Origin of the sequence: Pseudomonas sp. NFXW11, assembly GCF_049887815.1 — a bacterium.
Taxonomy (GTDB): domain Bacteria; phylum Pseudomonadota; class Gammaproteobacteria; order Pseudomonadales; family Pseudomonadaceae; genus Aquipseudomonas.
Genome location: NZ_JAGEKI010000012.1, coordinates 1 through 57671 on the forward strand (window position 1 = coordinate 1; position 57671 = coordinate 57671).

The window sequence follows — 57671 nt, forward strand, 5'->3', positions numbered from 1 at the left end:
GTGCAAATCTACAACACGGAGCGGCCTCACATGGCCCTGAAAAACAAAACGCCCGATGCGGTGCATCGGGCGTTTTGAGGCCTACTGGCCTACCTGTATAGGTGTAAACCTATTTCAGGACTAGACACTTGGGCACGCCTTTACGGCTAGCGTGATGTGCGGGGGCTCAAGCTCCCGCCCCAACCTTCTGCTGCAGCAGGCTGTTCAGGGCGGCCTGCAAGCCCGCGGCCTTGTCGCCAATCAGCACATGCCAGACATCCCCCTCCATCTGCCGCGTGCCCTGGCAACCCAGGCCCTTGAGCGCCGATTCCGACAGGCTGCGGCTGTCGCTCAACTGCACCCGCAACCGGGTCAGGGCCACGCAATCGAGCTGCAACAGGTTCTCCCGGCCGCCCAGGGCACTCAGCCATTGCTGGGCCTCCTGCGCGGAGATATCCACAGGCGGCGCTGGCTCGGCTGCGCTGGCTGGCGGAGTGATCCGGGCCGCGGCCGGCAGTGCCAGGCGGATCTCGTCGGCAATGCTGTCGGCCAGGGGGCCCACCACCACTTGCAGGCTGCCACCCTTGCCGGGTCGCACCACGGCCATGGCGCCCAGGGCCTTGAGCTGGCTGTCCGAGGCCTGATTGCGATCCGCCAGTTCCAGGCGCAGGCGGGTGGTGCAGGCGCCAACGGTGATCAGGTTGGCCGCGCCGCCCAGGGCCTTGATATAGGCGTTCGCCCGCTGATCGCTGCTGAGGGTGGCCTTGTCGCTGCTGGGGCTGTCCTCGCGCCCCGGGGTCTTGAGGTTGAAGCGGCGGATGCAGAAATCGAATACCAGGTAGTACAGCAGCCCATACAGCAGCCCCACCGGCAGCACCTTCCAGCCATTGGTCGAGCGGCCCCAGCCCAGGGCCATGTCGATGGCGCCACCGGAAAAGGTAAAGCCCAGGTGAATGTCCAGCAGGTTGGTCAGGGCCATGGACGCCCCGGTGAGCAGCGCATGCACCAGGTACAGCAGCGGCGCGAGGAACATAAAGGCGAATTCGATCGGCTCGGTGACCCCGGTGAGGAAGGAGGTCAGGGCCATCGACAGGAAGATCCCGCCCATCACCTTGCGCCGCTCCGGCAGGGCATTGCGGTACATCGCCAGGCAAGCGGCGGGCAGGCCGAACAGCATCATCGGGAACATCCCGGTCATGAACTGGCCGCCCTTGGGGTCGCCGGCAAAGTAGCGGGTCAGGTCGCCGGTGACCACCGCCCCGGTGCTCGGGTCGGTGAAGCTGCCGAACACGAACCAGGCCAGGTTGTTGAGGATATGGTGCAGCCCGGTAATGATCAGCAGGCGGTTGAGCACGCCGAAGACAAAGGCGCCCAAGCTGCCGCTTTCCAGTAGCAACTGGCCGAAGCTGTTGATGCCGTGCTGGATCGGCGGCCAGATCAGGCCGAACACCACCCCCAGGCCCACGGCACTGAAGCCGGTGACTATGGGCACGAAACGCCGACCGCCGAAGAATGCCAGGTATTCCGGCAACGCGATGTCCTTGAAGCGGTTGTACAGCGCGCCGGCCAGCAGCCCGCTGATGATCCCGGCGAGCATGCCCATGTTGATGCTGGCATCCAGCACCTTGAGGGTCGAGACCATCACCAGGTAGCCGATGGCCCCGGCCAGCCCGGCGGTGCCGTTGTTGTCCCGGGCAAAGCCCACGGCAATGCCGATGGCGAAGATCAGCGCCAGGTTGCCGAAGATCGACTGCCCGGCGTCATGGATGATGGCGATGTTCAACAGGTCGGTATCGCCCAGGCGCAACAGCAGGCCGGCAATCGGCAGGATGGCGATGGGCAGCATCAGCGCCCGGCCGAGGCGTTGCAGGCCCTCGATGAAATACTGGTACATGGCGTTTCTCCGCGCGTTGTTGTTATGGATGCAGCGGCCAGTGTCGGGCGCAGGCTTCACGCACTGCGCCGGCGCCGGGCAGGTCCAGCAGCGATGGGGCCAGGTTGCGGCACTCGGCGGCGTCCAGCTGGCGTACCCGGTCCTTGATCTCGCCCACTTGCGGTGGGCTTACCGACAGTTCGTCGACCCCGAGGCCGATCAATACCGGGGTGGCCAGCGGGTCGGAAGCCAGGGCGCCGCAGACGCCTACCCAGCGCCCGTGGCGCTTGGCCCCAGCGCAGGTCTGGGCGATCAGGCGCAGTAGCGCCGGGTGCAGGGCATCGACCCGTGCTGCCAGCCCGGCGTGATCGCGGTCCATGGCCAGGGTGTACTGGGACAGGTCATTGGTACCGATGGACAGGAAATCGGCGTGCTGCGCCAGTTGCTCGGCCATCAATGCGGCCGCTGGCACTTCGATCATCACCCCCAGTTCCGGGCACTGTGCCAGCCCCAGTTCGGCGGCGAGCTGCTCCAGGCGCTGGCGGATCTGCAGCAGCTCGGCCACTTCGCTGACCATGGGCAGCATCACCCGGCAGCGCTGGGCGGGGGTCACTTGCAGCAGGGCGCGCAATTGCTGGTCCAGCAGGTGCGGGCGGGCCTGGGCCAGGCGAATGCCGCGCAGGCCCAGTACCGGGTTGGCCTCTGCCGGCAGGGGCAGGTAGTCCAGCTGCTTGTCGCCGCCGACATCGATGGTGCGGATGATCACGGGCTTGTCGCCCATGGCATCCAGCACCGCCTGATAGGCCTGGCGCTGTTCTTCTTCGTCGGGCGCCTGGCGACGGTCGACGAACAGAAATTCGGTGCGCAGCAGGCCGACACCATCGGCACCGCCCTGGTGGGCATCCCGGGCCTCGTCGCTGGAGGCGACATTGGCTGCCACCTCGATTGGCTGGCCATCGCGGGTCAGTGCCGGTTGCTGGGCATGCTGCTGTTGCCGTTCACGGCGCTGGCGCTGCGTGGCCACGGCCTGCTGCACCTGGGCGATGCGCTGCGGGGCCGGAGCCAGCTCCAGGCGTGCACCGTCGGCATCCAGCACCACCTGGCGGCCGTCGCCGATGCCCAGCAGTTCCTGGCCCAGGGCCACCAGGCAGGGCAGGCCCTTACCCCGGGCGAGGATCGCCACATGGGAGGTGGCGCCGCCGGCGGCCATGCACAGCCCGGCCACGCCCTGGGCGCTGAGTTGCAGCAGGTCGGAGGGGGTCAGTTCCTCGGCGGCGACAATCGCCCCCGGCGGCAGGTCGTAGTGCCAGGCTTCCCCCAGCAGGGCGCGCAGTACCCGTTGTTGCAGGTCGCGCAGGTCGTTGGCGCGCTCGGCCAGCAGCGAGTTATCCAGTTGTTGCAGTACTTGGCACTGCTCGGCGATGGCCGCGCTCCAGGCGTGGGTGGCGGCGCGACCCTGGGCGATAAGCGCCTCGGCGGCGTCGAGCAGGGTCGGGTCTTCCAGCAGTGCCAGGTGGGCGTTGAAAATCTCCTGTTCTTGCTGGTCGCGGCGTTGTCGGGCCTGTTCCAGGGTGTGCAGGACTTCATCGCGGACCTGGGCCAGGGCCGCCTGCAGTGCGACGCGCTGTTCCTGGGGTTGATGCTGGCCGCGATCTTCCGGCAGTTGCATGGCGTTGAGCCGCAACAGCGGGCCGCTCACCAGTCCCGGAGCCGCGCACACGCCGTGCAGCACGCCGTCTTCGCTGGCGCGCCGAGACACTGGCATGGGGGGCGGTGGCGCGGCATGGGCGTCCGCTGGCAGCGCCGTGCCGAGGGTTTTCAGCAGGGCTTGCAAGGCCTCTTGGCCATCGGCGCCCCGGCAGCTGACCAGCACCTCGTCCTGCTCGCCAAGGTCCAGGCCCATCAGGGCGATCAGGCTGGAGCAGGGCGCGCTTTTGCCGTTGAAGGTCAGGCGCGACTGGCTTTGAAAGCCTGCGGCGGTCTGCCGTACCAGGGCTGCGGGGCGTGCATGCAGGCCGCCGCGATGTGCCACCTGGACCCGTGCGCTGGCCTCTGCGCTGGCGGTTGCCTCGCTTGCCGGTTGCGGGCTCTGGCTGCCACGGCGGCTGATCTGCAACAGTGGCTCGCCGAGGCGCACCGAAGACAGGCCCAGGCCGCGCAGCTCGAAGTCCTCGCCGTTGGTCAGGATCAGCGGGCTGATCAGGCTCCGGCAATGCCGCGCCACCAGGTCCAGGTCGAAGCGCAGCAGGGGCTGGCCAGCGCTGACTTCCTGGCCTTCCTTGACCAGCATGGCAAAACCCTGGCCTTGCAGCTCGACGCTGTCCAGGCCCAGGTGCAGGAGGATTTCCGCGCCGTTGGCGGCGCGCAGGGTCAGGGCGTGGCCGGTGCGCGCCACCTGCACCACCAGGCCGGCGCACGGTGCGTGCAGGGTGTCGTCCAGCGGGTCGATGGCCAGCCCGTCGCCCATGGCGCCGCTGGCGAACACCGGGTCGGGAACGCGGCACAGCGCCAGCACGGGCCCGCTGAGGGGGGCACTGAGCGTCAGTTGGTTATTGTTGTTATGCATGGCTCGGTACTCGTTGGCGAAGGGGCTTAGTGAGTGCGGGTCACTTTGCTCAGGTGGCGTGGCTGGTCGGGGTCCATGTGCCGGGCTGCGGCCAGGCCGGCGGCCATCACATAGAAGCTCTGGATCGCCAGGATCGGGTCCAGCACCGGGTGTTCGGCGCGGTTCAGGGTCAGGTCCCGTTGCTCGATATCGTCGGGAGCGGCCAGCAGCACCTTGGCGCCGCGCTGGCGCATGTCGGCGGCCAGGCTCAGCAGGCCGCCCTGTTCCGCGCCGCGGGGAGCGAACACCAGCAGCGGGTAGTCGTGGTCGATCAGCGCCATGGGGCCGTGACGCACTTCGGCGCTGCTGAAGGCTTCGGCCTGGATGGCCGAGGTTTCCTTGAGCTTGAGCGCGGCTTCCTGGGCAATCGCGAAACCGGCGCCACGGCCGATCACCATCAACCGCTGGCAATCGCGCAGGGCTTCGACGGCGGGGCTCCAGTCCTGGGTCGCGGCCTGTTGCAGGCCTTCGGCCAGAGCCTGGCCGGCCTCGAGCAGGTGGCCGTCCTCGTTCCAGTGGCCGATCAGCCGTGCGCTGGCGCTGAGGGTGGCGATAAAGCTCTTGGTGGCGGCCACGCTCTGTTCGGCGCCGGCATGCAGCGGCAGGCAGAATTCGCTGGCGGCTTCCAGTGGGCTGTTTTCCGCATTGACCATGGCCACGCTGAGGGCGCCGCGCTTGCGCAGCAGGCGCACGCTGTTGACCAGGTCCGGGCTCTGGCCCGACTGCGAAAAGGCGAACACCGCCTGGCCGCTAACCCGCAGGGGCGCCTGCTGCATGGTCACCACCGACATCGGCAGCGAGGCCACCGGAATGCCTACTTGCTGCATGGTCAGGTAGGCGAAATAGCTCGCGGCATGGTCGGAGCTGCCCCGGGCCACGGTCATCGCCACTTGCGGCGGCTGCCGGCGCAGACGTCCGGCGACCTCGTGCAGGGCCGGGTCCAGGTGCTGCAACTGGCGGCTTACTGCGGCGTGCGAGGACAGCGCCTCTTCAAGCATTTTTGAAGTCAATGTCTTCTCCTTCGACCATCACGGCGGTCAGTGTGAGTGTGCGATCCAGGCGCACGCAGTCGGCCCAGCTGCCCGGTTGCAGGCGGCCGCGTTCAGGCAGGCCGAGGTAGTCGGCGGGAAATTGCGACAGGCGCTGCGCGGCTTCGGCCAGGGGCAGGCCGATTTTCACCAGGTTGCGCAGGGCCTGGTCCATGGTCAGGGTGCTGCCGGCCAGGGTGCCGTCGGCCAGGCGCACGCCGCCCAGGCACTTGGTCACGGTGTGGCTGCCCAGCTGGTATTCGCCGTCGGGCATACCGGCGGCGGCGGTGGAGTCGGTGACGCAATACAGGCAGGGAATCGCGCGCAGGGCCACGCGCATGGCGCCCGGGTGCACGTGCAGCAGGTCGGGAATCAGCTCGGCGTACTGGGCGTGGGCCAGGGCCGCGCCGACGATGCCCGGCTCGCGGTGATGCAGCGGGCTCATGGCGTTATACAGGTGGGTGAAGCTGGTGGCGCCGGCGGCCAGGGCGGCCACGCCTTCTTCGTAGCTGCCCAGGGTGTGGCCGATCTGCATGCGCACCCCGCGGCGGCTGAGGGTGCGAATCAGCTCGTCGTGGCCGGCGATTTCCGGGGCAATGGTGATCACTCGGATCGGCGCCAGCGCCAGGTACTGCTCCACCTCCGCCAGCAGCGCGGTATGGGCGAAGTTGGGCTGGGCGCCGAGCTTGCCAGGGTTGATGTAGGGGCCTTCCAGATGCACCCCTAGCACCCGGGCGCAGCCGCGGCGGCGCTGCTGGACGAAATCACCGAGCTGGGCCAGGACCTGGCTGATTTCTTCCTTGGGCGCGGTCATGGTGGTGGCCAGCAGCGCGGTGGTGCCAAAGCGCAGGTGGGTGCGGGCAATGGCTTCGAAGGCTGCACTGCCCTGCATGATGTCGTGGCCGCCACCGCCGTGCACGTGCAGGTCGATAAAGCCCGGCAGCAGGTAGGGCAGGTCGTTGTCCGCCGGGTCGCAGGGGCTGCCTTCAATAGCGCTGACCTTGCCGTCCTGGTGGAGCAGGCGGCCGCGGACCCAGCCATTGGGCGTGAGGATATTGTCTTCGGACATGGGGTTTCTCGGCTTCCGAGGGCGGGTTCAGCGTCGCAGTTCGGCGACGAAGTCGTAGTAGTCGTTGCGGCAATAGGTGTCGGTGACTTCGATCGGCGTGTTGTCTTCCAGGTAGCCGACCCGGGTCATCAGCAGCATGGCGGTGCCGGGGGCGATGCCCACCAGCGCGGCGAATTCGTCCGAGGCGTTGATTGCCTGGATATGCTGCAGCGCCCGCACCACTGGCCGGCCGATGCTGTCGAGGTACTCGTAGAGCGAATCGCCCACCGCTTCGGGGCGGGCAATGATGCTGGCGGGCAGGGTGCTCATCTCGATCGCCATTACCGTGTCATCGGCTTTGCGCAGGCGCTTGAGCCGCGCCACCTTGTCGTTGGGCGACAGGCCGAGGCGGATCAGTTCCTCGTGGGTGGGCTGGGTCAGGCCGCGTTCCAGCCACTGCGAGCCGGGCACGAAGCCTTTCAGGCGGAGCATTTCGCTGAAGCCGGAAAGGCGTGACAGGGGTTGTTCCAGGCGTGGGGTGATAAAGGTGCCCGAGCCCTGGTGGCGGCGGATCAGGCCTTGCTCGAAGAGTATTTCCAGGGCCTTGCGCGCGGTCACCCGGGAGATGCCCAACTGTTCGCTGAGGTTGCGTTCCGACGGCAGCGCCTGCTCGGCTTTCCACTGGCCGGCGTGAATCGCCGCTTCCAGGTTGCGCGCCAGTTGCAGGTACAGCGGGGTGGGCTGGGTGTCGTCGGGACGCAGACTCAGGAGCACATTCATCAGTAGGTTTCCGATGCGGTTTTTAGGTTGTTGTTGCCCGCTAGTGACGAAAAACTAATACCACTTAAATACCATGTCAACGCCACTGGTCAGCGCCAGGCAGCGTAAAACGGGGCTTGCGGGGTATCACCTAGGGGTAAGGATTGAAGTGGTATTAGGCAGGTCTGGCCGCTGGGGCCAAGGCAGTGGCTGGCGACCCGTGCAGGTCGCCAAGTGGTATGCGCGCCCGGGGCGGGCGCGGGGGAGGAAAATATTTTTCGCGGGCGGGGAAATTAAGGGCGGATTTCGATCATGGTGCCGTCCTTGACCAGGCCCCAGACCTCGCGCATATCGACGTTGCGCATGGCGATGCAGCCATCGGTCCAGTCCAGGGTGTGGAAGTACTGCTCGGGGAATTCCTCGGTGTCCGGGGTGCCGTGGATCATGATCATGCCGCCGGGCTCCACCCCTTCACGCCGCGAGCGGGCGGCGTCGCTGATGTTCGGGTAGGAGATGTGCATGGCCAGGTAGTAGCGGTCGCTGGTCTTGCGCCAGTCGAGCCAGTACAGGCCCTCGGGCGTGCGCTTGTCGCCTTCCATCAGCTTGGGACCCTTGGGTTTCTTGCCCAGGGAAATGCGGTAGGTCTTCAGTGGTTTGCCGCCATTGATCAACTGCAGTTGATGGGCGGATTTGAGCACCAGGATTTTCTCGATGACCTTGCCGTCCAGGGTTTCCACCGTGGAGGCTTGAGACAGGGCAACGAAGGAGCAGCACAGCAGGGCAAGCAACCAGCGCATTGACACGATATCCCCAGGCGCGCACAGATCCCGTGCACGTTTTATTGTTTAAGTGATGGCAGGCTGAGCGAGCGGCGGGATGGATTCGGAGCGTACGGCAAACGCCTGTGTCCGCCGGTCAGCGAAGAAGCATTCTAAGGTACGGCCGACGGTGCGGAAAGCCAGCTCGGACCAGGGGATATCGGCTTCGTCGAACAACTGCACTTCCAGGCTCTCGGGGCCGGCGGCGAAGTCCAGGTCGGCCAGTTCCGCACGGAAGAACACATGCACCTGGCTGATATGCGGCACGTCGATCAGGGTATAGATGTGCAGGTTGCGTACACGGGCGCAGGCTTCCTCGAAGGTTTCGCGGATGGCCGCCTGTTCCACGGTCTCGCCGTTCTCCATAAAGCCTGCCGGCAGGGTCCAGTAGCCCAGGCGCGGTTCGATGGCACGGCGGCACAGCAGCACCTTGCCCTGCCAGGTGGCCAAGCAGCCGGCGACTATATTGGGGTTCTGGTAGTGGATGGTCTGGCAGTGATCGCAGACGTAGCGCAGGCGTGAGTCGCCTTCGGGAATACGCTGGGTTACCGGGTTGCCGCACTGGCTGCAAAATTTCATCTGGGCTGTCCGAAAAGGCTGGGGCTATCTTGGCGTGCCGCATGGTCGCCGGCAAGTTGTCGTTTCGCGACAGACCCCCGGAGCGGGGGTTGGGCCGCCGATTGGATTGGTGCATGATGCACGGTAGCCAACAGATCGAGATGCCTCATGCTGGACGAGCTACTTCATCGGGTCAGTCAATACACCCCAAGAACCCTGGAGATCGACCAACGCTTTCCCGAAGCCGCGGTGCTGGTGCCCATCACCCGCAGCGACGATCCGGAGCTGGTATTGACCTTGCGCGCCAGCGGGTTGTCGACCCATGGAGGTGAAGTGGCCTTTCCCGGTGGCCGGCGCGACCCGGAAGACCCAGACCTGATTTTCACCGCCTTGCGCGAGGCCGAAGAGGAAATCGGCCTGCCACCGGGGCTGGTGGAAATCATCGGCCCCCTGAGTGCGCTGGTGTCCAAGCATGGGATCAAGGTCACGCCCTACGTCGGGGTGATTCCCGATTATGTCGAATACCTGGCCAACGACGCCGAGATTGCCGCGGTATTCACCGTGCCCCTGGAGTTCTTCCGCCAGGACCCGCGCGAGCACACCCATCGCATCGACTATCAAGGCCGCAGCTGGTATGTCCCCAGTTACCGTTTCGGCGAGTACAAGATCTGGGGCCTGACCGCGATCATGATCGTCGAGCTGGTCAACCTGCTGTTCGATGCCAAGATCAGCCTGCAGCACCCACCGCAAAACTATATCCATAGCTGAAGCCAGCACTGCGCATGGCATCAACCCGCGGCTGCCTGAGCCATGAGGACAATAAGATGAAATACCGCCTGGGCGACGCCCGAGTCGAGACCCATCCCGAAAGCTGGGTAGCCCCGAATGCCACCCTGGTGGGCAAGGTCAAGCTGGAGGAGGGGGCCAATGTTTGGTTCAACGCGGTGCTGCGTGGCGACAACGAGCTGATCCTGATCGGCAAGCACAGCAATGTGCAGGACGGCACGGTGATGCACACCGACATGGGCTACCCGCTGACCATCGGCACCGGCGTGACCATCGGCCATAACGCCATGCTGCATGGCTGCACGGTGGGCGACTACAGCCTGATCGGCATCAATGCGGTGATTCTCAACGGCGCCAGGATCGGCAAGAACTGCATCATCGGCGCCAACTCGCTGATCGGCGAGGGCAAGGAAATTCCCGACGGCTCGCTGGTCATGGGGTCGCCGGGCAAGGTGGTGCGCGAGCTCACCGAGCCACAGAAGAAAATGCTCGAAGCCAGCGCCGCCCACTACGTTCATAATGCCCGCCGTTATGCCAAAGAGCTGGTTGAGCAAGAATCATGAATGCCCCCGAAAGACCCGTCGCCTCGCCCTGCGTGAGCATCTGCGCCCTGGATGAGCAGGACATCTGCACCGGCTGCCAGCGCACGGTGGACGAAATCACCCGCTGGAGCCGCATGGACAACAGCGAGCGCCGCGCGGTCCTGGCCCTGTGCCATGAGCGGGCCAAGTCCAGCGGCTTGCTGTGGATGATCGGCTCCAGCTCGGCCAGCTGACCCGCTCGTTTCGCCAGCTTGCTGGCGAAAGGGCTTCTTGGCCCAGCCCCGGGCCTGCAGTAACCTGTGCGCCTTCCTTATCGGTACCCTTGGCCCCCATGCTCTTCCTGATCGCCTATATCAGCAGCGTCGTGCTGATCAACTACGCCTTTTCCACCGCGCCGCAACTGGACATCATCTGGTCGGCCTGGGGCGGGCTGGTGTTCGTGCTGCGGGACATGGTGCAGACCCGCTTCGGCCATGGCGCATTGTTCGCAATGCTGGTGGCCCTGGTGCTGTCCTATGTGACGTCCGACCCCACCATCGCCCTGGCCAGCGCCACCGCGTTCGCCGTGTCGGAATGCATCGACTGGCTGGTGTTCAGCATCACCAAGCGGCCGCTGCACGATCGCCTGTGGATCAGCTCGGCCCTGAGCATTCCCCTGGATACCTTTATCTTCTACGGCATGATCGATGCCCTGACCCCGGCGGTGACCCTTACCGCCCTGGGTTCGAAGTTCGCCGGGGTCACGGTGGTCTGGCTGGCCATGGCCTGGCGTTTGCGCAAAGCGGCGTGCGCCGGCTGAGCCAAAGGCTGCGGTTCATGTAAAATGCCGCGCACTTTCCCCCTTGGGTCGGCCTTTCGGCGTTCGGCCCTCGATGATTCGCTCCTTTGAGGACCTTCAGATGACTCGTATCGGAACCCCGTTGTCGCCTACCGCGACCCGCGTCTTGCTTTGTGGCTGTGGTGAGTTGGGCAAGGAAGTGGTGATCGAGCTGCAACGCCTGGGTGTCGAGGTGATTGCCGTGGACCGCTACGCCAACGCCCCGGCGATGCAGGTGGCTCATCGCAGCCACGTGATCAACATGCTCGACGGCGCGGCCCTGCGGGCGGTGATCGAGGCCGAGAAGCCGCATTTCATCGTTCCGGAAATCGAAGCCATCGCCACTGCGACCCTGGTGGAGCTGGAAGCCGAAGGCTTTACCGTGATCCCGACCGCTCGGGCCACTTCCCTGACCATGAACCGTGAAGGCATTCGTCGCCTGGCCGCTGAAGAGCTGGACCTGCCGACCTCGCCCTACCATTTCGCCGACACCTTCGAAGACTATTCCAAGGCCGTGGACGACCTGGGCTTCCCCTGCGTGGTCAAGCCGGTGATGAGTTCCTCGGGCAAGGGCCAGAGCCTGCTGCGCAGCGTCGATGACGTGCAGAAGGCCTGGGACTACGCCCAGGAAGGCGGACGTGCCGGCAAGGGCCGGGTGATCATCGAGGGCTTTATCGACTTCGACTACGAAATCACCCTGCTGACTGTGCGTCACGTGGGCGGCACCACCTTCTGCGCGCCGGTGGGCCATCGCCAGGAGAAGGGCGACTACCAGGAATCCTGGCAACCCCAGGCCATGAGCCCCAAGGCCCTGGCGGAATCCGAGCGGGTGGCCAAGGCGGTCACCGAGGCCCTGGGCGGTCGCGGCCTGTTTGGCGTGGAGCTGTTTATCAAGGGCGACCAGGTGTGGTTCAGCGAAGTGTCGCCGCGCCCCCATGACACCGGCCTGGTGACCCTGATTTCCCAGGACTTGTCGCAGTTCGCCCTGCATGCCCGGGCGATTCTCGGCCTGCCGATTCCGCTGATCCGCCAGTTCGGCCCTTCGGCCTCGGCCGTGATCCTGGTGGAAGGCCAGTCCACCCAGACCGCCTTCGCCAACCTGGGCCTGGCCCTGAGCGAGCCGGACACCGCGCTGCGCCTGTTCGGCAAGCCGGAAGTCAACGGCCAGCGGCGCATGGGCGTGGCCCTGGCTCGCGACGAGTCGATCGAGGCCGCCCGGGCCAAGGCCACCCGTGCTGCGCAGGCGGTGGTGGTCGAGCTCTAAAAGGCATCACGAGTCAGCTCGCGCCTACAGGATTTGCATTGAACCTGTAGGAGCGAGCTTGCTCGCGAAACACCCGTTCAGGCGACCCGATTCAAATCGTTGCCACGGGTTTCCTTCAAGCACAGCACCGCGATCAAACTCAGCAGCGCTGCCCCCGACACATAACCACCCACCCAGCTCAGGCCACCCATGGCCACCAGCTTCTGGGCGAAGAAGGGTGCCGCCGAGGCACCGACAATCCCGCCCAGGTTATAGGCCGCCGAAGCGCCGGTATAACGCACATGGGTCGGAAACAGCTCCGGCAGCAATGCGCCCATCGGGGCGAAGGTCACCCCCATCAGAAACAGCTCGATGCACAGGAACAGCGCCACGCCGGCGGTGGAGCCCTGGGTCAGCAGTGGCTCCATGGTGAATCCCGAAAGAATCGCCAGCACGCCGCCGCCCAGCAACACCGGTTTGCGTCCGAAGCGGTCGCTGGCCCAGGCCGCCAGTGGTGTGGCCGCGGCCATGAACAGCACGGCGAAGCACAGCAGGCCGAGGAAGGTTTCCCGGCTGTAGCCCAAGGTGGCGACGCCGTAGCTCAGGGAAAACACCGTGGAGATATAGAACAGGGCGTAGCACACCACCATCGAGGCGGCGCCCAGCAGCACTGGCAGCCAGTATTGGCTGAACAGCTCCACCAGCGGCATCTTCACCCGTTCCTGGCGCGCCACGGCGTTGGCGAATACCGGGGTTTCATGCAGCTTCAGGCGCACATACAGGCCCACCATCACCAGTGCGGCGCTGAGCAGGAAGGGAATGCGCCAGCCCCAGGAGCGGAACTGCTGGTCATCCAGGCCCAGGAACAGGCCGTTGGCGGCGAGAAAGCCGATGGACGGCCCCAGTTGCGGGAACATGCCGAACCAGGCGCGCTTGCCCTCCGGGGCGTTTTCCGTGGCCAGCAGCGCCGCGCCGCCCCATTCGCCGCCCAGCCCCAGGCCCTGGCCGAAGCGCAGCACACAGAGCAGGATCGGCGCCCAGGCTCCGATGCTGGCATAGCCCGGCAGCACGCCGATCAGGGTGGTGCACACCCCCATCAGCAGCAGCGAGGCCACCAGGGTCGACTTGCGCCCGATGCGGTCGCCGAAATGGCCGAACAGTGCCGAACCCAGCGGGCGCGCAAGAAAGGCGATGCCGAAGGTCAGGAACGCCGAGAGCATTTGCGCCGTGCCGGAGCTCTGGGGGAAGAACACCGGGCCTATCACCAGGGCGGCGGCGGTGGCGTAGACGTAGAAATCGTAGAACTCGATGGCCGTGCCGATAAAGCTGGCAGTGGCCACGCGACTGGCGGAGTTGGCCGGTTGCGCAGGTGTGCTGGTGCTGTAGGTGGTGCTGGTGGTCATGTGGGTATCCCTGACAGTCGTTGCTCCTGTGGAGCGAATTATTAGGGTCGAGCACCCAGGGATGTGGGTTTGGCGCGGCGTGGCTCGGGGTGGGAGCGGCGACGGACAGTGTGCGGCTATAGGTGCAGGGTCTCGCAGGGTGCGGGTAGCACGCGGGGGCTGCGCAGCTTGGGTAAGCCAGGGGATTATAGAAAGGCTGCTAACTATCCAACAAGGGCTTGTGGCCGCATTTGCAGGCCGCGCCAGGTGGGCCCTGGGGCGGCCGGTTACTCAGAGCAGGACGGGCATGCTGCTGGTGTGCCAGATCAGCACGCGGCTGACGCGGTTCTCCTCGGTTTCGAGGATCTCCAGGCGGTAGCGGCCGATCTTCAGGCACACGGCGCTGTCGGGAATGGTTTCCAGGGCCTCGGTGACCAGGCCGTTGAGGGTCTTGGGGCCGTCGCTGGGCAGGTGCCAGCCCAGGCTCTTGTTCAGTTCGCGAATCGATGCCGCGCCTTCCACCACATAGCGGCCGTCGGCCTGGGGGTGGATATGCGGGTTGTCCAGGCTGTGCTCGCTTTCGAACTCGCCGACTATTTCTTCGAGAATGTCTTCCAGGGTAACAATGCCCTGCACCTCGCCATACTCGTCCACCACCATGCCCAGGCGCCGTTGCTGTTTGTGAAAGTTCAGCAATTGCAACTGCAGCGGGGTGCTTTCGGGAACGAAATAGGGTTCATGGCAGGCCGCCAGCAGGCTGTCCTTGGTCAGGCTGGCATCGGGCAGCAGATGGCGGATCTGCCGGGTGTTGAGCACCGCCTCGACCTGGTTGATGTCGCTGTGGAACACCGGCAGGCGCGTGCGCTTGGTCAGGCGCAGTTGCTCGATGATGTCCTCGATGGGGTCGTCCAGGTTGATGCCGTCCACTTCGCTGCGGGGCACCAGGATGTCGTTGACGGTGATGTTGTCCAGGGCGTGGATGCCGGGCAGGGCGTGGGGGGCCGCTGGCGCGGGTTCGTCGTCCAGCAGGGCCGGGTCGTCGTCACTGTGCTTGACCGCTCCGCCCTTGGCGGCAAACGGACGCAATAGCAACTGGCCGATGACGTTGAGCAGCCAGGCCAGCGGGTAGACGATCTTCATCGGGATGCCGAGCAGGCTGTTGCCGAAGCTCAGGGTGCCTTCCGGGTAGCGTGTGGCCAGGGTTCGGGGCAGGTATTCGGCCAGCACCAGCAGGCCACAGGTGATGATCAGGCAGGCCAGCCAGGGGCCGTTTTCCGCCCAGTAGAACAGCGCCAGCAGGGTGCTGATGATCACCGCCAGCACCCGGCACAGGGTGTTGCACAGAATCAGGCTTTCCTTGGGGAAGGCCAGGCGCGCCGTGGGCTTGTCGCCGGAGCGCGAGGCGCTGCGCAGGGTCAGTAGGTGCAGTTGGGCGGCGTCGATGGCGGTGAACAGCCCGGACCAGACGATGAGCAGGGCGATTACCGCAAGCATGGGCCCGGTGGGCAGGGAGTCGGTCATGGCCGGTCGTCAGATATGCAGGATGTATTCGCGAACCAGCTTGCTGCCGAAGTAGGCCAGCATCAGCAGGCAGAAGCCCGCCAGGGTCCAGCGAATCGCCTTGTGCCCGCGCCAGCCCAGGCGGTTGCGGCCCCACAGCAGCACGCTGAACACCACCCAGGCCAGGCAGGCCAGCAGGGTCTTGTGCACCAGGTGCTGGGCGAACAGGTTGTCGAAGAACAGCCAGCCGGAGATCAGCGACAGCGAGAGCAGCACCCAGCCGGCCCAGAGAAAGCCGAACAGCAGGCTTTCCATGGTCTGCAGCGGCGGGAAGTTGCGGATCAGCCCCGAGGGGTGCTTGTTCTTCAGCTGACGGTCCTGCACCAGCAGCAGCAAGGATTGGAACACCGCGATGGTGAACATGCCGTAGGCCAGGATCGACAGCAGGATATGGGCCAGGATGCCCGGCTCCTCGTCGATCACTGGCACCGTGCCGGTGGGCACGAACTGCGCCAGCAGCGCCGTCAGGGCGCCAAGGGGGAACAGCAGCACCAGCAGGTTTTCCACGGGAATCCGCGCGCAGGCCAGCAAGGTCAGGGCGATCACCGCGGCGGCGATCAGGCTGGCGGCGCTGAAGAAGTCCAGGCCCAGGCCAACCGGGGTCAGCAGGTGGGTCAACAGGCTGGCGGTGTGGGCGAGCAGGGCGAGGACCCCGAGCACGACCAGCAGGCGCTTGTCGGCCTTGGTGCCGGTGGCCAGGCGGGTGCCTTGGTAGAAGGTCGCAGCGGCATAAAGGAGGGCGGCGGCGAGGGTGGGTAGCAAACTGGGTGACAAGGGGAGCATAAGTCCTGTTAGGCAAGCCCGAAAGTCGCTGAGTTTGGCATAGAACCCAGAGCCCTGAAAGACCACCCAAGCAGACGGCGAGGTGGGCGCCACGCACAGTCTTCGCTATAATCCGCGACCTGCCCACGCCGCAGGCTCATCGAGCACTCGTTTATCACGCTCTGGGCCGCCATTATCCCGGTCTTCCCTGGGCCTGAAAGGATCGCGCATGTTTGAAAACCTAACCGACCGTCTCTCGCAGACGCTGCGCCATGTCACCGGCAAGGCCAAGCTGACCGAGGACAACATCAAAGACACCCTGCGTGAAGTGCGCATGGCGTTGCTCGAAGCCGACGTTGCCCTGCCGGTGGTCAAGGACTTCGTCAATTCGGTGAAGGAACGTGCGGTTGGCACTGAAGTGTCCCGCAGCCTGACTCCGGGCCAGGCCTTTGTGAAGATCGTCCAGGCTGAGCTGGAAAGCCTGATGGGCGCGGCCAACGAAGACCTCAACCTCAGCGCGGTGCCGCCGGCCGTGGTGCTGATGGCTGGCTTGCAGGGCGCGGGCAAGACCACCACCGCCGGCAAGCTCGCGCGTTTCCTTAAAGAGCGCAAGAAGAAGAGCGTGATGGTGGTGTCCGCGGACGTCTACCGTCCGGCGGCGATCAAGCAGCTGGAAACCCTGGCCAATGACATCGGCGTGACCTTCTTCCCGTCGGACTTGAGCCAGAAGCCGGTGGCGATCGCCGAAGCGGCTATAAAGGAAGCGAAAGTCAAGTTCATCGACGTGGTGATCGTCGATACCGCCGGTCGCCTGCACGTCGACAGCGAAATGATGGAGGAGATCCAGGCGTTGCACGCGGCGGTCAAGCCCGTGGAAACCCTGTTCGTGGTCGACGCCATGACCGGCCAGGACGCCGCCAACACTGCCAAGGCCTTTGGTGACGCGCTGCCGCTGACCGGCGTGGTGCTGACCAAGGTCGACGGCGACGCCCGGGGCGGTGCCGCACTGTCGGTGCGGGCCATCACCGGCAAGCCGATCAAGTTCATCGGTATGGGCGAGAAGAGCGAAGCCCTGGAGCCGTTCCACCCTGAGCGTATCGCTTCGCGCATCCTCGGCATGGGCGACGTGCTCAGCCTGATCGAGCAGGCCGAACAGACCCTCGACAAGGACAAGGCCGACAAGCTTGCGAAAAAGCTGAAGAAGGGCAAGGGCTTCGACCTCGAAGACTTCCGCGACCAGCTGCAACAGATGAAGAACATGGGCGGCCTTGGCGGCCTGATGGACAAGTTGCCGAATATCGGCGGGGTCAACCTGGCGCAGATGGGCAATGCCCAGGGCGCGGCCGAGAAGCAGTTCAAGCAGATGGAAGCCATCATCAACTCCATGACCCCGGCCGAGCGCCGTGACCCCGAGCTGATCAGCGGTTCGCGCAAGCGCCGTATCGCGCTGGGTTCGGGCACCCAGGTGCAGGACATCGGGCGCTTGATCAAGCAGCACAAGCAGATGCAGAAGATGATGAAGAAATTCTCCGCCAAGGGCGGTATGGCCAAGATGATGCGCGGCCTGGGCGGCATGATGCCTGGCGGCGGCATGCCGAAAATGTAAAGAATCCGCGCCGGCAGTGATGCCGGCGCATTTTCCACGGGGACGTGGAGCCTCGGGCAAGCCCCCGATCGGGGTGCGCTCAGTCGCCATCGCTTGCGATGGCACCCTGGCAAATCTGCATGGCAGCCGATGGGCGCCGGAAAAAGGCATTTGCAAAAGTCCGGATATTCCTTAGAATATGCGGCCTTTCGGGCACCCTGCCCGCTGTGCATATAGATTTGCAGCACCGACTACAGGAACGATTTACACATGCTAACAATCCGTTTGGCCCTTGGCGGCTCCAAAAAGCGCCCGTTCTACCACCTGACCGTGACCGACAGCCGTAACCCACGTGACGGTTCGCACAAAGAACAAATCGGCTTCTTCAACCCGATCGCTCGTGGTCAAGAAGTTCGTCTGTCCGTGAACCAAGAGCGCGTAGCCTACTGGCTGAGCGTGGGTGCACAGCCGTCTGAGCGCGTTGCTCAGCTGCTGAAGGAATCGGCCAAGGCCGCAGCCTGAACCCTATGAACGCGACGCCAGCACCTGCTGATGATTTGATCGTTATTGGCAAAATCTACTCTGTTCATGGCGTTCGCGGCGAAGTGAAGGTTTATTCCTTTACTGATCCGATCAAAAACCTGTTGGACTACAAAACCTGGACGCTCAAGCGCGAAGGCAGCGTGAAACAGGTTGAGCTAGTCAGTGGACGCGGGAACGACAAGTTCCTGGTCGCAAAGCTCAAGGGTCTTGATGATCGCGAAGAAGCTCGTCTTCTGGCCGGTTACGAGATCTGCGTGCCACGCAACCAGTTCCCTGAACTGACCGACGGCGAGTACTACTGGTACCAGCTGCAGGGTCTCAAGGTCATCGACACCCTCGGGCAATTGCTCGGGCAGATCGATCACCTGCTGGAGACCGGCTCGAACGATGTAATGGTGGTCAAGCCTTGCGCTGGCAGCCTGGATGATCGCGAACGCCTGTTGCCCTATACCGAGCAATGCGTGTTGGCCATCGACCTGGCAGCGGGCGAAATGAAGGTGGATTGGGACGCGGAATTCTAAGCGTGGCGACTTTGCGCGTAGAAGTGATCAGTCTGTTTCCCGAAATGTTCGCGGCTATCAGCGAATACGGCATCACCAGCCGCGCGGTGAAACAGGGGCTGTTGCAGCTCACCTGTTGGAATCCGCGAGACTACACCACGGATCGACATCACACTGTGGACGATCGCCCGTTTGGCGGTGGACCGGGCATGGTGATGAAGATCAAGCCCCTGGAAGATGCGCTGGTTCAGGCCAGGAACGCAGCCGGGGAGGGCGCGAAGGTGATTTACCTGTCGCCCCAAGGCCGTCAACTGAATCAGTCGGCGGTGCGCGAGTTGGCGAATGAGGATGCATTGATCCTGATTGCTGGTCGTTATGAAGGCATTGACGAGCGTTTTATTGACGCTCATGTCGATGAAGAGTGGTCGATTGGCGACTATGTACTGTCTGGCGGCGAGCTGCCGGCCATGGTCCTGATCGATGCGGTTACACGGCTGCTGCCCGGAGCTTTAGGGCATGTGGACTCCGCGGAGGAAGATTCCTTCACGGACGGTCTACTGGATTGCCCGCACTACACCCGACCGGAGGTGTATGCGGATCAGCGTGTTCCCGACGTATTGCTTAGCGGCAATCACGCACATATCCGGCGTTGGCGTTTGCAGCAGTCCCTTGGTCGGACCTATGAACGACGCGCCGATCTTCTGGAAAGACGCTCGCTTTCTGGAGAAGAGAAGAAGCTGCTCGAGGAATATCTCCGCGAGCGGGACGATAGTTAACAACGTATCGATGGTAGATCCGACGATTTACCTTAGGAGCACAGCATGACCAACAAAATCATCCTTGCACTCGAAGCAGAGCAGATGACCAAAGAGATCCCAGCCTTTGCCCCGGGCGACACCATTGTCGTTCAGGTGAAAGTGAAGGAAGGCGATCGTTCCCGTCTGCAGGCGTTCGAAGGCGTAGTTATCGCCAAGCGCAACCGCGGTGTGAACAGCGCGTTCACCGTACGTAAAATCTCCAACGGCGTTGGCGTAGAGCGTACTTTCCAGACCTACAGCCCGCAGATCGACAGCATGGCTGTCAAGCGTCGCGGTGACGTGCGTAAAGCCAAGCTGTACTACCTGCGCGACCTGTCGGGTAAAGCAGCTCGCATCAAGGAAAAACTGGCTTAAGTCCAGCTTCCGATGCAGAAAAAAGCAGCCTACGGGCTGCTTTTTTGTTGCCCGTCATTTAATGCCCGGGCAGGTTCAGCAGCACGCAAACGGTGTTGGCGACCCTTTCCAGCAGCACCTCGTCATAAGGCAACCAGGGCAGTGCCGCCAATTTGCCGCTTTGCGCCGCCAGCGGCATATCCACAGGCGCCCCGTCGCAGGTCACACGCCCGGTGACCAAATGCACCGCATGCTCGCCCACCCGCACATGGCGCCCGTCCATGGTCACTTTTCCCTCTTCGATCAGCCTGGCGAAAGCCATGCTCAGCACCTGCCCGCGCATCAGCGTCATCTGGGTCAGGTTGTGCTCGGCCAGCAGATTCAGGCGTTGCTCACGCTTGCCTGCCGAGGTTTGGGGAAGGGGCTGGCCAGTGGCGGTTTGCGCCAGCTCCTCGATAGCGAAACTGCTGACGCTGACCAACAAGTCAATGGCCCGGCAAGCCTCTGAAAACACCTGTGGCGGCAGACTCTTCAGCAGCACGGGCTGCCAGTGCTTTTGGGTACGCCGAGCGAAGCTTGCGCTGCCCGAGAGGCAGTGCCCCTGCAAGCCCGGATAGAGTTCCGCGCCCACCGCGAAGGTCACCCGGATATCGCCCAGGTCGCGGCACAGGCTGCCATCGTCGTCGATCTTCCAGCCTTCGCGGCGGGCCAGGCCGATCAGTGGGCGGATCGACAGGCTGTGCCCGACGAATGCCTGGCAACTGGAGCTCTCCAGCTCTTGCGGGGACGGCAGGTAGTACTCGCGAAACACCTGGCGCAGCGGCTGCTTGAGCCGGTGTGCGCTGACCAGGGCTTTCCAGGCATGGCGCTCAGCTTCGGTGACCGCCAGCGGGTGCCACAGGGAAATCCTGCAGCTCGCATCCAGGCTCAACGGCTGGCCCCAGGGGTCAAGCGCTTGCCCGTCCGCGGTCGGCAGGAAGCTGCGGCTCGGGCCCTGGTCGGGATGGGCAATCCAGAGCAGCGAGTGGGCCAGGGGCGAGCCTGCGGCAGAGTCCGCCAGTTGCTCGCGCCAGTTGCTGAATGACAGCTCAAAGGGGTGCCACAGCGCGGATTCCAGGCAACTGCGCAGCAGCCCGTTCAAAGCCTTGCCGGGAACGCTGCCCGGCGCCAGGCGCAGGGCGATCTCGGGGCGTTGCGCCAGCCCCCGTTCGGCGGGCTTGAGATTGCGCGAGAGTTTCTTCTGGATGCTGGCGTGCCTTACCAGGCTCAAGGCGTTGCGCAGCGCCTGCACGCTTTCCGGCGTGGGCACCTGTTCGACGCAATGGCCCAGGGCAATGGCCAGGGATTGCGATGGGGCGGTCTTGGCCTGGGTCGGGGCGACGCAAGCCCTGGGCAGCAAGATATCCATCAGCGGCGGCAGCCAGGGCGAATCGCGCAACAGGGCGACTCGCGCGGCGCGGGCGATCACTGGCGTGTCGTGGGTGGTGAAGGCGCCATCGGCCACATAGGGTATGACGCCGCTGTGGATATCTTCCAGGCGTCGGGCTGCGGTGTTGAGGATCTGCTGGGAAAATTCGACGTACGTCGGATCATCCATCAGCACCCTGGCGGGATCGGCGCTCAGGTGATGGTGGCCGGTCCAGTATTCGCTGCCGGCAAGGGCCAGGCGTGAGTGTGGCTCCAGTTGCCCAAGCAGCTCGAACTCCTGCCGGGCATAGGGCGAATCGAGGTAGAACTCTTCTACACAATGGCGCAGCGCATCCTGGGCCTCTTTATCCGTCCACTGCGTCAGCAGGTACGCCTGGTGATAGTTCAGCGCCCACTGGGCAGAGGGTTCAGCGAGGATCCTGCGCAGTTCATTGGCCAGTGCCGCATTCGTTGGCCCGCTGCAATAACCGAGTTGCTCCACCGCCGTCTGCCAGTTCAGGCAGGTGCGCAGGGCCTGCAGCAGGCTGTCTTGATCGAGGCTCGGGCTCAGTTCCAGCTGCCTGGCCTGCTGCAGAATCGAGGTTGCCAGCTGCTGCGCCGCCGGGTTTTCGTGGTTGCCCAGGGCCCGGCGCATGGCCGGCCACAGGCTGCCCAGTTGTGCGGGGGTCAATGGGCTGATGTCCAGCGGCGCGCCGGTGAACCTCGGATGATCCGGCCGTTCCTGGTTCAGGCGTTGTTGCAACTGCTCGACGAGCGAAGGGGTGGGCAGGGCATCCATGGCGGCGAGCCTCCTTTTTCAGTGCGCGGATCATCGCATCTTTTGGTCGCCCATCGTGACCTCTGGCCCAGGGCGGGTTCTATCGGTCCTTGCCCGGCGACGTTATACTCGCCGCCCCAATAAAGTGTGATCGCCCGAGCCACGCAGCCTGCGTGGACGATAGGGTGCGTCACACCCTCCCGGCGCCCTGGCCTGTTTATCCACAGGCAGGCGGCCCCTCCGATTGTTTCCACCCAGCCCTTGGTCGCTGCCCTGCAGCGCCCATCGAGCCACCCTGTCCGCAGCGTGCCCCTGCGCGGATCGAACCATTCAGGCAGTAGACCGATGACCCTTCGTGAGCAAGAAATCCAGCGCCGTACCGAACTGTCGGTGACCCGCGTGACCAAGGCGGTATTCCCGTCCACCACTAACCACCACAACACCCTGTTCGGCGGCACCGCCCTGGCCTGGATGGACGAAGTGTCGTTTATCGCCGCCACGCGCTTCTGCCGCTTGCCGCTGGTGACGGTGTCCACCGATCGCATCGACTTCAATCACCCGATCGCCGCTGGCTCCATCGTCGAGCTGGTGGGCCGGGTGGTGAAGGTGGGCAATACCAGCCTCAAGGTGGAAGTGGAGGTGTTTGTCGAAAGCATGAGTTGCGACGGTCGCGAGAAAGCCATCCATGGCCTGTTCAGCTTTGTCGCCATCGATGACGACAAGCGCCCGGTGCCGGTGCTGCCAGGTTTCCCCGCCTAGGGCACGCTTTGTTCGCTGTGTAGGCGCCGGCTTGCCGGCGAATGGCTGCCTACGGGGTTATGTAGCCTCCGGTTGAATCAGCGCCAGCAAGGTCCAGCCAGCCGCCGGCTTGAGGCTGCTTTCAGGCGTCACCACGTGCACCCAGCCACTGCTGTCACGGGCGAACAGCAAGGTTGCGCGTTCGCCATGCAGGGCCTGGTAATCCTCCCAGCCAAAGGCCTCGGTCAGGTGGGTGCTGTACAGCTCGGCGCCCTGGCCCAGCAGGCTGGCCAGCTTGCTATAGCTCAGGGCTTCGCTGCCCAGCCATTGCCCACGGTGCTCATGGCTGGCGCGATGCTTGTCGGTGCGCCGGCTTTCCTGGCTGTTGGCCAGGGCAAACAGGCGCTGATGGCCGAAGTCATGGCGAAAGCGCATGGCCGCCAGGGTATTAAGCTCGCCGGACGGCGACAGCGCCAGCAGATGCCCCAGCCCCACCAGGTCCAGATGGGCGTCGGCATGCTGCGAGGCCGGGTTGCCGAAATAGGTCGGCAGGCCGTCCATGCGTGCGGCGCGAATATGCTCCCAGCTCGAATCGGTCAGCAGCACCCGGCTGCCCAGTTGCTGCAGGGCCTTGCCCAGGGTGCGCGCCGGGCCATTGGCGCCCACGATCAGGAAGCCGCTGGGCGCAGGTTCAGCGACTTTCAGCAACCGCGCCAGGGGCCGGGCAGTGGCGCTTTGCAGCACCACGGTGCCAATGATCACGGCAAAGGTCAGCGGCACCAGCAATAGCGCGCCCTGGTGGCCGGCCTCATCCAGGCGGATGGCGAAGATCGCCGACACCGCCGCCGCGACAATCCCCCTGGGCGCGATCCAGGCCAGCAGGGCCCGCTCGCGCCAGCTGAGGCTGGAGCCGGCGGTGGACAGCAACACGTTCAGCGGTCGGGCGATGAACTGGATCACCAGCAGCAGGATCAGCACCAGCGGCCCCAGGGCAATCAGTGCCTTGAGGTCCAGGCGCGCCGCCAGCAGGATGAACAGCCCGGAAATCAGCAGCACGCTGAGGTTTTCCTTGAAGTGCAGGATATGCCGCACATCCACGCCCTTCATATTGGCCAGCCACATGCCCATCAAGGTCACCGCCAGCAACCCCGACTCATGCATCACCTGGTTGGAAGCGATGAAAATCCCCAGCACCGCGGCCAGGCTGGCCAGGTTGTGCAGGTATTCCGGCAGCCACTGGCGACGCATGATGCTGCCCAGCACCCAGCCGCCGGCGATGCCGAACAGGCTGCCGCAGAGAATTACCCCGGCGAAGGTCAGCAGGCTGTGGCTCAGGCCCTCGCCGGCGGCGCTGGCGATGATAAAGCTGTACACCACCACCGCCAGCAGGGCGCCGATGGGGTCGATGACGATGCCTTCCCAGCGCAGGATATTGGCGATCGAGGCCTTGGGCCGCACCACCCGCAGCATGGGCACTATCACCGTGGGCCCGGTGACCAGGGTCAGGGTGCCGAACAGCAGGGCCAGCATCCAGTCGAAGCCCAGCAGCCAGTGGGTGGCCAGGGTGATCACCGCCCAGGTCGACAGCGCGCCGAGGGTCACCAGGCGATGCACCACGCTGCCGATCTCGCGCCACTCGGAAAGGTGCAGGGTCAGGCTGCCTTCGAACAGGATCAGCGCCACCGCCAGCGACACCAGCGGCATCAGCAGCGGGCCGAACATTTCCTGCGGGTCGAGCCAGCCCAGCACCGGCCCGGCCAGGATGCCACTGAGCAACAGGAACAGAATGGCCGGCAGCTTCAGTCTCCAGGCCAGCCACTGGCAGCCCAGCGCCGCTGCGCCAATGCCGCCGAAGGCCAGCAGAATCTGTTGTTCGCTCATCGATGCACCCTGTTCCGTGAATTGGCTGGCTATGAAAGACTAGCGACCCTCTGCACAGTTCACTATTTTTTTGCCCGCGCCCCCTGGGCCGCGGCTTTCGAGATGTTATGCCGGCCATCGACCACCCCCTGATCGACCGTTTCCTCGACGCCCTGTGGCTGGAGAAAGGTCTGTCCGACAACACCCGCCAGGCCTATCGCAGCGACCTGGCGCTGTTCAACGGCTGGTTGCAGGAGCGCGGGCTGGAACTGCCCAACGCCGGGCGCGAGCTGATCCTCGATCACCTGACCTGGCGCCTGGAACAGGCCTACAAGCCCCGTTCCACGGCGCGCTTTCTCTCCGGGGCACGGGGCTTCTATCGCTACCTGCTGCGCGAACGGCTGATTGCCGTCGACCCCACCCTGCAAGTGGATATGCCGCAACTGGGGCGGCCGTTGCCCAAGTCGCTGTCGGAGGCGGATGTCGAGGCCCTGCTGGCCGCGCCGGACCTGAGCGAGGCCATCGGCCAGCGTGATCGCGCCATGCTCGAGGTGCTGTATGCCTGCGGTTTGCGGGTTACCGAATTGATCAGCCTGACCCTGGAACAGGTCAACCTGCGCCAGGGCGTGCTGCGGGTCATGGGCAAGGGCAGCAAGGAGCGCCTGGTGCCCATGGGCGAGGAGGCGATTGTCTGGGTCGAGCGCTACATGCGCGATGCACGGGCCGAACTGCTGGGCGGGCGCCCCAGCGACGTGCTGTTTCCCAGCCAGCGCGGCGAGCAGATGACCCGCCAGACCTTCTGGCACCGGATCAAGCACCAGGCCAAGGTGGCCGGGATCGGCAAGGCGCTGTCGCCCCATACCTTGCGTCATGCCTTCGCCACCCATCTGCTGAACCACGGCGCCGACCTGCGGGTGGTGCAGATGCTGCTGGGCCACAGCGACCTGTCCACCACCCAGATCTACACCCACGTGGCGCGGGCGCGGCTGCAGGATCTGCACGCCAAGCATCACCCGCGAGGCTGAACCCCCGCACCGGCGGCGCTTTGCGTCAGTGGTAGTCGGTGCCGGCAAAACAGATGTGGTAGGCTTGGCCGGTTTGCAAAACGGGCGTTAGCGAGCCGTTGCCCCGGCGGTTGCTCGTGGTTGCCCATTTGCCCGCCTTCAGGAGTTCCCATGCGTTTGACCCAGATTATTGCCGCCGCTTCCCTGGCGCTGCTCAGCACTTTCGCCATGGCCGATGACAGTGCCGAAAAAGCCATCCGTAAAAGCCTCGAGACCTTGAAGCTCGACGTGCCGGTGGAGAGCATCACTGCCAGTCCCCTGGCCGGCCTGTACGAAGTCAAGCTGCAGGGTAGCCGGGTGCTGTACGCCAGCGCCGATGGCCAATTCGTGGTCCAGGGCTATCTGTTCCAGCTCAAGGACGGCAAGCCGGTGAACCTCACGGAAAAAACCGAGCGTCTGGGCATTTCCAAGTTGATCAACGGCATTCCAGTCGCGGAAACTGTGGTGTATCCGGCCATCGGCGAAACCAAGACCCACATCACCGTGTTCACCGACACCACCTGCCCGTACTGCCACAAGCTGCATGCCGAGATTCCGGCGCTGAACAAGGCCGGTGTGGAAGTGCGCTACGTGGCGTTTCCGCGCCAGGGCCTGGGCTCGCCGGGTGATGAACAGCTGCAGGCCGTCTGGTGTTCCGCGGACAAGAAAGCCGCGATGGACAAGATGGTCGACGGCAAGGAAATCAAGGCCGCCAAGTGCGCTAACCCGGTTTCCAAGCAGTTCGCCCTGGGCCAGTCGATTGGCGTGAATGGCACGCCGGCCATCGTCCTGGCTGATGGTCAAGTAATTCCCGGCTACCAGCCGGCACCGCAGATCGCCAAACTGGCGCTGGGTGCGAAATAATCCAGCATCGTCACGCTAGCCTTTGACGATCATGGTCCGGCCTGTGCCGGCGGGCCATCAATAGAGAGCCGCGCTGTTTGCGGCTGTTTTCACGGCCGGCCTAGAGTCGGCCGTTTTATGGGGAGTTCAGAGTGAATCCGGTCAAAGTAGGCATCTGTGGGCTGGGTACTGTCGGTGGCGGTACCTTAAACGTACTTCAGCGCAACGCCGAGGAGATTGCCCGCCGTGCCGGGCGTGGAATCGAAGTAGCGCAGATTGCTACCCGTACGCCAAAGCCGCAGTTCCAGACGACCGGTATTGCGATTACCAACGATGTCTTCGCCGTGGCCACTAACCCTGAAATCGATATTGTCATCGAGCTGGTGGGCGGCTACACCGTGGCCCGCGACCTGGTACTCAAGGCCATCGAGAATGGCAAGCACGTGGTCACCGCGAACAAGGCGCTGATCGCCGTGCACGGCAACGAAATCTTCGCCAAGGCCCAGGAGAAGGGCGTGATCGTCGCCTTCGAAGCGGCGGTGGCCGGTGGCATTCCGGTGATCAAGGCGATTCGCGAAGGCCTGTCGGCCAACCGCATCAACTGGCTGGCGGGGATCATCAACGGCACCGGCAACTTCATTCTTTCGGAAATGCGCGAGAAGGGCCGCACCTTCGAAGATGTGCTGGCCGAAGCCCAGGCCCTGGGTTACGCCGAAGCCGATCCGACCTTCGACGTCGAAGGCATCGACGCCGCGCACAAGCTGACCATCCTCGCCTCCATCGCCTTCGGTATCCCGCTGCAGTTCGACAAGGCCTACACCGAAGGCATCACCAAGCTCACCACTGCTGACGTGAACTATGCCGAGGCCCTGGGCTACCGCATCAAGCACCTGGGCGTGGCGCGCCGCACCGAGGCCGGTATCGAACTGCGGGTGCACCCGACCCTGATCCCCGCCGACCGCCTGATCGCCAACGTCAACGGCGTGATGAACGCGGTGATGGTCAATGGCGACGCCGCCGGTTCGACCCTGTTCTACGGCGCCGGCGCCGGCATGGAACCCACCGCTTCCTCAGTGGTGGCCGACCTGGTGGACGTGGTTCGCGCCATGACCAGCGACCCGGAAAACCGCGTGCCGCACCTGGCCTTCCAGCCCGATTCGCTGTCGGACCACCCGATCCTGCCGATCGACTCCTGCGAGAGCGCCTACTACCTGCGGATCCAGGCCAAGGACCACCCGGGCGTACTGGCCCAGGTGGCGAGCATCCTCTCGGAGCGCGGCATCAACATCGAATCGATCATGCAGAAGGAAGTGGAGGAACAGGACGGCCTGGTGCCGATGATCCTGCTCACCCACCGTGTGCTGGAGCGCCACATCAACGAAGCGATTACCGCCCTGGAAGCCCTGCAGGGCGTTGTCGGCCCAGTGGTACGTATCCGCGTCGAACACCTAAACTGACCACAGCGGCAAGCGGCAAGCCGCAAGCTGCAGGAACGGGCCCAGGCGCCTGGTCTTGTAGCTTGTAGCTTGCAACTTGCAGCTCAAACCGAAGGTTTGCCCCCATGCGTTACATAAGCACCCGCGGCCAGGCACCGGCCCTGAATTTCGAAGATGTACTGCTGGCCGGCCTGGCCAGCGATGGCGGCCTCTACGTGCCGGAGAACCTGCCGCGCTTCACCCAGGAGGAAATCGCTTCCTGGGCCGGCCTGCCGTACCACGAGCTGGCGTTCCGGGTGATGCGCCCGTTCGTCACCGGCAGCATTGCCGATGCCGATTTCAAGAAAATCCTCGAGGAAACCTACGGCGCCTTCGCCCATAGCGCCATTGCCCCGCTGCGTCAGCTGGACGGCAACGAGTGGGTGCTGGAGCTGTTCCACGGCCCGACCCTGGCGTTCAAGGACTTCGCCCTGCAACTGCTGGGTCGCCTGCTGGACCATGTGCTGGAAAAGCGCGGCGAGCGCGTGGTGATCATCGGCGCCACCTCCGGCGACACCGGCTCGGCGGCCATCGAAGGCTGCAAGCGTTGCGACAACGTCGACATCTTCATCCTGCATCCGCACAACCGGGTTTCGGAAGTGCAGCGCCGGCAGATGACCACCATCCTCGGCGAGAACATCCACAACATCGCCATCGAAGGCAACTTCGATGACTGCCAGGAAATGGTCAAGGCCAGCTTCGCCGACCAGGGCTTCCTCAAAGGCACGCGCCTGGTGGCGGTGAACTCGATCAACTGGGCGCGGATCATGGCCCAGATCGTCTACTACTTCCACGCAGCGCTGCAGCTGGGCGGCCCGGCGCGCTCCATCGCGTTCTCGGTGCCTACCGGCAACTTCGGCGACATCTTCGCCGGCTACCTGGCGCGCAACATGGGCCTGCCGATCAGCCAGTTGATCGTCGCCACCAACCGCAACGACATCCTGCACCGCTTCATGAGCGGCAATCAGTACGTCAAGGAAACCCTGCACGCCACCCTGTCGCCGTCGATGGACATCATGGTCTCGTCGAACTTCGAACGCCTGCTGTTCGACCTGCACGGTCGCAACGGCGCGGCCCTGGCCGGCCTGATGGACAGCTTCAAGCAGGGCGGCGGCTTCAGTGTCGAGGACGATCGCTGGAGCGAAGCGCGCAAGCTGTTCGACTCCCTGGCGGTGACCGACGAGCAGACCTGCGAAACCATCGCCGAAGTGTTCGAGCAGACCGGCGAAGTGCTGGACCCGCACACCGCGATCGGGGTCAAGGCCGCCCGCGAGTGCCGGCGCAGCCTGAGCACGCCGATGGTGATCCTGGGTACCGCGCACCCGGTGAAATTCCCCGATGCGGTGCAGCAGGCCGGTGTCGATAAGGCCCTGGAACTGCCGGCGCACCTGTCCGACCTGTTCCAGCGTGAAGAGCGCTGCACGGTGCTGGCCAACGACCTGAAAGCGGTGCAGGCTTTTGTCAGCCAGCACGGCAACCGTGGCAAGCCACTCTGATCCATTGGCCTTGTCGCTGACCAAGCCCGTCTCCTGACGGGCTTTGTTTTTTATCAGTGCTGCACTTACGCCCGCCAGGGGCAGGGAGGCCCGGAATATGCTTGCTCGAACCTATCGGAGATCCCGTGTCTGGGCCCTTTTGGCCGCGGCATTGCTGGCTTGGGCGGCGCTCTGTGGCGCGTCGCTGGCCGGTACAGCGAAGAACCTGCCGTTCAAGCTGGTGCCGGCCTTTGTCGACCTGTCGCCGCTGAACCTGGCCCCCGCCGATCGCCAATGGCTGACGGCGCACCCGGTGCTGCGGGTCGGCATCGCCATCGACGACTACCAGCCCATCGACATCACCCGCGATCGCAACCGCTATCAGGGCATCAGTGCCGACTACCTGAGCCTGGTGGGCGAACGCCTCGGCGTGCCGATGGAGGTACTGGGGTTTTCCGAGCGCGAGCAGGCGGTCGAGGCACTGCGCAATGGCACCATCGATATCCTCACCAGCGCCAACGGCTATGAGCGCGGGCTCTCGGGGCTGCGTTTCACCAGCGACTACATGCCTGACCGCGCGGTGCTGGTGCTGCGCCGCGACGAAGCTGAGACCAGCGGCGATCTGGCCGGCAAGAAGCTGGTGCTGCTCGATGGCTACGCCAACGCCGAGCAGGTGCACAAGGCGTATCCCAATTCCCAGATCATGCTCTCGCCGAACCTCTACAGCGGCCTGGAGGCCCTGAACCAGGGCGATGCCGATGCCTTTATCGGCAATGAAATCATCGTCCGTGCCTACAAGGCCCTGCGCCCCTACCTGGCGGTGCAGATCCACGAGCAAAGCCGCCTGCCGCCCACCGGTTTCGCCTTTGCCACCCGAGAGGACAACGTCCGGCTGGCGGACCTGCTGGAGCAGGCGTTGCACAGCATCGACGAGTCCCTGCGGCGGGAAATACAGTCCCGCTGGACCACCGGGTTGGGGGCGAACATTTCCGGCGAGCACATCGAACTGAGCGCCGAGGAGCAGGCCTGGATCCTCCAGCATCCCCATGTGATGGTGGCGTCCCAGCAGTACCCGCCGCAGATATTCAAGGACAAGGAAGGTCGCTGGGCCGGGTTGAACGTCGACCTGCTCAACCGTATTGCGCGCATGACCGGCCTGCATTTCGTGCACAAGGAGAGCCTGTCCACGGCGCAGACCCTGGAGCTGCTGGAGAGCGGGCAGGCGCAGATGAACTCCACCCTCACCGCCAACGAAGACCGGCGCCTGTTCCTCAACTTCTCCCATGCCTTCGGGGGGGCCGCCTGGGTGTTTGTGGTACGCCCCGAGGATCGCCGCCTGAGCAGCCTGGAACAGATGGCGGGCGAGGTGCTGGCGCTGCCGGCCCGGCACACCCTGGAAAGCTATATCCGCCGCAACTACCCCGACATTCGCCTGCGCAGCGTCGCCAGCTACGAAGAGGCGCGGGCGCTGGTCAGCCGCGGCGAAGCCATGGCGACTATTCAGAACGAGGTTCAGGTGCAGGGCCTGGGCCCCACCGATGATGGCTTGCGGGTGGGGCGCAGTGTCGAGGGCACCTGGTCTGCCGACGAATTTTCCGTGCGCAAGGACCAGCCCGAGCTGCTGAGCATTCTCAACAAATCCCTGGAGGCGTTGCCCGTGGCGGAGCTCAGCGCCATCCGCCTGAAGTGGCTGGGGGCCACGCCGGTGCCGATGCCGGCCTGGCAGCGGGTGCCGACCTGGGTCTACTGGGCACTGTGCACGGCCTTGCTGTTCGGGCTGTTGTCCCTGGCCTGGAGCAGCCGCCTCAAGCGCCAGATCCAGCAGCGGCTGCAGGCCGAGCAACAGCTCAACGACCAGTTGGTGTTCAAGCGCGCCTTGCTCGACGGGATTCCCAATCCGATCTTCGTGCGTGACCTGGAAGGTCGCATGCTCACCTGCAACAAGAGCTACGAGCAGCAACTGGGCACCCGCCTGGAGCTGATTCAGGGGCGCAGCCTGCCCGAGCTCGACCTGCTGCCCCCGGCCACCGCCCGGCAACTGCATGGCGAGCTGATGCAGTTGCTGGCCACCGAGGAGTCGGTGTTCGCCGACCGCCAGCTGGAAACCCGCGACGGGCCGATCCATGCCTATCAGTGGACGGTGCCTTTCTACAGCGCCGAGGGGCAATTGCAGGGCCTGCTGGGGGGCTGGATCGATATCACCGAACGCAAGCGCCTGGAAAATCAGCTGCTGGAGGCGCGTCAGGCGGCCGATTCGGCCAACGCGGCGAAAAGCGCTTTTCTGTCCGCCATGAGCCATGAGATCCGCACGCCCATGACCGCCATCATCGGCCTCCTGGAACTTGAGAAGGAGCAAGCCAGAGTGCGTGGCGTACCGTTCTCCGAGGCCCTGAGGGTGGCCTATCAGTCTGCCCAGGAGCTGATCAGCCTGATGGGCGACAGCCTTGACCTGGCCAAGATCGAAGCCGGGCATATGCAGCTGGCGCCGCAAGTGGTGGCCCTCAAGCCATTTTTCGAGAGTGTCCGGCAACTGTTCGAGGTCACCGCGCGCAACCAGGACGTGGCCTTGCAATTGCTGTTCAGCGACGACGCCCGCGGGCGTTACCTGTTCGATCCACTGCGCCTGCGCCAGGTGCTGCACAACCTCTTGAGCAATGCCCTGAAGTTCACCGCGCAAGGTGAGGTACGGGTAACGGTGGAGCGGCAGCCCGACGCCTTCGGGGTGCCCTGTGTACGTATCAGTGTCGCCGATACTGGCACTGGCATCAGCGCCGAGCAGCAAGCCAAGCTGTTCACCCCCTTTGTCCAGGCCGACGCGCTCACGGCCTCGGCTTATGGTGGCACCGGGTTGGGCCTGAGTATCTGTCGGCAACTGGTGGAACTGATGGGCGGGCGGATCAATCTGTTCAGCGAGCCGGGGGTTGGCACCGAAGTGCGCATCGAGCTGTACCTGGAGCGAGTCGGCGACGATCTCGATGTACAGGACGCAGCACCGGCAGAGCGTCCACCCAGCCGCAGCATCGAGGTGCTGGTGGTGGATGACCTGAGCGCCAACCGCATGGTCCTGAGCCAGCAACTGATGTTTCTCGGGCATCGGGTGGTGGCCTGTGGCAGCGCCCAGGAAGCCTTGCAGCGCTGGCGCAGTGGCCGCTTCGATGTGGTGATCACCGACTGCCGTATGCCGGACATGAGTGGCTACGGGCTGACCGAGGCGTTGCGCCAGATCGAGGAGCAGGAGGCGCGCACCCGTTGCGCGGTAATTGGCTGCACCGCCAATGCCTTCGAGGATGAGCGCGAGCGTTGCGCGCAGGCCGGCATGGATCAGTTGCTGGTCAAGCCGGTGACCCTGGATCAACTGGCCCAGGCCCTGGCGCGCTTCCTGCCGGCGCCCTCGTTCAATATCCAGACCTTGCAGGCCATGACCCAGGCCGACGAACAGGTGTTGCAGCGCATGCTGCAGGAGCTGTCGCGCAACCTGCTCGAAGAGCGCCAGGCCCTTGAGCAGGCCCGTGCAGCGCTGGACTGGGCACGCCTGGGTGGCACCCTGCATCGGCTCAAGGGCGTGTGCTGCCTGGTGGATGCCTTGCCGCTGGCCAAGGCCTGCATCGAGTTGGAAGGGCGGGTCAAGGGGCGCCAGGTCGAGGCCCTGGAGCAGCAGTGGCCGCTGCTGTTGGAGGCCATAGACAGCTTGTGTGGCGATATCCAGGGGGCCCTGGACGATTAAGACTTGTCCTATGTGTGATTAGGATTTGTCTGATTACCCTTTCGGTACGTAGTGGGCTGTCCCCGCCACGTCGTACCGGAGGTTGCCCCCTTGCATTCGCTTAAAGTGCTGATTCTCGAAGATAACTCGTTCCAGTTGATGGCCCTGCACCAGATGCTCAACGCCAATGGCGTGTTCCAGGTGCTGGCCGCAGAGAATGTGCAGGCGGCACGGCGCTCGCTGGAGAGCAAGGGGCCGGTGGATATCGCCATCTGCGACCTGTACCTGGAAGACAGCGATGGCCTGGAGCTGATCCGCGACCTGGCCCGCCAGCAGCAGGCCCAGGCCCTGATCATCCTCAGCGATGCGGAGCCGGATGTGCTCGAGGGCACCGCCGGCATGGCCCGGGAGCTGGGGCTCAAGGTGCTGGCGTGCCTGCCCAAGCCGGCCTCGGTGGCGCTGCTCGGCGAGTTGCTCAAGGCTTATCGGCAGCACACCCGGCAAAGCGGACCGGCGCTGAGCCAGGCAGCGTTGCGCGAGCTGCTGGCCCTGGAGCCCTTCGCCCTGGAGGCGCCAAGCCAGGAGCAGGGGCTGGCGGCGGTCTTGAGTTTTGGCGTGGCGCATTTCCAGCCGGTGCTGCACCAGCATGGCGGGGTGCAGGGCGTCGAGGCGCTGGCGCGCTGGCAGCACCCCGAACACGGCCTACTGATGCCGGCGGAGTTTCTGCCGTTGATCGAATTCGCCGGCCTGCTCGAGGTGTTCACCTGGCACATGCTGGAGCAGGCCCTGGAGCTGGCGGCCGGGGTCAAGCTGGTGCTGGGCTACTGGCTGCCGATTGCGGTGAACATTCCCAGCGGCTTCCTCGAATGGTCGCTGTTTCCGCGTCAGTTGGAGGCGCTGCTGCGGCGCTTCGAAGTGCCGGCGCGGATGCTCACCCTGGAGGTGGTCGAAACCACGCAGATGCAAACCGACAGCGCCCATGTCGAGGCGCTGCTGCGCCTGCGGATGATCGGCTGCAAGCTGGCCATCGGTGATTTCGGCACCGGCGGCACCAGCCTGCAGCGCTTGCTGGAACTGCCCTTCACCGAGTTGAAGATTCCCCCGGCATTCGTTGCCGGCATGGCCACCGACGAGCGCAAGTTGGCCCTAGTGGGCGGCGCCCTGAGCATGGCCCGGCGCATGTCCTTGGGGGTGGTGGTGGCCGGTATCGAGAGCGAGGCCGACTGCCTGGCGGCCAAGTCCCTGGGGGCGGTGCACCTGCAGGGCTGCTTCCTGGCCCGGCCCATGAGCGCCGCCGAGGCGCGCTACTGGCTGACCCGGGCGCGGGGCTCGGGCGGGCAGGGCAGCGAGCGCTGTGCCTAGGCCAGGCCGTGTTCCTGCACGTAGATATACAGCGCCGCTTCGCTGGCCAGGCCCAGCTTGCGCATGGCGCTGACCTTCTGCGCGCTGACCGTCTGCTTGCTGCGGTTGAGCTGGGTGGCGATTTCCCCCACGGCATGACCGGCGGCCAGCAGGCGGATCACCTCCAGCTCCCGAGGTGACAGCTGGTCCTTGGACACCAGGCGGTCGGGCCCCACTTCCCCCGCCAGGCTCAGGGCCCGCTCGATGGCCTGGGCCACATAGGGCTTGTTGCGGCGTACATGGGCAATCGCGCTGGGCAGTTCATCGGCCAGGCTGGCCTTGCTCAGCAGGCCCATCACCCCCAGGTCGAGGATCGAGCGAAACAGCCCGGCGTGGTTGAGCATGGTCACCACCACAATCGGCAGCTCGGGGTGATGCCGGCGCAGTTGCTCGATCAGGCGCAGGCCATCGTTCTGCTGTTCCTCGGGCATCATGAAATCGGTGACCAGCACATCGCATTCGACTTCCTGCACCAACTGGGCAAGGGCCGAAGGCGAGCTGGCCTCGCCGACTATCTCCAGGCTGGCATCCTGTTCCAGCACGGCCCGCAGGCCGATCAGGAAGATCGGATGATCGTCGGCGAGGATGATGCGCAATCTGTGGTTCGTCAGGGTTTGCAAGGCTGGGCTCCAATGCAAAGGCGGCGAGTGGTGGCACCTGGTCGGGCGTTTTCCAACTGTCATATTACCTGTGCATGCTCGTTTGACTCAGGTCGGCAGCAGTAGGCGTGACGAACTTTCTTCTCTGAGCGATGGTCACTTGAATGTCAGAAAGCTACCGGCATTTTTGTTTTCGAACCCTTAATTCGAACTATTGAGTGGTGATCCCGATGGAACGTATCAGTCTTTTATTGAGTGAGGCACTGACACCCTATCAGGTCGTGCTGAGCCCTTGCGGGGCCCATGGTGAATGCCTGGTAACCCTGAAGAACGCGGCCGGGGCCATGGTCCTGGAGCGTGAGATCAACCAGGCCCAGCTCACCGACAAGCGCTTGCTCACCGATGTGGTCGACGGCCTGCACCGTGATCTGTTGATTGCCGAAGGTCGCCTGGAACCCTGCGTGATCGCCGCCCTGCGCCATGCCGCCGAGGGCCGAGTGTTTGATCAGCGCAAGTGAAGCAAATTTTTACGGAACCTTCCGCTACCAGCATCAGTCAGAATCGGTATCAGCAGGATCAGGCATTGTGCTCCGGTGCGTGTAGCCTGCTGATACCGGTCCTACAAGATCTGGTTTAGCCCCGAGTCGCCTCCCCACTTCTCGGGGTTTCTTTTGCCTGGAATTTGTCAGTGGTCGTGCAGGCCCTGGAAATAACTGCGGGCATCTGCGCGGTATTCATCGCGCATGCCGGGCTCCAGCCAGGCGGCGTAAAGCTCCACCAGGCGCTCTTCGCGCAACTGCAGCAGGGCCTGGTTGATCCGGGTGATGGCTTGCCGTCCCTGCGGGGTGTCGGAGCAGCCAATATGCACTTCCTGGTATTTGCTGGTTCCCGCCACCGGATAGAACTCCAGCTCCTCGCTGTTGATGCCTTGTTGCGCGGCCTGGTAGCGGATTTCCGGCCAGTAGCCCAGCAGCAGTTGCAGGCGCCCGGCGCGCTGCATTTGCAGCAGGCTGCCCAGGGCGTCATTGCCGTAGTGGGCGCGAATGCTGTCGGGTGGGGCCTGTTGCAGCACCTGGTCGAGCTGCTGGCCGTAGCTGCGTTCGGCAACCACGCCAATCAGTTGCTTGCCGCTCTGCAGCAGGGCGCCCAGGTCAACCTGGCCTTCATGAATGAACTGCGTCAGTTGTTCGCGATCGGCACGGCGGATCGCCAGGCCATTGCTCAGCACGCGAAAACTGGTGATGGAGAAGGCCACCCATTGCGCCCGCTCCTTGCTCCAGATCAGCGCCGGGTCGCAGGTGAAGCTGGGTTCCCGGAGCATCTGTATGCCCCGGGCGCGATTGACCCGCATCAGCTCGTGGCGGTACTCGGGCAGGCTGGCGATCAGTTGCGGCATCAGCAGGTCGACCACTCCGCGGCCTTTCTGCTCACCTTCGAAAATCGTCAGCGGCGGCAGGTCGCGCAGCAGCCAGGTGAGCATCTCTCCGGCCTGGCCAGGAGCGCTGGGCAACCACAGCAACAGCGCCACAAGCGGCGACAGCAGGCGACCGAGGCGCTGCCTTGGGCGGGTGCTGGCCGTGGCCTTGGTGGATCGTGCTTTCAGCTTAGATTGCCCCGTTGTCGCGCATGCGCTGGATCTGCTCGCTGCTGTAGCCCAGTTGCGTCAGCACCTCTGCCGAGTGTTCCCCGAGTTGCGGGCCCACCCAGTCGGCCGAGCCAGGTGTCTGCGAGAGTTTCGGCACTATGCCGGGCATCTTGAACGGCTTGCCGTCCGGCAGCTTGGCCTGGAGGAACATTTCCCGGGCGAGGAATTGCGGGTCGTGGAACATGTCCTCGGCGCTGAAAATCCGGCTGGCCGGCACCTCGGCCTGGTTCAACTGCTCCAGCACCTGCTCCAGGGGCAGGCTCGCCACCCAGCGGTCGATCACCCCGTAGAGTTCGTCGCGGCGGCTGTCGCGTCCATCGTTGCTGGCCAGGGCCGGGTCATGGGCCAGGTCTTCGCGGCCGATCAGCAGCATCAAGCGCTTGAAGATCGCATCGCCGTTGGCGCCGATCTGCACATGCCGGCCGTCGGCGCTGGTATGGATCGAAGACGGGGTGATGCCGGGCATGATGTTGCCGCTGCGCTCGCGGATAAAACCGAACACGTCGAACTCCGGCACCATGCTTTCCATCATGGCGAAGATCGCCTCGTACAGCGCCACGTCCACCACTTGCCCCTGACCACCGTTGACCTCGCGATGACGCAGGGCCATTAGCGCGCCGATCACCCCCCACAAAGCGGCGATGGAGTCGCCGATGGAAATCCCGGTGCGCACCGGGGGGCGGTCCTCGAAACCGGTGATATAGCGCAAGCCGCCCATGGACTCGCCCACCGCGCCGAAGCCCGGCTGGTCCTTCATCGGCCCGGTCTGGCCGAAGCCGGAGAGGCGCACCATCACCAGCTTTGGGTTGAGGGCGTGCAGCACGTCCCAGCCCAGGCCGAGTTTTTCCAGCACCCCGGGGCGGAAGTTCTCGATCAGGATGTCCGCCTCGCCCAGCAGCTGCTTGAGCACCGCCAGGCCGTCCGGGTGCTTGAGGTTGAGGGTCAGGGATTTCTTGTTGCGCGCCTGGACGAACCACCACAGCGAGGTGCCTTCATACAGCTTGCGCCATTTGCGCAGCGGATCACCGCCATCCGGCGACTCCACCTTGATCACCTCGGCGCCGAATTCGGCACAGATGCGCGACGCGAAGGGACCGGCGATCAGGGTGCCGAGTTCTACCACTTTCAATCCGGCGAGGGGCTTGCTGAGGCTGTTCATGGGGCATCCGCTGGGCAGGAAAACTCGCCTAGCCTAGACCATTGGTCACCATTAAGGCAGCGCCCGGAGCCCGCCTTGACTGATTATTTGCGGGTGGATGCCTGGATTATTGTGCTTCTCATTCCCTTGGGTGACAGGTTTAATGGCGCGGTTCGGGAAAGCTCCCTTGCAAAAAGTGCAATCTGGTCTATGTGTCATCATCCGCCTTGCGCTGCTCGCTGAATGAATTTCCTGATAAACCTTGTTACAAATACACCCCTAAAAACTTACATGTGAGGAATTGAAAGCCTTACATGTGATGCTCTAGTCTGTGCGCCATGGAAAACAAATCCTCAGCCCATTACCAACGTTTATTCCGCCAGCGCCTGCGTGATCAGGGCTTGGTGAAAAAGGAAGTCTGGATACTGCCGGAGAACGCCAAGGCGTTGCTGGCGGTTGAACGCAAACTGCGTCAGCCCCTAGAGGGGCTGGCTCCTGTGGAAAAGGATGGAGAAATGAGCATGCCGCAGATCTGGAATGCCCGATCGCTGTGCCAGGCCCTGGTGGCCACCGAGTTGTTCAGCAGCGGCGAAGCCAGCGTTGAACTGCTTGAAGGGGCCGAGCCGAGCTTGCACGTGACCATGCGTGAATACGGCGACCTGCCGCTGTTCGTCGCCTTGTCCGGCGAGCAGATCCTGGTGGAGGCTCTGCTCTGGCCGCAAAGCGAAGTGACCGACGTGGTGGCCTTCAACGAAGAAGTGTTGCTCAGCCGCCAGTTGTTCCCGCTGTCGAGCATCGGCCTGGAAACCAGCCTCGGCGGCGAGCGTTTCTACATGATGTTCGGTGCCCTGAGCGCAACTTCGATTCTCTCCAACGTGCTCTACGAGATCGAAACCCTGGCCAGCAACGTGATCAGGGCCACCGAGGCCTACGAAGGCTACCTGAAGGCTCAGGCCTGACCTGGAGGAATGCACATGAACGTATGGAGCAAGTTGCTTACCGCGCTGCGCGGTGGCGCCAATGAAGCCGGCGAGGCCCTGGTAGACAGCCAGGCGCTGCGAATTCTCGATCAGGAGATCCGCGACGCCGATCAGGAGCTGCGCAAGTCCAAGGAATCCCTGGCCGAAATCATGGCCCGACAGAAACTCGCCGCCGAGCGCGCCAACGGCACCGCAGCCAAGATCGCGGAATACGAAAGCTACGCCCTCAAGGCCCTGGAAGCGGATAACCAGACCCTGGCCCAGGAAGTGGCGCAGAAAATCGCCAATCTGGAAAATGACCTGGTGGTGGAACGCGAGCAAGCCGATGGCTTTGCCGCCAACGTGGCCCAATTGCGCAAGGCCGTGACCCAGGCCGAGGGCAATATCAAGCATTTGAAACAACAGGTGGATACCGTCAAGGCCACCGAGAGCGTGCAGAAGGCCCAACAGGCCGTGGCCCAGCGTTACGGCGGCTCCCAGAGCAAGCTGCACACCGCGGTGGAGTCCCTGGAGCGGATCAAGCAGAAGCAGGCCGAGCGTGCGGCCAAGATGGACGCCGCGGCGGAACTGGCCAGCACCAGCAATCCGGACGACGCCCTGGACGCCAAGTTGCGTGAAGCCGGGATAGTCGCTGGCAGCACCAGCGCCGACAGCGTGCTGGCGCGCCTCAAGGACCGTAGCAAGTCCTGATTCACCGTTGTGTTGGAAGGGTAGGGCCGGTTGGCCTTGCCCGGCTTTTTCAGGGATAGGAAAGCAATGGAAATCTTCCTGCAGACAGTCTTGTCGTTCCCCACTGTGCTGTTCAGCTTCATGCTCTGCCTGGCCGTGATCTATTGGGCCGTGGTGGCCATGGGCATGCTCGAGGTCGACCTGCTGGACTTCGAGGCCGACTCGCTGCTCGAGGGCGCCCACGCCACCGAAGGCCTGGCCGGGCTGCTGATCAAGTTCAAGCTCAACGGGGTGCCGGTCACCCTGGTGCTGACCCTGCTGATGTTCTTCAGCTGGTTCCTGACCTATTTCGCCGAACTCTACGTGCTCAGCCACCTGCCCCTGGGCTGGCTGCGCTATCCCCTGGGCCTGCTGCTGGCAGTGCTTGCACTGTTCCTCGCGGCGCCCATCAGCGCGGCCATCTGCAGCCCGCTGCGCCCGTTGTTTCGCAAGATGGAAGCCACCAGCAGCCAGTCGGTGCTGGGGCAAACCGCCGTGGTGCGCAGTGGCCGGGTCACTCTGGAACATGGCGAAGCCGTGCTCGAGAACGGCGGCGCGGGCCTGATCCTGCGTGTACGTGCCGAGGCGGCACAAGCTTTCAAGCGCGGCGATCGCGTCGTGCTACTGGAGTATCTGGAGGCGCAACACGCCTATCGGGTCATTACCGAGGACGAGTTTCGCGGCCTCTGAGCCCGGGCTTCCTCAGAATCAAAGGAGATTGATTGCATGAATTTACCGTCGCTGCTGCCCCTGCTGTTCGGGATCGGCCTGGTCGTACTGGTGGTCTTTGGCCTGTTGGCCCTGTTCAAGGCCTTCTATATCAAGGTTCCCCAAGGCACGGCGCTGATCGTCAACGACATGTCCGCGACCCCCAAGGTGCACTTCACTGGCGCCCTGGTGTACCCGGTTATCCACCTCAAGGAGTTCATGCGCATCTCGCTGATCACCCTGGAAGTCGACCGCCGGGCCAAGGATGGTCTGATCTGCCGCGACAACATGCGTGCCGACATCACCGTGGCCTTCTACCTGCGGGTCAATGAAACCCAGGAAGACGTGCTCAAGGTAGCCAAGGCCATCGGTGTCGACCGGGCCTCGGATCGCGCGGCGGTCAACGAGCTGTTCAACGCCAAGTTCTCCGAAGCGCTGAAGACCGTGGGCAAGCAGTTCGATTTCGTCCAGCTGTTCGAGAACCGCCAGGACTTCCGCGATCGCATCATCGAGATCATCGGCAACGACCTCAATGGCTATGTGCTCGAAGACGTGGCCATCGACTACCTGGAGCAGACCGCCAAGCACTCCCTGGACCCGAGCAACATCCTCGACGCCGAGGGTATTCGCAAGATCACCGAGCTGACCGCGGCGCAGAACGTCATCACCAACGAACTGGAACGCAACCAGGAACTGGCGATCCAGAAGAAAAACGTCGAGACCCGTGAAGCCACGCTGTCCCTCGAGCGCCAGCAGGCCGACGCCGAAGCCCGGCAGAAGCGCGAGATCGAAACCATCCGCGCCCGCGAAGAAGCCGAGACTGCCAAGGTCAAGGAAGAAGAGCGCCTGAAGGCCGAGCAGGCTCGCATCCAGGCCCAGCAGGAAATCGACGTACGCACCGAGAACCATCATCGCGAAGTCGAAGTGGCCCAGCAGAACCGCCAGCGCGCCGTGGTCATCGAGGTGGAGAAAGTCACCCGCGCCAAGGACCTGGAAGTGGTGGCCCGCGAGCGTGAAGTGGAGCTGCAGCGCATCGAGAAGGAAAAGGCCCTGGAAGAACAGCGCAAGAACATCGCCACGGTGATCCGTGAGCGGGTAGCGGTGGAAAAAACCGTGGCCCAGGAAGAAGAGCGGATCAAGGAAGTGCGCGAAGTCTCCGAAGCCGAGCGCGCCAAGCAAGTGGTGGTGATCCAGGCACAGGCCGAAGCCGAACAGGACCTGGTACGCCAGGTGAAACAGGCCGAAGCCGACGAGACCCGCTCCAAGCACAAGGCAGTGGAAATCAACAACCTGGCCCAGGCCGAACTGGAAGCCGCGGCCAAGCAGGCCGAAGCCAAGAAACGCCTGGCCGAAGGCCTGGAAGCCGAGCGCGCGGCGCCTGGCCTGGCGGATGCCCGAGTGCTGGAAATCACCGCTGCGGCCCAGGAAAAAGAAGGCCTGGCCCAGGCCCGCGTACGTGCCGAGCAGTTGATTGCCGAAGCCCGTGGCGAGCAGGAAAAAGGCCTGGCCGACGCCCGCATCATGGAAGCCCAGGCCACCGCCAAAGAGAAGGACGGCCTGGCTGAAGCCAAGGTCATGGAAGAGAAGCTCGGGGCTCAGGCCCGTGGCGAAGAGCAACTGGGCGCGGCCAAGGCCAAGGCCACCAAAGACCTGGGTTCGGCCGAAGCCGAGGTGCTGCTGCAGCGCCTGAACGCCGAAGCCGAAGGCCTGGGCAAGAAGTTCGGTGCCCTGGACGCCCTCAGCGACAGCGCCCGCCAGCACGAAGAATTCCGCATGCAACTGGAGAAGAACTTCGAGGAAGCGATGGCCGCCATCGCCGCCAACAAGGACATCGCCAAGGAGCAGGCCGAAGTGCTGTCGGCGGCCCTCAGCAAGGCCAAGATCGAGATCGTCGGCGGCGAAGGCGACTTCTTCAATTCCTTCGCCAAGTCGCTGTCGGTGGGCAAGGCCATCGAGGGCGTGGTGGGCAAGAGCCCGGTGGTCCAGGACGTCCTGGCACGCCTGCTCAATGGCAAGAGCGCCCCGGCCGTTGCCGCTGAACTGGCGGCTGCCGCCAGCGCACGCAAGGTCGAGGCACCCGCTGCCGACGCCTGAAACACCTGACCCCAGCTGAATCACCAGGCTCAACCCACCCCTGGTTGCCGTTTACCGGCAGCCAGGGCGCGGGGCCGGGTGGCTGGTTTCAGGTTCTGGGCTCCAGGTTTCAGGAGCCCGCTTTTTTGCACACCGCCGTAGATCCAGGAAGGCCACGATGTCGGACGCTCAAGTCGCAACTCCCCCGCAGGACGTATTGGACAAGGCTGTCGCCGAAGGCGGCGCCTATGAGGTGCTGCACAAGCGCCTGCTGGACCAGGGCCAGCGCCTGCGGACCACCACCGACGACCTCAACCAGAGGCGTCTCGACGAGTTCGGCAACAGCCGCATGGAAGTGGTCGGGCGGGTGCGCATCCGTACCGAGAACAACTGCATCGCCCGGGACATCGTCCAGGTCGGCGACTGCCTGCTGTTCGGCTACAACGTGTTTATCGGCCTGAAGAAGGAAACCAACGTCGCCGACGTGTTTTCCCTCTACCGGCTGGTGGAAGAGGGCGAAGGCTACGAAGCCGAGCCCGTGCCCCTGGAAGGCAGCTTCCTGGCGGCCCAGGGCTTCCTCAACGATTTCAACGAGCTCTACACCTATTACAAGAACACCCGCCTGCTGCAACTGGCGATCCGTGACGGCAAGCTGCTGGCGAGTTTCCAGATTGGTGAGCGCGTCACCGATGTGCGGGTGTTCCGCTGGTCGATCTCGGTGGACGGGCGTGAGGTCAGTTACATCGACAACCGTGGCGAGCGGGATATCGCCCTGCCGGCGCCCTTCGACTTCGAATGGAAGAAAGCCAGCCGCGAGATGGTGGTGGAAGGGCGTTTCCCGCACCTGAACATCCTCGACACGGTGTTCGTCGAGACCATCGGCGGCGACCTCACCATCAAGGTCGAGAACAACACCGAGTCGGGCCTGGGCATCTACCGCGAAGAGGTGCTGGACAAGACCCAGTCCCTGGACGATGCACAGATCGAATTTGCCCGCGTGGGCAGCCTGATCCTGCTCAAGGTGCTGCCGTACCGCGAGGAACAGTGGCGCTACCTGGTGTTCAACAGCCTGACCCGCCAGGTCGAGCGCATCGACGCCATGGGCCTGGCCTGCGTGCAGTTGCCGGAAGACCACGGGATCATCTTCCCCGGTGGCTACTACCTGCAAAGCGGCGAGTACAAGACCTTCGAGCAGTCCATGGAAGGCATGCGCTTCAAGCGCTCGGTACGCTCGCCCAACGGTGAAGATGTGCAGTACATCTTCTACCACCCGGAGCAGGGCCGCTCGGTGCTGCTGACCTACAACATGATCAACCGCCAGCTGCAGAACCCGCTGTTCGGCCACGGCTATGCACGCCTGGAAGACGGGCGCATGGTGATCTTCGCCGCCGAGGGCGACGAGCCGACCCGGGTGCACCCGATGCAGGTCTGGCAGACGCCGTTCTTCACCGAGGAATACGCCGCGCGGCAACCGACCCGCAGCGGTTTCCTCGGGCGCATCGGCAATGCCGAACTGGTGCGCAGCGTTTCCGACCTCTACGACCTGTGCCGCGAGATCGACACCCCGGCGGTGTCGGTGCAGCGCTATTCACTGCTGTGCCAGAACACCCGGCGGCTGTTCGACGTCTACCACTGGCTGGGCAGCGCCGAGCTCGACGGCCTGGCGCCGCTGCTGCGGGAAGTGGCCTCCACTTCCGAGCTGGTGCTGGACGAATACGAGAAGGTCGAGAGCATCCGTCGTCAGTCGGACCAGGCCATGGTGGCCGCCGAGGCCAAGCAGAAAACCCTGCTCGACAGCCTGCTGGTGGACAGCTGGGACCAGGTGCAGAGTTTTGTCGATGCCCTCAACGGCATCACCGCCCAGCGCGGCCTGCTGCTGACCATCCGCGACTACCGCTACATCGACGTGGCGCGCATCGACGCCATGGAAGCCGAGCTGCTCAAGGCCCAGGAACGCACCGCCGCCGGCACCGCGACCTTCCTCGCCAGCGAACAGGCGCTGTTGCCCCTGGTGACCCAGCTCGAAACCCTGGACGCCCAGGCGCAGAAAGCCGAGACCGTGGCCCAGCTCAGCGAGCCCCTGGCGGCCCTGCAAGCCATGGCCGGCGACCTGGACATGCTCTCCAGCCTGATGGCGTCGTTGCAGATCGACGACGCCACCCAGCGCACCCGGATCATTGAATCCATCTCGCAGATCTATGCGCGCCTGAACCAGGCCAAGGCCCGCGCCGAACAGCGGCGCAAGGGCCTGGGCTCGACCGAGACCGTGGCGCAGTTTGGTGCCCAGTTCAAACTCTTTAGCCAGGGCATCACCAACGCCCTGGCCCAGGCCCAGGACCCCGAGCGCTGCGACGAACAGCTGTCGCGCCTGCTGGTGCAGCTGGAAGAACTGGAAAGCCGCTTTGGTGACCATGAACAATTCCTCGGCGACATCCTCGGCAAGCGCGAGGAACTGCTGGAAACCTTCGAGGCCCACAAGCAGTCGCTGCTCGACGAGCGCCAGCGCAAGGCCCAGGGCCTGCTGGACGCGGCGCGGCGGATTCTCGACAGCCTCGGCCGGCGCACCGCCAAGTTCACCCAGGCCGAGGAGCTCAACGCATTCTTCGCCGCCGACCCGCTGATCCTCAAACTGCGAGAGCTGGCCGAGCGCCTGCGCGAGCTCAAGGACAGCGTCAAGGCCGACGATGTCGAGTCGCGCCTCAAGGGCGCCAGGGATCAAGCCGTGCGGGCCCTGCGGGACAAGACCGAGCTGTTCGAAGAGGGCGGCAACGTCATCAAGCTGGGGCCGCGCCATCGCTTCAGCGTCAACACCCAGGAACTCGACCTGACCCTGATGCCCCGGGGCGACGAGCTGCACCTGCACCTCACCGGCACCGACTTTCTCGAACCCCTGCGCGACCCCGAGCTGGAAGCCCTGCGGGACTTCTGGCAGGTGGCCCTGGAGTCGGAATCGGCCCAGCTGTACCGCGCCGAATACCTCGCCGGGCACGTGCTGGACGCCGCCGACCAGGGCCAGCAAGGCCTCAGCCTGGACAGCCTCAAGCCGCTGCTGGCACACCCCGACGAGCTGGCGCGGGTGATCCGCGACTTCGCCGCGCCGCGCTACAAGGAAGGCTACGAGAAGGGCATCCACGACCACGATGCGGCGGCGATCCTGCTGCAACTGCTGCCCCTGCGCGAGAGTGCCGGGCTGCTGCGTTTCGGCGCACCGGCGCGGGCCTTCGCCGCCTTCTACTGGGACCGCCAGCAACAACAGCCGCAGCCCCGCCAATGGGTCGAGCGGGCGCGCACCAGCCGGCATATCCAGCAACTGTTCGGGCGCCGTGAAGGCTTGCTGCAACTGCAGGATGAAATCCTCGCGGCCCTGGGCGACTGGCGGCAATTGCACGGCTTTGGCCTGGCCGCCGAGCTGCTGCCGGAAGCCGCCGAGTACCTGGTGCAGGAATTGGCGGCGGAGCGTATCGAGTTCACCTTCAGCAAATACGCCAGGCAGTTGCAGGAAGCCCTGACCCTGCGCCTGCAAGGCGCGCGCATGTGGGACGACTACCAGCAGGCCCTGGCGCGGCTGGCGGAACGCCCCGCGGCGCAATGGGCGCTGGCCGAGAACTGGCTGGCGGCGCTGTGTGCCGAGGGCGAGTTCGCGCCATGGGCCGACTACGTGTCCGAAGCGGTGGCCCTGTCGCTGCTGGGCGAGGACTTTGCCAAGCGCATCACCGAAGTCGACCTGCGCTTTGCCGTGGACAACCTGATGGGCGAACACCCACGCATCCAGGAGCGCAGCCTGACCCTCACCGTGGACGGTTTCTTTGCCCGCCTGCGGGCTCACCGCGAACAGTTCCTGCCCGGCTTGCAGCGCTACCAGAACCTGCGCCAGGGCATTATCGGCCGCGAACGCGCGGCCCTGCGCCTGAGCGAATTCAAGCCGCGGCCGCTGAGCTCGTTCGTGCGCAACAAGCTGATCAACGATGTGTACCTGGGCTTTATCGGCGACAACCTGGCCAAGCAGATGGGCACCGTGGGCGAGAACAAGCGCACCGACCTGATGGGCCTGTTGATGCTGATTTCGCCACCGGGCTACGGCAAGACCACCCTGATGGAGTACGTGGCGCACCGCCTGGGCCTGATCTTCATGAAGATCAACGGCCCGGCCCTGGGGCACCAGGTGCGTTCCCTGGACCCGGCCCAGGCGCCCGACGCCACTTCGCGCCAGGAGCTGGAAAAGCTCAACCTGGCCCTGGAGATGGGCAACAACGTGATGCTCTATGTCGACGACATCCAGCACACCCACCCCGAGTTCCTGCAGAAATTCATCTCGCTGTGCGACGGCACCCGGCGCATCGAGGGCGTGTGGAAAGGCCGCACCAAGACCTACGACATGCGCGGCAAGAAGTTCTGCGTGGTGATGTCGGGCAACCCGTACACCGAATCTGGCGAGGTGTTCAAGATCCCCGATATGCTGGCCAACCGTGCCGACATCTATAACCTCGGCGACACCCTGGGCGGCATGCAGGAAGCCTTTGCCCTGAGCTACATCGAGAACGGCCTGACCTCCAACCCGGTGCTGGCGCCCCTGGCCACCCGCGACATGGCCGACGTCTACCGCTTCGTCGCCAAGGCCGAGGGCAAGGCGTTTTCCAGCAACGAGCTGAGCCACAGCTACAGCGGCGCCGAGATCAACGAAATCACCACCACCCTGCAGCGCCTGATGCAGGTGCGTGACGTGGTGCTCAAGGTCAACCAGCAGTACATTGCCAGCGCCGCCCAGGCCGACCAGTACCGCAGCGAGCCGCCGTTCAAGCTGCAGGGCAGCTACCGCAACATGAACAAGATGGCGGAGAAGATCTCGGCGGTAATGAACGATGCCGAACTGCTGCAACTGCTGGCCGACCACTACCAGGGCGAATCCCAGTTGCTGACCACCGGCGCCGAGGAAAACCTGCTCAAGCTCGCCGAACTGCGCGCCAACCAGACCCCGCAGCAGAGCGAACGCTGGGCGCAGATCAAGCGTGACTTCGTGCGCAACCGCTCCATGGGCGGCAGCGACAGCGACGTCGGCACCCGCGTGGTGGCCCAACTCAACGACCTGGTGGAAGGCGTGCGTGGTCTGGCCCGGCCGGCGCAGCAGCCGGGCATGCGCGAAGTGCTGGAGAACCTGTCCGAGCACCTGGAAAACAGCTTTCTGCCGTTGCTCAAGGTGATGCACAAGAAGATCGACGTCGACCTGCACAGCCACCAGCGCATCGGTGATATCGCCACGCGGGTGGACGAATTGAGCCGCATGCTCAGCAATGGTGAAGTGCCGACCCTCAAGGACTCCCAACCCTAGGCGCCGGTTTACCGGCCCTTGCTCAAGGAACACGATATGGATTTTGCCCACCTCGACCAGCAGCTGCGCGACAGCCTGCTGGACCTGAAACTGAGCAATGAAGAGCGCGACGAACTGCGCCAGCTGGGCAACGAACTGGGCCAGGACCAGGTGCGCTACATGCGTAACCGGGCCTTCGACCTGGTGCGCGAACTGGCGCTGGCCGACAGCGCCAACCTACTGCCGGCATTGAAATGGCTGGAGCAGGTGGTCAAGACCCTGGACACCAACAGCGCCCCGGTGCGCGACATGGCCAGCGCCCACTTCAGCCCCGGTGAGGACTGCCGGCGCAAGATCCGCGACCTGTGCCGCCAGGCGCGAATCTCGGTGGATATCTGCGTGTTCACCATTTCCGACGACCAACTGAGCGACGAAATCCGCGCCTGCCACCAGCGCGGCGTGGCCGTGCGGGTGATCAGCGACAGTGAAAAGCAGTTCGATGTGGGCAGCGATATCGCCGCTCTACGCGAGGCCGGGGTGCCGGTGCGGATCGACGACACGCCGTTCCACATGCACCACAAGTTCGCCGTGTTCGATGGCCGCACCTTGCTCAACGGCAGCTTCAACTGGACCCGCAGCGCCACCACCGGCAATGAGGAAAACCTGCTGGTGATCGACCATCCGCAACTGGTGGCCAGTTATCTCAAGGAGTTCAACGAACTCTGGAGCCGCTACGCACCGCGTTAAGGTGTGCAGCGGCTGGCCTGGCCAGGGCCTCAGGCGGCGCTCGGGTAGCCCCAGGCGCTTTCGGCGGCCAGGCTGTCGATCAGTTTCTGGCGCAGCTGCTGGGCTTTTTCCGGGGCGCCCTGGCTCAGGGCTTCCAGGGCCTGGTGCAATTGCTGCACCGGGTTTTCGCCAATAAACAGGTTGCGCAGTTCCAGGCCGGCAATCGCCTCCTCGAAACGTTGCTGGCGGATATGCTGTAGCACCATGGCCTGGCTCAATTGGCTGGCATGGGCGGCCTGCTGTTCCAGGCGGGCTTTCAGCGCCAGGGCTTGTGCCTGGTCGTCGATGTAGACGTAGCTCAGCGCCAGCTGTTCCAGGTAGAAGTTTTTCTCCGCAGGCTCCAGCGCTGCATTCTGGCTTTCGTCATCGAGCGCTTGCACGGCCTGGTCCAGCAGTTCGCCGGCTTGCCGGGTCTGTTCCAGGTCGTGCAGCAGCTTGGCCTGCAAGGCCAGTTTCATCGGCCGATCGGTGTAGGCGAGCTGCGGGTTGAGACGGGTCATTTCCTCCAGGCTGCTGCGAATCAGATAGCTGTCGCGGCGCAGGCGCGGCAGGTCGGCCTGCACCCGCAGTTGGGTTTCCAGAACCAGCAGGCGCATCCACGGCCATTGCTCATCGCCACGCATGCCTTCCAGTGCCAGCAAGGCCTGCTCCAGCAGATGGGCGCACCATTGCGGGTGTTCCTCGACGTAGCTACCCCACAGGCAGATCAGGCACCAGATCCGCTGCGAAGTCGAAACGGCGCAGGCCTGCAAGGCCGCCTCGGCCTCGGCCATCTGGTTGCGCGCGACATGCCAATGCAACAAGCCCAGCAGCAGCTCGCTGACGTCGCTCTCCGGCACCTGGGCGATCAGCTGTGCTGCGAGCTCCGGGCGGTCGGCGTCGAGCATCAGCTGGAGCAACGGCGGGTAGTCGAAGTAGTTGTCGGGCTCGGGGTTCTGCGCCAGCAGTTCGAGCCCGGTGGCGAAGTCCCCGGCTTGCATCAGCAGGCTCACGACAATGAGTTGGGCCGACTCGGGCAGTTGTGCGGCCATGGCCGGAAACTGCGCGTCCTGCCCCTGGGCCCGGTATTCGAGCAGGGTCTGTTGCAGTTCATGGCGATCCAGTTCGTTGGCCGGCTGTTGCAGCAGCAGTTGCCAGGCCAGGCCGACGCTGGTGGCGGCTTTATCGGCCAGGCCCACACTGCGTTGCAGGGCCGCCAACTGGCGGTGTTCAGTGGGGGAGTCCGGGCTCAACTGGTCGACGCCGAAGGTCTCCAGCAGCATCCGCGCCTGCTCCTGTTCACCCTTGGCCAACAACAGCGGAATGCGCAGCAGGAGTGCTGAGGGCAGGGGTTGCTGCAGGCGCTCCAGCAGGCTCAGCACCGCTTGCGGGCCGTCGTTGTCGAGCAGGGTCTCGAGCAGTTGGTTCAGCGCCATGGGCTGGTAGGTTTCATCCAGCTCGGCCAGTACCTCCAGGGCCTGTGCCTGGTCGCCTTGCCGGTACAACGCCGTGGGCATTTGCAGCAGCCCCAATTGCCGGGCCTTGCCCGTCAGGCGCTGGGCCAGTTGCAAGCCCACTTGCGGTTCGATGGCACTCAGGTGCGCGGCGCGATTGATCTGCGCCGCCTCGTCCAGGGTGATGCCCAGGTCATTACCGGCGCTGCGCTTGTTGGCATAGACCACCAGCAGCGTGATCACGCCGGTAATCAGCAGCAGGATGACAAGTACTTCCATGATTGAATCTTCCTCGGGTGCGGCTGTTGGCCGGCGACGCGCCCCGCCAAGGGCGCGCAACCGGGGGCCTCAGTTGGTCTGGGAGTTGCGCCAGATCTGGCCGTTGGCAATGCGCGCCATCAGCTGCTGTTTCAGCTCGCCGGCACGTTCGGGGGCACGCTGTTGCAGGTCTGCCAGGGCCTGGTACAGCAGCGACAGGGGCTTCTTGTCGCTGAGCAGCATGCCCAGGTTCAGGCCCTCGATGGCCTGGGTGTAACGCTGATGCTGGATATGGTTGAGCATCAGCTCTTCTTCCAGGATGCGACTGCCCGAATCCTCGGCGTTGAGCCGGTCCTGCAGGGCCTGGGCCTGTTGTACGTCGTCGATGCTCAGGTAGGCGCTGGCGATGTCCTCCAGGTAGAAGCACGCGTCCATCTCATCCACATCCGGCAGCGGCTCGCCATCCAGCAGTTGCACCGCCTGCTCCAGCAGGGTCCTGGCCTGGGCGGTCTGGTCCAGGGCGTGCAGCAGCTTGGCCTGGTCGCACAGGTACAGCAATTGCTCGTCACCGGGCATCTGCTGGCGCAGGCGGTGCATCTCCTCGATGCTGCTGCGCACCAGCCAGCTGTCCCGGCGATGAGCTGGCAGGTGGCTTTGCATCAGTAGCTGGGTTTGCAGGGCCTGCATGCGCAAGCTGTTGTAGAACTCATGGTCATGCTTGTGGCCGTCGATCAGTTGCAGGGCCTGGGCCAGCAAGGCCGCGGTCCATTGCGGCTGTGCCTGGTGCAACTCATTGCAGAGATCGAGCATCAGCCCCGGACGCTGCGACTCATGGCTGGCTCGCTGCTGCAGCAGGGCCTCGGCTTCGGCGGTCTGGCCCTGGGCCGCCAGATGGTTCAGCAGTTGCAGCAGCAGGCTGTGCTGGTGCATCTCGGGGCTCAGGTCCAGCAGGCGCAGGGCAGTTTCGATTGGCTGGCGTTTCAGGGCCGAGTCCATCAGGTCGCTGTAGGTCGAGGAGTGAAGGCTGCCGTTGTCGGCCAGCAAGCCGAAGGCCGGCTCCAGATTGCCGGCATCGAACAGGGCGATCAGCGCCTGCACCTGTTCCTCGGCCGGCAGTTCGGCCGAGTGGGCCAGAATCCGCTCGGCCTGCCCTTGGGTGGCGAAGGCCTCGAACAGGCTGCGCAGCACGCTGTGATAGCGCTCCTGCCCGGGCTGCTGGAAGCTCGCCCAGGCCTGTTCGAGGCTGATCAGCGCGGCGTCGTGCATGCCCGCCTGAAATTGCAGGCGCGACAGCATCAGCTGATTGCCGATGCTCTGGCGTTCATGGGCCTCCGGGTTTTTCGGGTCGCCAAGCTCGCCGAGCAGGGCCAGGGCGCGCTCCTGTTCACCGCGGGCCTGGAGGATCGGCACCTGCAGCAGCGGCCAGCTGGGCAGGGATTCGCCCCAGTGCTCCAGGAGTTCCAGGCAGGCCTGGGTATCCTGGGTTTCGAGCAGCGTCTCAATCAGGCTATTGAGCACGTAGTCCCGGGCGTGGGGCGGCAGTTGCTGGTAGATCGCCGTGGCCTGGGCCTTGTGCCCAGCCACATAGAGCTCGCTGGCCACCAGTTGCAGGGCCAGATGCTGTGCTTCGCCTTCCGGCAGTTGCTGCGCCAGTTCTAGGGCCAGCAGCGGCTCGGCCTTGCTCATCAGCAGGGTCTGATTGATCTGGGCGGTGAGGTTGCCGGTCTGCTCCAGGTACTGGTCCTGGTCGGCGGATTTCTGCCGGAAGTAGAGGATCACTGCAATGAACAGCAGCACGAGGACAAGCAAGGTGACAAAGAGGGTCATGGACGTCCTTTTCTATTGCGCACGGCTCTGGCGCGATGCGCGCCAGCCGGTTTGCGCGGGGTTATAAAGCCATGGCTACGCCCTGGCAACCGACTTTACCCAGGCAATGGGTAACAGCGGATGTCATCCAGGGCCGGGCTGGCCCGGTCAGCGGTCGGGCAGTGCGGCGGGTTTCGGGTTAGACTTGCCGCCTTTTCGCACACTCAAGAAGCCCGCACATGGCCCAGCCGTCCACCACCTACAAATTTGAACTGAACCTCACCGACCTCGACCGCGGGGTCTATGAAAGCGTCAAGCAAACCATCGCCCGTCACCCTTCGGAAACCGAAGAGCGCATGACCGTGCGCCTGCTGGCCTACGCCTTCTGGTACAACGAGCAACTGTCGTTCGGTCGTGGTCTGTCGGATGTGGATGAGCCGGCCCTGTGGGAAAAGAGCCTGGATGACCGCGTGCTGCACTGGATCGAAGTCGGCCAGCCGGACGCCGATCGCCTCACTTGGTGCTCGCGCCGTACCGAGCGCACCAGCCTCTTGGCCTACGGCAGCCTGCGGGTGTGGCAGACCCGGGTGGTGGACGCGGTGAAAAACCTGAAGAACCTGAACATCGCCGGTGTGCCCCAGGACGTGCTGGAGACCCTGGCTAAGGACATGCCGCGAGTGATCAAGTGGGACGTGATGATCAGCGAAGGCACGATCTTCGTCACCGACGATCGCGGCCAGCATGAAGTCCAGCTCGAATGGCTGCTGGGCGACCGCGGCTGATCGCCCATTCCCGACCCCGCTCGATCCACCGTATTTGAAGAGAAGTTGCTGTTAGCCCATGCGTATCGAACCCCGTGAGTTGCCCGCCGTCCTGCCCTTTCTCGGCGATCTGCCGCCGTTGCTGACCCGTCTCTACGCCGCCCGTGGCGTGCAGTCGGTGGAGGAGCTGGACAAGAGCCTGGCGCGGCTGATTCCGTTCCAGCAACTCAAGGGCATCGACGCCGCGGTGGACCTGCTGGTGGCCGCCCTGGACCAGCGCCAGCGCATCCTCATCGTCGGCGACTTCGATGCCGACGGCGCCACCGCCAGCACCGTGGGCCTGCTGGGCCTGCGCTTACTGGGCGCGGCCCATGTCGACTACCTGGTGCCCAACCGCTTCGAATACGGCTACGGCCTGACCCCGGAAATTGTCGCGGTGGCGCTGCAGCGTGAGCCGCAGCTATTGATCACCGTGGACAACGGCATCTCCAGCGTCGAAGGCGTGGCCGCGGCCAAGGCCGCGGGCTTGCAGGTACTGGTGACCGACCACCACTTGCCCGGCCCCGAGCTGCCGGCGGCGGACGCCATCGTCAACCCCAACCAGCCGGGCTGCGAATTCCCGAGCAAGGCCCTGGCAGGGGTCGGGGTGATCTTCTACGTATTGATGGCCTTGCGGGCGCGGCTGCGCAGCCTGGGTCGCTACGACAGCCGGCCACAGCCGAATATCGGCGAGCTGCTGGACCTGGTGGCCCTGGGCAGCGTGGCCGACGTGGTGCCCCTGGACGCCAACAACCGCATCCTGGTGCACCAGGGCCTGGAGCGGATTCGCGCCGGCCGGGCACGACCGGGGCTCAAGGCGATTCTCGAAGTGGCCAAGCGCGATCACTCGCGCATCACTTCCACCGACCTGGGCTTTATCCTCGGCCCTCGCTTGAACGCGGCCGGGCGCCTGGACGACATGAGCCTGGGCATCGAGTGCCTGCTCAGCGATGACACCTCGGCGGCGCGGGCCATGGCTGCCCAGCTGGATGAGCTGAACCAGGACCGCAAATCCATCGAGCAGGGCATGCAGCGCGAAGCCCTGGCCCAGCTCAAGGACTTGCCGGTGGAATCCATGCCGTTCGGCCTGTGCCTGTTCGATGCCGACTGGCACCAGGGGGTGATCGGGATTCTTGCCTCGCGCCTCAAAGAGCGTTACCACCGCCCGACCATCGCCTTTGCCGATGCCGGCGACGGCATGCTCAAGGGCTCGGCGCGTTCGGTGCCGGGCTTTCATATTCGCGATGCCCTGGATGCCGTGGCGGCGCGCCATCCGCAGCTGATCAGCAAGTTCGGCGGTCACGCCATGGCCGCCGGCCTGTCGCTGCCGGAGTCGAACTTCCCGGCCTTCGCCGAAGCCTTCGACGCGGAAGTGCGGCGCCAGCTGCAAGAGGAAGACCTTACCGGACGCCTGCTGTCGGACGGCAGCCTGGCGGTGGAGGAATTCCACCTGGAGCTGGCCCGCGCCCTGCGCCACGCCGGCCCTTGGGGCCAGCATTTTCCCGAGCCGATGTTCCATGGCGTGTTCGAACTGGTGGAGCAGCGCATCGTCGGCGAACGCCACCTGAAGGTGGTGCTGCGCAGCGAATGCGGCTCGCTGAAACTGGACGGCATCGCCTTCGGCATCGACCGCGAAGTTTGGCCCAACCCGACCATTCGCTGGGTGGAACTGGCGTACAAGCTCGACCTCAACGAGTTCCGTGGCCAGGAAACCGTGCAGTTGCTGATTGCCCATATCGAGCCGCGCTAAGGGGCGCTGCGAGCACTCAGCGCTATAGCAAAAATCACCTGTGGCGAGGGAGCTTGCTCCCGTTGGGGCGCGCAGCGGCCCAAATAATGGGACTGCTATGCCCCGGAGCGCCGGCCGATCCAGCGGGAGCAAGCTCCCTCGCCACACAAGTGCGGTGCTTGTCCTTAGCTGACTGTCAGTGGGCGGTGCGGGCGGTTTTGCCAGACTTTGGGAAAGCGGGCTGGCGGCATGTCTCTTTCTTTTGTAAGGCGACTCCGAGATGAGCAGGAGCACTTGTAACGCGAACGCTCGATGACTAGCCTGCGGTAGTCGCTGCGAGTCAGCGACCGGGTTTAGCAGCTCGAGTCCAAGTAACGCCAGCATTGCCACTTATACAGCGCATGTCGTTGTGTTCCGTTATGGCCGCTGTGCGTGGGGGCACCTTCGGGTGCGCCGGCGACTTGGCCTGGCCTGATAACCCGCGTACCGCTGCCGTAACTCCAGGCTAAGGAGTTACCTCATGAAAAAAACTGTCCATGATTCACTGTCCGACTTTGTTCACCCCCGTAGAAACCCCTCCCACGATCTGGCCAATGAAACCGTGCGCCATGCCCTGGCCAACAGCGGCGTAAAGGGCTCGCTGATCGCGACACTGCACCCCACCGCCGCCGGCCCTGCGGGCCCCGATAACCCCTTCTCTGTGCGCGCAGGTATCAGTGCCGAAGAAGCGCTGCTGCATGTGTCCATGCTGCTCAAGGCCGCCGAGGAGGTGTCGGATGAAATCACCGAGCATGCCAGCGGCGTGGAGCGCGGCCTGATCTGGTCCCTGGTGCATTCGGTGGAAATGGCCCGTGGCGTGGTGGATGCCTTGCTCGATGGCAATCGCCGCGCCCCATAGGGTTGAGGCGGCCCTGGCCGCTGCCGCTGGCGGCGGCCAGGGCACAGGTTTTTTTCCCCGGGGCGCATCAGGAACTCGGCTTGGCGCAAGGTTGTCGACTAGTCTCTAAGCACTGTCTGATTGGCCTTGTGACTTTTTTGTCATCCATCTTCCCGCGGGGGCGGGCGCTTCACTTCGCCGTCACTTGTCGACCGTTCAAACAGATCCCTGGAGCCTGACCACTGATCGAGAGGTGCCCCATGAGTCTGCTGCTTGAACCCTATACCCTGCGTCAACTGACCCTGCTCAACCGCATCGCGGTTTCACCCATGTGCCAGTACTCCTCGGTGGACGGGCTGGCCAATGACTGGCACCTGGTGCACCTGGGCAGCCGCGCGGTGGGGGGCGCCGGGTTGATCTTTACCGAGGCCACGGCAGTCACCGCCGAAGGCCGGATCACCGCCCAGGACCTGGGCCTGTGGAACGATGCGCAGATCGAGCCGCTGCAGCGCATCACCCGTTTCATCACCGCCCAGGGCGCGGTGGCCGGCATCCAGCTAGCCCATGCCGGGCGCAAGGCCAGTACCCATCGGCCCTGGCTGGGCAAGCCCGGCAGCATCAAGCCCGAGGACGGTGGCTGGGTGCCGGTGGGGCCGTCGAAAATCGCCTTCGACCCGCAGCACACGCCGCCCACCCAGCTTGACGAAGGGCAGATCGCCGAGGTGATCCAGGCCTTTGTCGACGCTGCCAAACGGGCCCTGGTGGCGGGTTTCAAGGTGGTGGAAGTGCACGCCGCCCATGGCTACCTGCTGCATCAGTTTCTTTCGCCCCTGAGCAATCAGCGTCAGGACCAATATGGCGGTTCCTTTGAAAATCGCATCCGCCTGGTGCTGCAGGTGACCGCGGCGGTGCGCGAAGTGTGGCCCGAGGAGTTGCCGCTGTTTGTACGGGTGTCGGCCACCGACTGGGTGGAGGACGGCTGGAACCCCGACGAAACCGTGGAGCTGGCGCGGCGCCTCAAGGACCTGGGGGTGGACCTGATCGATGTGTCTTCCGGCGGCACCTCGGCCAATGCCGAGATTCCTACCGGCCCGGGTTACCAGACGCGCTTTGCCGAGCGGGTGCGCAAGGAGTCGGGGATCGCCACCGGCACCGTGGGAATGATCACCGAACCGGCCCAGGCCGAGCACATTCTGCGCACCTGTCAGGCGGACATCATCTTCCTGGCCCGTGAGTTGCTGCGCGACCCTTACTGGCCATTGCACGCCGACGATGACCTGGGCGGGCGCCAAGCCACCTGGCCGGCGCAGTACCAGCGGGCGACCCATAGGGACCAGCCGATTCATGAGTCGGATCTGCGCGAGTAGCAATCGGGGAATGAAAAAACGCCGCTTTATCTCACGATAAAGCGGCGTTTTTTTGCCTCTGAAGTGGCGAGGGAGCTTGCTCCCGCTCGGTCGCGCAGCGGCCGTAAAGCCTGAGGGCGCGGTGTGGGCTTGGTCGCCGATGATGGTGGCCATGGGGGGCGACAGGTCGCCCCAGCGGGAGCAAGCTCCCTCGCCACGATCATTGGCTTGGATCACGGGTATTTGCGCTTGTCCGCTGCCGGTGGGAAGTACTGGTACAGCCAGGTTTCGCTCAGGGTGCGGTCGTTGCTGCGGATAAACAGCCGCAGTTCCACCGGGTCGGTGCTGTCATTGGTGGGGTACCAGTCGAAGAGGATGCGGTAGCCCTTGATCTCGTCCAGCACCAGCACGCTGAAATCCTTGACCTGACCATTGGACGCGGTGACCACCGGCTCGATGCCGGTGCCCGCCGGCAGGCGATCGAGGCCGCCGCCGGTGAAGTCCACGGCAAAGCGCCGGGCCCAGACTTCCGGGTAATGCTCGCCCGGCGCCCAGCCTTCAACGAAGCCGCCCATGCCGGAACGGGTGGCGTGCACCCGCGCCAGGGGTGTGCCCACGGGCGGTAGGGCGCTCCAGTAGAGCTTGTAGCCGTAGTTCAGCGAATCGCCGGCGGCTACCGGTTTTTTCGGGGTCCAGAAGGCCACGATGTTGTCCATGGTCTCGCCGGTGGTGGGGATCTCCAGCAGGTCGACGCTGCCTTCGCCCCAGGCGGTGGTGGGCTCGACCCACAGGCTCGGGCGCCGGCTGTACCAGTCCACGGTGTCCTGGTAGCTGGCGAACTCGTGGTCGGTCTGCACCAGGCCGAAGCCTTTCGGGTCCTTGTCGGCGAAGGCGTTGAACTGCAGGGTTGCCGGGTTGTTCAGCGGCCGGCAGATCCACTCGCCATTGCCGCGCCACATGGCCAGGCGGTCGGAGTCGTGGATCTGCGGGTGAATGGTGTCGCACATGCGCCGCTCGTGGGTGCCGCAGCTGAACATGCTGGTCATCGGCGCGATGCCCAGTTGCTCGATGGCGGTGCGCGCGTTGACGTGGGCGTCGATCTCCATCACCACCCGCTCGGCCTGGCAGTCGATGTCGAAGCGGTAGGCGCCGGTGGCGCTGGGCGAATCCAGCAGGGCGTAGACCACGAAGCGGGTGCTGTCCTTGTCCGGGGTCTCG

47 protein-coding genes (1 of these 47 running past the window's edge) are annotated in these 57671 nt (G+C 64.4%); 29 read left to right on the forward strand and 18 right to left on the reverse strand.

The features are described from left to right. Nucleotides 1-78, forward strand: a 78-nt coding sequence (locus tag J4P02_RS18625; RefSeq protein WP_146146908.1) for an integrase core domain-containing protein, incomplete at its 5' end; no start/stop codon positions are given. 88 nt (nt 79-166) lie between these two features. On the opposite strand, the gene nagE is transcribed toward J4P02_RS18625, so the two are convergent. The 7 genes from nagE to J4P02_RS18660 all read right to left on the reverse strand — a co-directional run bounded on the left by nagE (nt 167) and on the right by J4P02_RS18660 (nt 8689). Further along, entirely contained in the window at nt 167-1873 is a 1707-nt protein-coding gene (nagE, locus tag J4P02_RS18630) for an N-acetylglucosamine-specific PTS transporter subunit IIBC (RefSeq protein WP_426192892.1), read from the reverse strand. A 22-nt stretch (nt 1874-1895) separates the two neighbouring features. Then, nucleotides 1896-4418: a phosphoenolpyruvate--protein phosphotransferase gene (ptsP, locus tag J4P02_RS18635; RefSeq protein WP_426192894.1), complete on the reverse strand. Its 2523-nt coding sequence runs from the start codon at nt 4416-4418 to the stop codon at nt 1896-1898. A 26-nt stretch (nt 4419-4444) separates the two neighbouring features. After that, nucleotides 4445-5467: an SIS domain-containing protein gene (locus tag J4P02_RS18640; protein WP_426192896.1), complete on the reverse strand. Its 1023-nt coding sequence runs from the start codon at nt 5465-5467 to the stop codon at nt 4445-4447. Continuing rightward, a complete protein-coding gene (gene nagA, locus J4P02_RS18645) occupies nt 5448-6554 on the reverse strand; it encodes an N-acetylglucosamine-6-phosphate deacetylase (protein ID WP_426192898.1) in 1107 nt (368 codons plus the stop codon). Before nagA ends, J4P02_RS18640 begins: the two co-directional genes overlap by 20 nt. Before the next feature lie 27 nt (nt 6555-6581). Beyond that, the gene (locus J4P02_RS18650) at nt 6582-7313 is read right to left on the reverse strand and encodes a GntR family transcriptional regulator (protein ID WP_426192901.1); all 732 of its coding nucleotides are present in this window, start codon (nt 7311-7313) and stop codon (nt 6582-6584) included. A 272-nt stretch (nt 7314-7585) separates the two neighbouring features. Beyond that, a complete protein-coding gene (locus J4P02_RS18655) occupies nt 7586-8089 on the reverse strand; it encodes a L,D-transpeptidase family protein (protein ID WP_426192903.1) in 504 nt (167 codons plus the stop codon). 48 nt (nt 8090-8137) lie between these two features. After that, on the reverse strand, nt 8138-8689 hold the full coding sequence (locus J4P02_RS18660; protein WP_426192905.1) for an NUDIX hydrolase: 552 nt from the start codon (nt 8687-8689) through the stop codon (nt 8138-8140). 147 nt (nt 8690-8836) lie between these two features. Here J4P02_RS18660 and J4P02_RS18665 point away from each other — a divergent pair, with 147 nt between their 5' ends. From J4P02_RS18665 to purT, 5 genes are all read left to right on the forward strand, one after another. Beyond that, nucleotides 8837-9436, forward strand: a complete 600-nt coding sequence (locus J4P02_RS18665) for a CoA pyrophosphatase (RefSeq protein WP_426192908.1) — start codon at nt 8837-8839, stop codon at nt 9434-9436. 56 nt (nt 9437-9492) lie between these two features. Then, nucleotides 9493-10017: a gamma carbonic anhydrase family protein gene (locus J4P02_RS18670; RefSeq protein ID WP_426192910.1), complete on the forward strand. Its 525-nt coding sequence runs from the start codon at nt 9493-9495 to the stop codon at nt 10015-10017. After that, nucleotides 10014-10229 (forward strand): DUF1289 domain-containing protein, encoded by a 216-nt coding sequence (locus J4P02_RS18675; RefSeq protein ID WP_426192912.1) that lies wholly within the window; start codon nt 10014-10016, stop codon nt 10227-10229. Before J4P02_RS18670 ends, J4P02_RS18675 begins: the two co-directional genes overlap by 4 nt. Before the next feature lie 98 nt (nt 10230-10327). Next, nucleotides 10328-10795 carry a preQ0 transporter gene (locus J4P02_RS18680; protein WP_426192915.1) on the forward strand — a complete coding sequence of 156 codons (468 nt, stop codon included), beginning with the start codon at nt 10328-10330 and terminating at the stop codon, nt 10793-10795. A 100-nt stretch (nt 10796-10895) separates the two neighbouring features. Beyond that, a complete protein-coding gene (gene purT / locus J4P02_RS18685) occupies nt 10896-12077 on the forward strand; it encodes a formate-dependent phosphoribosylglycinamide formyltransferase (protein ID WP_426192917.1) in 1182 nt (393 codons plus the stop codon). Between the two features lie 77 nt (nt 12078-12154). On the opposite strand, the gene J4P02_RS18690 is transcribed toward purT, so the two are convergent. From J4P02_RS18690 to J4P02_RS18700, 3 genes are all read right to left on the reverse strand, one after another. Beyond that, complete coding sequence (locus tag J4P02_RS18690) at nt 12155-13459, reverse strand: MFS transporter (RefSeq protein ID WP_426192920.1); 1305 nt, start codon at nt 13457-13459, stop codon at nt 12155-12157. 270 nt (nt 13460-13729) lie between these two features. Then, complete coding sequence (locus tag J4P02_RS18695) at nt 13730-14959, reverse strand: HlyC/CorC family transporter (protein ID WP_426192922.1); 1230 nt, start codon at nt 14957-14959, stop codon at nt 13730-13732. Between the two features lie 9 nt (nt 14960-14968). Next, a complete protein-coding gene (locus J4P02_RS18700) occupies nt 14969-15781 on the reverse strand; it encodes a cytochrome C assembly family protein (protein ID WP_426192925.1) in 813 nt (270 codons plus the stop codon). 208 nt (nt 15782-15989) lie between these two features. On the opposite strand from J4P02_RS18700, the gene ffh reads away from it, so the two are divergent. From ffh to rplS, 5 genes are all read left to right on the forward strand, one after another. Next, complete coding sequence (gene ffh / locus J4P02_RS18705) at nt 15990-17366, forward strand: signal recognition particle protein (RefSeq protein WP_426192927.1); 1377 nt, start codon at nt 15990-15992, stop codon at nt 17364-17366. A 249-nt stretch (nt 17367-17615) separates the two neighbouring features. Further along, nucleotides 17616-17867, forward strand: a complete 252-nt coding sequence (gene rpsP / locus J4P02_RS18710) for a 30S ribosomal protein S16 (protein WP_058436577.1) — start codon at nt 17616-17618, stop codon at nt 17865-17867. 5 nt (nt 17868-17872) lie between these two features. Continuing rightward, nucleotides 17873-18409 carry a ribosome maturation factor RimM gene (rimM, locus tag J4P02_RS18715; RefSeq protein WP_426192931.1) on the forward strand — a complete coding sequence of 179 codons (537 nt, stop codon included), beginning with the start codon at nt 17873-17875 and terminating at the stop codon, nt 18407-18409. 2 nt (nt 18410-18411) lie between these two features. After that, nucleotides 18412-19164 carry a tRNA (guanosine(37)-N1)-methyltransferase TrmD gene (trmD, locus tag J4P02_RS18720; RefSeq protein WP_426192934.1) on the forward strand — a complete coding sequence of 251 codons (753 nt, stop codon included), beginning with the start codon at nt 18412-18414 and terminating at the stop codon, nt 19162-19164. Nucleotides 19165-19209: 45 nt separating this feature from the next. Next, nucleotides 19210-19560, forward strand: a complete 351-nt coding sequence (rplS, locus tag J4P02_RS18725) for a 50S ribosomal protein L19 (RefSeq protein WP_009047143.1) — start codon at nt 19210-19212, stop codon at nt 19558-19560. 58 nt (nt 19561-19618) lie between these two features. Here rplS and J4P02_RS18730 read toward each other — a convergent pair whose 3' ends face one another. Then, nucleotides 19619-21745 carry a DUF4132 domain-containing protein gene (locus tag J4P02_RS18730; RefSeq protein WP_426192938.1) on the reverse strand — a complete coding sequence of 709 codons (2127 nt, stop codon included), beginning with the start codon at nt 21743-21745 and terminating at the stop codon, nt 19619-19621. 324 nt (nt 21746-22069) lie between these two features. On the opposite strand from J4P02_RS18730, the gene J4P02_RS18735 reads away from it, so the two are divergent. Continuing rightward, nucleotides 22070-22483 carry an acyl-CoA thioesterase gene (locus J4P02_RS18735; RefSeq protein WP_426192940.1) on the forward strand — a complete coding sequence of 138 codons (414 nt, stop codon included), beginning with the start codon at nt 22070-22072 and terminating at the stop codon, nt 22481-22483. A 57-nt stretch (nt 22484-22540) separates the two neighbouring features. Here J4P02_RS18735 and J4P02_RS18740 read toward each other — a convergent pair whose 3' ends face one another. Continuing rightward, the gene (locus J4P02_RS18740; protein WP_426192942.1) at nt 22541-24343 is read right to left on the reverse strand and encodes a cation:proton antiporter; all 1803 of its coding nucleotides are present in this window, start codon (nt 24341-24343) and stop codon (nt 22541-22543) included. Between the two features lie 107 nt (nt 24344-24450). Between J4P02_RS18740 and xerD the strand changes: the two genes are divergently transcribed. The 6 genes from xerD to J4P02_RS18770 all read left to right on the forward strand — a co-directional run bounded on the left by xerD (nt 24451) and on the right by J4P02_RS18770 (nt 34223). Next, on the forward strand, nt 24451-25347 hold the full coding sequence (gene xerD, locus J4P02_RS18745) for a site-specific tyrosine recombinase XerD (RefSeq protein WP_426192944.1): 897 nt from the start codon (nt 24451-24453) through the stop codon (nt 25345-25347). Nucleotides 25348-25497: 150 nt separating this feature from the next. Beyond that, nucleotides 25498-26229, forward strand: coding sequence for a thioredoxin fold domain-containing protein (locus J4P02_RS18750; protein ID WP_426192946.1), 732 nt, complete (start codon nt 25498-25500; stop codon nt 26227-26229). 131 nt (nt 26230-26360) lie between these two features. Then, nucleotides 26361-27665 (forward strand): homoserine dehydrogenase, encoded by a 1305-nt coding sequence (locus tag J4P02_RS18755; RefSeq protein WP_426192948.1) that lies wholly within the window; start codon nt 26361-26363, stop codon nt 27663-27665. Between the two features lie 104 nt (nt 27666-27769). Continuing rightward, nucleotides 27770-29179, forward strand: coding sequence for a threonine synthase (gene thrC / locus J4P02_RS18760; RefSeq protein WP_426192950.1), 1410 nt, complete (start codon nt 27770-27772; stop codon nt 29177-29179). 97 nt (nt 29180-29276) lie between these two features. Beyond that, nucleotides 29277-32882 (forward strand): ATP-binding protein, encoded by a 3606-nt coding sequence (locus J4P02_RS18765; RefSeq protein ID WP_426192952.1) that lies wholly within the window; start codon nt 29277-29279, stop codon nt 32880-32882. A 90-nt stretch (nt 32883-32972) separates the two neighbouring features. Beyond that, nucleotides 32973-34223, forward strand: a complete 1251-nt coding sequence (locus J4P02_RS18770; protein WP_426192954.1) for an EAL domain-containing response regulator — start codon at nt 32973-32975, stop codon at nt 34221-34223. On the opposite strand, the gene J4P02_RS18775 is transcribed toward J4P02_RS18770, so the two are convergent. Further along, nucleotides 34220-34858, reverse strand: coding sequence for a response regulator (locus J4P02_RS18775; protein ID WP_426193265.1), 639 nt, complete (start codon nt 34856-34858; stop codon nt 34220-34222). The genes J4P02_RS18770 and J4P02_RS18775 overlap by 4 nt on opposite strands. A gap of 233 nt (nt 34859-35091) precedes the next feature. On the opposite strand from J4P02_RS18775, the gene J4P02_RS18780 reads away from it, so the two are divergent. Continuing rightward, nucleotides 35092-35379 carry a DUF3509 domain-containing protein gene (locus tag J4P02_RS18780; protein ID WP_426192956.1) on the forward strand — a complete coding sequence of 96 codons (288 nt, stop codon included), beginning with the start codon at nt 35092-35094 and terminating at the stop codon, nt 35377-35379. Nucleotides 35380-35546: 167 nt separating this feature from the next. Here the strand turns inward: J4P02_RS18780 and J4P02_RS18785 are convergent, their stop codons facing one another. Next, nucleotides 35547-36464 carry a TIGR02285 family protein gene (locus J4P02_RS18785; RefSeq protein ID WP_426193267.1) on the reverse strand — a complete coding sequence of 306 codons (918 nt, stop codon included), beginning with the start codon at nt 36462-36464 and terminating at the stop codon, nt 35547-35549. A gap of 1 nt (nt 36465) precedes the next feature. Beyond that, nucleotides 36466-37665: a CaiB/BaiF CoA transferase family protein gene (locus J4P02_RS18790; RefSeq protein WP_426192958.1), complete on the reverse strand. Its 1200-nt coding sequence runs from the start codon at nt 37663-37665 to the stop codon at nt 36466-36468. Nucleotides 37666-37982: 317 nt separating this feature from the next. Here J4P02_RS18790 and J4P02_RS18795 point away from each other — a divergent pair, with 317 nt between their 5' ends. The 6 genes from J4P02_RS18795 to J4P02_RS18820 all read left to right on the forward strand — a co-directional run bounded on the left by J4P02_RS18795 (nt 37983) and on the right by J4P02_RS18820 (nt 48165). Beyond that, nucleotides 37983-38603: a YjfI family protein gene (locus J4P02_RS18795; RefSeq protein ID WP_426192960.1), complete on the forward strand. Its 621-nt coding sequence runs from the start codon at nt 37983-37985 to the stop codon at nt 38601-38603. A 15-nt stretch (nt 38604-38618) separates the two neighbouring features. Further along, nucleotides 38619-39314, forward strand: coding sequence for a PspA/IM30 family protein (locus tag J4P02_RS18800; protein ID WP_426192962.1), 696 nt, complete (start codon nt 38619-38621; stop codon nt 39312-39314). A 66-nt stretch (nt 39315-39380) separates the two neighbouring features. Next, complete coding sequence (locus J4P02_RS18805) at nt 39381-40022, forward strand: hypothetical protein (RefSeq protein WP_426192964.1); 642 nt, start codon at nt 39381-39383, stop codon at nt 40020-40022. 36 nt (nt 40023-40058) lie between these two features. Beyond that, nucleotides 40059-42134: a hypothetical protein gene (locus J4P02_RS18810; protein WP_426192966.1), complete on the forward strand. Its 2076-nt coding sequence runs from the start codon at nt 40059-40061 to the stop codon at nt 42132-42134. A 157-nt stretch (nt 42135-42291) separates the two neighbouring features. Continuing rightward, nucleotides 42292-47439: a DNA repair ATPase gene (locus J4P02_RS18815; RefSeq protein WP_426192968.1), complete on the forward strand. Its 5148-nt coding sequence runs from the start codon at nt 42292-42294 to the stop codon at nt 47437-47439. 36 nt (nt 47440-47475) lie between these two features. Next, nucleotides 47476-48165: a phospholipase D-like domain-containing protein gene (locus tag J4P02_RS18820; RefSeq protein WP_426192970.1), complete on the forward strand. Its 690-nt coding sequence runs from the start codon at nt 47476-47478 to the stop codon at nt 48163-48165. A 29-nt stretch (nt 48166-48194) separates the two neighbouring features. Here J4P02_RS18820 and J4P02_RS18825 read toward each other — a convergent pair whose 3' ends face one another. Together J4P02_RS18825 and J4P02_RS18830 are read right to left on the reverse strand one after the other, a co-directional pair. Further along, nucleotides 48195-49916 carry a hypothetical protein gene (locus tag J4P02_RS18825; RefSeq protein WP_426192972.1) on the reverse strand — a complete coding sequence of 574 codons (1722 nt, stop codon included), beginning with the start codon at nt 49914-49916 and terminating at the stop codon, nt 48195-48197. Between the two features lie 69 nt (nt 49917-49985). Continuing rightward, nucleotides 49986-51722 carry a hypothetical protein gene (locus J4P02_RS18830; protein ID WP_426192974.1) on the reverse strand — a complete coding sequence of 579 codons (1737 nt, stop codon included), beginning with the start codon at nt 51720-51722 and terminating at the stop codon, nt 49986-49988. A gap of 218 nt (nt 51723-51940) precedes the next feature. Between J4P02_RS18830 and J4P02_RS18835 the strand changes: the two genes are divergently transcribed. The 4 genes from J4P02_RS18835 (at nt 51941) to J4P02_RS18850 (ending at nt 56474) form a co-directional block, all read left to right on the forward strand. Then, nucleotides 51941-52483 carry a YaeQ family protein gene (locus tag J4P02_RS18835; RefSeq protein WP_426192976.1) on the forward strand — a complete coding sequence of 181 codons (543 nt, stop codon included), beginning with the start codon at nt 51941-51943 and terminating at the stop codon, nt 52481-52483. A gap of 58 nt (nt 52484-52541) precedes the next feature. Beyond that, nucleotides 52542-54251, forward strand: coding sequence for a single-stranded-DNA-specific exonuclease RecJ (recJ, locus tag J4P02_RS18840; protein ID WP_426192977.1), 1710 nt, complete (start codon nt 52542-52544; stop codon nt 54249-54251). Nucleotides 54252-54750: 499 nt separating this feature from the next. After that, the gene (locus tag J4P02_RS18845) at nt 54751-55128 is read left to right on the forward strand and encodes a hypothetical protein (protein ID WP_426192979.1); all 378 of its coding nucleotides are present in this window, start codon (nt 54751-54753) and stop codon (nt 55126-55128) included. Between the two features lie 239 nt (nt 55129-55367). Continuing rightward, a complete protein-coding gene (locus tag J4P02_RS18850) occupies nt 55368-56474 on the forward strand; it encodes an NADH:flavin oxidoreductase/NADH oxidase (RefSeq protein ID WP_426192981.1) in 1107 nt (368 codons plus the stop codon). A 212-nt stretch (nt 56475-56686) separates the two neighbouring features. On the opposite strand, the gene J4P02_RS18855 is transcribed toward J4P02_RS18850, so the two are convergent. Continuing rightward, nucleotides 56687-57671, reverse strand: partial view of a glucan biosynthesis protein D gene (locus J4P02_RS18855; protein ID WP_426192983.1) — the 3' portion only. Its footprint extends 635 nt past the window's final position; only the last 985 of its 1620 coding nucleotides appear in the window; its start codon lies beyond the right edge, outside the window; it ends in the stop codon at nt 56687-56689.

Bases quoted from the DNA above. Each gene is read 5' to 3' on its own strand.
- nagE (WP_426192892.1), bottom strand. From the start codon at position 1,873: ATGTACCAGTATTTCATCGAGGGCCTGCAACGCCTCGGCCGGGCGCTG.
- ptsP (WP_426192894.1), bottom strand. From the start codon at position 4,418: ATGCATAACAACAATAACCAACTGACGCTCAGTGCCCCCCTCAGCGGG.
- nagA (WP_426192898.1), bottom strand. From the start codon at position 6,554: ATGTCCGAAGACAATATCCTCACGCCCAATGGCTGGGTCCGCGGCCGC.
- J4P02_RS18650 (WP_426192901.1), bottom strand. From the start codon at position 7,313: ATGAATGTGCTCCTGAGTCTGCGTCCCGACGACACCCAGCCCACCCCG.
- J4P02_RS18655 (WP_426192903.1), bottom strand. From the start codon at position 8,089: ATGCGCTGGTTGCTTGCCCTGCTGTGCTGCTCCTTCGTTGCCCTGTCT.
- J4P02_RS18660 (WP_426192905.1), bottom strand. From the start codon at position 8,689: ATGAAATTTTGCAGCCAGTGCGGCAACCCGGTAACCCAGCGTATTCCC.
- J4P02_RS18665 (WP_426192908.1), top strand. From the start codon at position 8,837: ATGCTGGACGAGCTACTTCATCGGGTCAGTCAATACACCCCAAGAACC.
- J4P02_RS18670 (WP_426192910.1), top strand. From the start codon at position 9,493: ATGAAATACCGCCTGGGCGACGCCCGAGTCGAGACCCATCCCGAAAGC.
- J4P02_RS18675 (WP_426192912.1), top strand. From the start codon at position 10,014: ATGAATGCCCCCGAAAGACCCGTCGCCTCGCCCTGCGTGAGCATCTGC.
- J4P02_RS18680 (WP_426192915.1), top strand. From the start codon at position 10,328: ATGCTCTTCCTGATCGCCTATATCAGCAGCGTCGTGCTGATCAACTAC.
- purT (WP_426192917.1), top strand. From the start codon at position 10,896: ATGACTCGTATCGGAACCCCGTTGTCGCCTACCGCGACCCGCGTCTTG.
- J4P02_RS18690 (WP_426192920.1), bottom strand. From the start codon at position 13,459: ATGACCACCAGCACCACCTACAGCACCAGCACACCTGCGCAACCGGCC.
- J4P02_RS18695 (WP_426192922.1), bottom strand. From the start codon at position 14,959: ATGACCGACTCCCTGCCCACCGGGCCCATGCTTGCGGTAATCGCCCTG.
- J4P02_RS18700 (WP_426192925.1), bottom strand. From the start codon at position 15,781: ATGCTCCCCTTGTCACCCAGTTTGCTACCCACCCTCGCCGCCGCCCTC.
- ffh (WP_426192927.1), top strand. From the start codon at position 15,990: ATGTTTGAAAACCTAACCGACCGTCTCTCGCAGACGCTGCGCCATGTC.
- rpsP (WP_058436577.1), top strand. From the start codon at position 17,616: ATGCTAACAATCCGTTTGGCCCTTGGCGGCTCCAAAAAGCGCCCGTTC.
- rimM (WP_426192931.1), top strand. From the start codon at position 17,873: ATGAACGCGACGCCAGCACCTGCTGATGATTTGATCGTTATTGGCAAA.
- rplS (WP_009047143.1), top strand. From the start codon at position 19,210: ATGACCAACAAAATCATCCTTGCACTCGAAGCAGAGCAGATGACCAAA.
- J4P02_RS18730 (WP_426192938.1), bottom strand. From the start codon at position 21,745: ATGGATGCCCTGCCCACCCCTTCGCTCGTCGAGCAGTTGCAACAACGC.
- J4P02_RS18735 (WP_426192940.1), top strand. From the start codon at position 22,070: ATGACCCTTCGTGAGCAAGAAATCCAGCGCCGTACCGAACTGTCGGTG.
- J4P02_RS18740 (WP_426192942.1), bottom strand. From the start codon at position 24,343: ATGAGCGAACAACAGATTCTGCTGGCCTTCGGCGGCATTGGCGCAGCG.
- xerD (WP_426192944.1), top strand. From the start codon at position 24,451: ATGCCGGCCATCGACCACCCCCTGATCGACCGTTTCCTCGACGCCCTG.
- J4P02_RS18750 (WP_426192946.1), top strand. From the start codon at position 25,498: ATGCGTTTGACCCAGATTATTGCCGCCGCTTCCCTGGCGCTGCTCAGC.
- thrC (WP_426192950.1), top strand. From the start codon at position 27,770: ATGCGTTACATAAGCACCCGCGGCCAGGCACCGGCCCTGAATTTCGAA.
- J4P02_RS18765 (WP_426192952.1), top strand. From the start codon at position 29,277: ATGCTTGCTCGAACCTATCGGAGATCCCGTGTCTGGGCCCTTTTGGCC.
- J4P02_RS18780 (WP_426192956.1), top strand. From the start codon at position 35,092: ATGGAACGTATCAGTCTTTTATTGAGTGAGGCACTGACACCCTATCAG.
- J4P02_RS18790 (WP_426192958.1), bottom strand. From the start codon at position 37,665: ATGAACAGCCTCAGCAAGCCCCTCGCCGGATTGAAAGTGGTAGAACTC.
- J4P02_RS18795 (WP_426192960.1), top strand. From the start codon at position 37,983: ATGGAAAACAAATCCTCAGCCCATTACCAACGTTTATTCCGCCAGCGC.
- J4P02_RS18800 (WP_426192962.1), top strand. From the start codon at position 38,619: ATGAACGTATGGAGCAAGTTGCTTACCGCGCTGCGCGGTGGCGCCAAT.
- J4P02_RS18805 (WP_426192964.1), top strand. From the start codon at position 39,381: ATGGAAATCTTCCTGCAGACAGTCTTGTCGTTCCCCACTGTGCTGTTC.
- J4P02_RS18810 (WP_426192966.1), top strand. From the start codon at position 40,059: ATGAATTTACCGTCGCTGCTGCCCCTGCTGTTCGGGATCGGCCTGGTC.
- J4P02_RS18815 (WP_426192968.1), top strand. From the start codon at position 42,292: ATGTCGGACGCTCAAGTCGCAACTCCCCCGCAGGACGTATTGGACAAG.
- J4P02_RS18820 (WP_426192970.1), top strand. From the start codon at position 47,476: ATGGATTTTGCCCACCTCGACCAGCAGCTGCGCGACAGCCTGCTGGAC.
- J4P02_RS18825 (WP_426192972.1), bottom strand. From the start codon at position 49,916: ATGGAAGTACTTGTCATCCTGCTGCTGATTACCGGCGTGATCACGCTG.
- J4P02_RS18830 (WP_426192974.1), bottom strand. From the start codon at position 51,722: ATGACCCTCTTTGTCACCTTGCTTGTCCTCGTGCTGCTGTTCATTGCA.
- J4P02_RS18835 (WP_426192976.1), top strand. From the start codon at position 51,941: ATGGCCCAGCCGTCCACCACCTACAAATTTGAACTGAACCTCACCGAC.
- recJ (WP_426192977.1), top strand. From the start codon at position 52,542: ATGCGTATCGAACCCCGTGAGTTGCCCGCCGTCCTGCCCTTTCTCGGC.
- J4P02_RS18845 (WP_426192979.1), top strand. From the start codon at position 54,751: ATGAAAAAAACTGTCCATGATTCACTGTCCGACTTTGTTCACCCCCGT.
- J4P02_RS18850 (WP_426192981.1), top strand. From the start codon at position 55,368: ATGAGTCTGCTGCTTGAACCCTATACCCTGCGTCAACTGACCCTGCTC.